Origin of the sequence: Streptomyces sp. NPDC090032 (genome assembly GCF_044748025.1) — a bacterium.
Taxonomy (GTDB): Bacteria; Actinomycetota; Actinomycetes; order Streptomycetales; family Streptomycetaceae; genus Streptomyces.
This window is the reverse complement of record NZ_JBIVFF010000007.1, coordinates 1-56,363: the sequence shown is the minus strand read 5'-3', so window position 1 is coordinate 56,363 and position 56,363 is coordinate 1. Positions and strand designations below refer to the sequence as shown.

Genomic DNA, 56,363 nt, shown 5'->3' with positions numbered 1-56,363 from the left:
GTTCCTGCCATGTACGACACCGGCAGTCATCTGCCCGCGCTCCCGTCCGCGCTTCCCGCGCTGCCGGCCGCGCCCTCCGCTCCGATGCCCCAGTACGGCTACGCGGCCCCGCAGCAGGCACCTCTGCAGCACGCGCCGGCGCCGTACATCCCTCAGCAGGCCTCCGGGCCCCGCGGCTACGCGGGCATGCAGCAGCCGCAACAGCAGATGCGGCCCGCGCCCAACACCGGCTACGAGGCCATGCGCCCCGCGGCGCCCCGCCCTGCCGCGCCGTACGAGGATCCGTACAACCGTCAGCAGTACCGCGGTTACTGATCTCCCGGGCATGGGGCTGTCCTTGCCTGCTGGCAGGATGGCCCCATGCCCGATGCCTCGCTTCGCTCGATCCACGTACACCCGCTGAAGTCGGTTCGGGGGCACGCGCCGCGCGAGGCGGCCGTGGAACCGTGGGGTCTTGCAGGAGACCGCCGGTGGGTGCTCATCGATGCCTCGGGCAAGGTCGTCACCCAGCGCCAGCACCCGCGTCTCGCACTCACCTCGGCCGAGACCCCGGACGACGACGGTCTGCGCATGTCGGCCCCCGGCCGCGCGCCCCTGACGGTCCCGGTGCCCCGGCCCACCGGAACGACGACCACGGTGAACATCTTCGGGGACAAGGTCGAGGCCGTACTCGCCGACGACGCGGCGCACACCTGGTGGAGCGCGCACCTGGAGGCGGACGTGCGCCTCCTCCACCTGGACGCCCCGGCGACGCGGCGCCCCATCGATCCCGAGTACGCGAAGCCCGGGGAGACGGTCAGCTTCGCCGACGGATATCCGCTGCTGCTCACCACCCTGTCCTCCCTGGACGCCCTCAACTCCCTCATCGCGCAGGGTGATCACGCGGACGAGGGCCCGCTGCCCATGAACCGTTTCCGGCCGAACGTCGTGGTGGACGGCACCGCGCCCTGGGCGGAGGACGACTGGTCACGCATCGCCATAGGGTCCGTCACGTTCCGTATCACCAAGAAGAGCGGCCGCTGCGTGGTGACCACCACGGATCAGTCGACTTCGGAGCGTGGCAAGGAGCCGCTGCGGACCCTCGCACGCCACCGCCGCTTCGGTGACCAGCTGTGTTTCGGGACGAACCTGGTCCCGGAGACGACCGGGACGGTCCGGATCGGTGACGCGGTCACGATCCTGAGCTGACGCGTGGCCGCCGCGCCGGGAACCCCGCGCCGGAACACGGTCGTTGGAGCACAATGGAAAGGCGGGGACCGGCGGAGAGCTTCGTCGAGTGGGGTGACTTCGCTCTCTCTTCGCCCTTCCCGCGCGTGAGCCGGCCCGTTCACGGTTAAGACGGACGCGGAAGGGGGTGCTGGCTGTGCGGGCAATCGCCGGACTCTGGCGGTGGCGACACAATCCGCTGCGCCGCGCGACCGACCTCGCCGAGGCCTGGGTCGCGCTGGTGGCGGTGCTGCTGATCGTCGTCGTCGCACCGCTCATCGGCGTCGCGACGGGAACCCTGGCGCAGGGGGCCCTGATGCAGTCGGTGCAGGAACAGGCCAAGAACCGCAGGGAAGTTCCCGCCACGGTCGTACGGAAGCTGCCTCAGCCGCCGCTGGACCCCGACCCCGAGACGTCCACCGCGAGAGACGCGCACAGCCGTGTCGTCGCCGCCTGGCAGGGACCCGACGGCGCCCGTCACACGGGCCGGGTCCTGTCGAGCCTCAAGACCCCGCATCCGGGCGACCGGTTCAGGCTGTGGGTCGACGGCACGGGTCAGGTGGTGGGCCGCCCGCTGGACTCGGCGACGGCCACAACACACGCCGCGCTGGCCGGATTCGGGACCGCGGCAGCCGCGGCGGGGCTCGTCGAGGGCGCCCGGCGCCTGGTCGTGTGGCGCATGATCCGCCGCCGGTACGACCGTTGGGACCGCGCCTGGGACAAGGCGGGCCCGGACTGGGGCCGGACAGGGACCGGCAGCTGAGCGGCCTTCCCCTCCGGTCAACTCAGCGGCTGCGCGCACGCTACGGTTGACCCACCTTCGCCGCGGGGATCGCAGCGAGGACCCGCGTACGACGAGGTGGGGGCACGACAAAGCCATGGCACAGGGCACGGTCCAGGTGACGCACACCGGCACGTCGCGGTGGCGGCGCCGCACTGGGGAGTACGGATCGCTCGCCGCAGCCCTGGAGGCCGCGGGTGACGGCGACGTACTGACCGTGGCGTCGGGCACGTACAGAGAGAACCTCGTCGTGGAGCGCGCCGTGACACTGCGTGGTCCCGAGGGCTCGCCCGGGTCCGTACGGATCGCGCCGGTCGACGGGGTGCCGCTCACGGTGCGCGCGTCCGCGACCGTCCTCGATCTGCACGTCGAGGGACAGGACTCGGCGGCCCCCGCGCTCCTGGTGGAGGAAGGCGCCCCCGAGCTCTGCGACTTGCGGATCGTCACGCGCTCGGCGGCGGGCATAGAGGTGCGGGGCGGCGCGCGGCCCACCGTGCGGCGCTGCACGGTCGACAACCCCGGAGGGGTCGGCATCGCCGTGCTCGACGGCGGGGGCGGTGTCTTCGAGGAGTGCGAGATCGTCTCGGCGGGACAGGCCGGAGTGGCCGTACGCGGCGGCGCACACCCCCGTCTGGAGCGCTGCCGGGTGCATCACGCGTCGGGCTCCGGACTGTCCGTCACCGGCGAGCACAGCGGCCTGGAGGCCGTCGGCTGCGAGGTGTACGAGATCAAGGGCACCGGCGTGCAGATCACCGGGCGCGCCACGGCGCACCTCACGGACTGCGATGTGCACCGCACCACGGCGGACGGTGTCACGCTCGACACGGACGCGGTGCTGACTCTCGCCGACTGCCGTATCCACGACATCCCTGAGAACGCGATCGACCTGCGCTCGCGCTCGGTCCTGACGCTGACGCGCTCGACGGTGCGCCGGTTCGGGCGCAACGGCCTGTCCGTCTGGGACCCGGGCACGCGCGTGGACGCCAACCAGTGCGAGATCCACGACAGTACGGGCGACTATCCGGCGGTGTGGGTCAGCGACGGTGCGACCGCCGTGCTCGACGCGTGCCGGGTGCACGACGTGCCGGACGCCCTGTTCGTCCTGGACCGCGGCTCGCGCGTGGACGTCGTCGACAGCGATCTCTCCCAAGTGCGCAACACGGCCGTGTCGGTGAGCGACGGCGCCACCGCCCAGCTGGACGACTGCCGGGTGCGTGAGGCCGCGACGGGTGCCTGGTTCCGGGATCACGGGAGCGGTGGCACCCTCGCCAACTGCACGGTGGACGCCGTGCAGACGGGCGTCATCGTCACCAAGGGCGCCGACCCGACGATCGAGCGCTGCACGGTCACTTCCCCTGCCGAGGCCGGCTTCTACGTGTCGGCCGGAGGCCGGGGCAGCTTCCACGGCTGCCGCGTCACCGGGAGCGAGGGCTACGGCTTCCACATCATCGACGGCTGCCGCACGACGCTCAAGAAGTGCCGTACGGAACGGTGTTCGCGCGGCGGCTACGAATTCGCCGAGGACGGTCCCGTCGTCGAGGACTGCACCAGCGACGAGAGCGGCGGGGTGCGCTCGACGGGGCAGGCCGCCGCTCCGGTGCCCGGCGTCCAGAAGGCCACGCAGACCGTGGGGCTGCTCAGCGCACTGCCCGACCAGCGTGCCGCGGCGCCCGAGGCGGAGGCGCCGGCCACGGCCCGTACGTCTACGGACGTCCTCGGTGAACTCGACACCCTGGTGGGCCTGGAGAGCGTCAAGCGCGAGGTGCGTGCCCTGACGGACATGATCGAGGTGGGCCGGCGCCGGCAGCAGGCGGGCCTCAAGGCGGCTTCCGTGAGGCGGCACTTGGTGTTCACGGGCTCCCCCGGCACCGGCAAGACGACGGTGGCGCGCCTGTACGGGGAGATCCTCGCCTCGCTCGGTGTTCTGGAGAAGGGCCATCTCGTCGAGGTGTCCCGGGTCGACCTGGTCGGCGAGCACATCGGTTCGACCGCCATCCGCACGCAGGAAGCCTTTCAACGGGCCACCGGCGGTGTGCTGTTCATCGACGAGGCGTACGCCCTGTCCCCCGAGGACTCCGGCCGTGACTTCGGGCGTGAGGCGATCGACACGCTGGTGAAGCTGATGGAGGACCAGCGCGAATCCGTGGTGGTGATCGTCGCGGGCTACACCTCCGAGATGGAGCGCTTCCTCTCGGTCAACCCCGGTGTGGCGTCCCGTTTCTCACGGACCATCACCTTCTCCGACTACGCGCCCGAAGAGCTGCTGCGGATCGTGGAGCAGCAGGCCGACGAGCACGAGTACCGGCTCGGCGAAGGTGCCTCCGAAGCCCTCCTGAAGCACTTCACGGCGCTCCCGAAGGGGCCTGCCTTCGGCAACGGCCGCACGGCGCGGCAGACCTTCGAGTCGATGGTCGAGCGCCACGCGGGCCGGGTCGCCCAGCTCGCCGAGCCGAGTACGGACGACCTGACCTTGCTCTACGAGGACGACTTGCCCGAGCTGCCCTGAGGCGCGGCGGGCTCGGCGTCCGGGCGTGGCGCCGGCACTTCCGGGCGCAGCCTGGCGAGGAGGCGGGCCCGCTCCTCGGCGAAGACGGGGTCGGCCTGGTAGTCGGAGTGGCCCAGGATCGGTGCGGGCAGCGGGTGTTGCTCGGTGCGGCCGTAGGCGAGGGGGTCCTTCAGCGCCGGGTGGTCGACCTGGGGGCCGTCCTCGCCCGGCAGGCGGACGGGGCCTCCGATCGGGTCGGTGGTGCGGTGCAGATTGCGCCAGCAGTCGACCTGGCGGTGCAGGGCGCCGAGCGCGGCGGGGCCGAAGTGCGCCGGGAACCAGCGTCCGTAGAGCCGCTCGAGAGGCGATCCATAGGTGAGCAGGGCGACGCGTCGGCGGACCGTGGGATGCAGTTGCCAGGCCGCCGCCGCGGCGAGGACGCTGCCCTGGGAGTGCCCCGACAGGACGAGGCGTCCGCCCGTGGTACGGATCCAGGTGGCCATGCGCCAGGTCAGGTCGGGCACGGCGCGCTCCGCGTAGCAGGGCGGCGCGAAGGGGTGCGCGGCGCGCGGCCAGAACGTGCCGACGTCCCACAGGATGCCGATCGTTCGGCGGGCCGACGCGTCGCGGTAGGCGCGCCTTCCCCAGGTGACGAAGAGTATGAAGCCGAGGCCGATGAGCCAGGAGCCCATCGCCTGCGCTGTCTGCGCGGCGCCTTCCACGATGTCGTACGTGCCCTGTGCTGCCTCTCCCGGGACCTGGTGGGTCGCCCAGGCGCCGATGAGGGCTCCCGCGCCGAGGAGGAGGGTCACGGTGGAGACCGCGCCGATGATCATGGGCGCCTGGTCGGTGAGGGCGGCACGCGCGCGTGTGCCCGCGATGCGGCTGGTGCGGGCCGGGTCCTCGGGCTCCCCCGGGTAGTCGGTCGCGACGATGGCCGTCTCACGGCGCTTGAGCCGCATGGTGCGCTGGGCCAGGAAGGCGCACACCACGGCGACGACGATCAGCAGGGGCGGGATCACGGAGGCCTGCCAGGACAGCAGGACGGGCGGCCCCTCGATGGTGCCGTCGGCGCCCGGCGTGCCGGATCCGTCCAGCCAGTCGGCGACGCGCTGGGCCACTCCCCCGGACATCACGCCGCCCAGTGCACAGGCCAGCATCGCGGTCGCGGGTCCGCCGAGGCCATGCAGGGCCGAACGGAAGTCGCGGGCCCGGCGGTGGATGGCGTGGGCGACCACGGCGAGCGCCACGATCACCGCGCCCTGCACGAGGACGATGCCGCCGAACGTCGCGTCTCCGGGCAGGCGCCCGTGCGACCGCCACTCGGGGCGCGACCAGCCCGCGTACAGGACGGCGAGCAGCAGGAGGGCGAGTGCGGCTGCGGGCAGGAGGCGGACGAGGGTGCGGTCGAGGGTGCGGTCGATGGTTCTCTCGCTGCGGCCCCTGCGGCACACCACCCAGACGACGACGGCGGTGCCCACGACGAGTGCGCCGTCGAGGATCCGGCCGAGCACGTCGAGGAGGGCGGGGCCGCCGCTCTCTCGATCGAAGCGGGCGGCCGAGGTGCCGACGGCGGCCGCCACCGTGAGCAGGCCCGCGGCGGTGTGCGCGGCGCGCAGCCGGGCGACGAGACGGCGGCCGTACCAGAACCCCGGCCTGCCGAGCGCGTTGGTCGGGGCCTCCTCGGGGTCGGGCTGATGGGGCAGCGGCTGCTGGGACTCGTACGCGCCCCAGGTGCGGTGGGAGAGGTACCAGAGGAGGCCGGTGAGGGCGGTCGGGACGATCGCGGCGAGGGCGAGGCGGCGGCCGGGCTGGCTCCACCAGCCGCCGTGTCCGTGCGCGTCGACCGACAGGAAGCCGAGCCAGGAGCGTTCCTCGGCGCACGCGTGCGTGCCCGCGCACTGCCAGGCCACCAGGTCGAGTGCCACCTCGCAGGCGGCGGCGACCAGGAGGACGGTGAGGCTGAGGCCGGCGAGACGCACCAGAAGGCCATAGGCGCGCACGGTCCGCGTGCGGCGGTGGGCGTTGGGGCGCATCCAGTGGGCGAGGTTGACGACCATGAAGGGCAGGAGCAGCAGCCAGAGGGCGCGCGAGCCGTTGCCGGACGTGAGGTTGCACCAGACGTACGCCTCGGGGACGGGCTTGCCCCGGTAGTCGTCGGGGCGTTCCTCCGCGTCGACGTCGTCGGCGCGGCGGTAGACCGCGGCCGTGTCGTCGCCGGAGACCCGGACCGTGCGCGGGTCGCCCAGCATCGCCTCGGGGGTGGTGCCCCCTACGCCGTGGACCAGAAGTTCGAGGGCGGACTCGTCCGCCGTGTCACGCTCCACCGTTCAGCATCCCCCGATTGACGTGCGCGTGTGGTGCCGGAATCAGAATCCCCGCTCACGGCCGCGCTACGCATCCCTCGTCACCGAATCTCCCCCATCCGTGCGACCGCGCGCCATATGGCCTGTGCGAGCGGGCAGGGGTACGGCTGTCGGTGGCGCGTGCGAGGATGTGGCGACCATGGACGGCTGTGACGAGGCGAAGGGATCCGACAGGACGTGAGCGAGAATCAGAACCTCCTCGCGGAGCAGCGCCGGGCCCTGATCCTCGACGAGGTCAGGCGCCGCGGCGGTGTCAGGGTCAACGAGCTCACGCGCAAGCTGGGCGTCTCCGACATGACGGTCCGCCGCGATCTCGACGCGCTCGCCCGGCAGGGTGTCCTGGAGAAGGTGCACGGGGGCGCGGTCCCCGTGGTCGAGGCGAGCACCCACGAGCCGGGTTTCGAGGCGAAGTCGGGGCTCGAGCTCAGCGCCAAGGAGGACATCGCGCGGACCGCCGCGGCCCTGGCTGCGCCGGGCACGGCCATCGCGCTGTCCGGCGGCACGACGACGTACGCGCTGGCCCACCACCTCCTCGACGTGCCGGACCTGACCGTGGTGACCAACTCGGTGCGGGTGGCGGACGTGTTCCACGGTGCGCAGCGCTCGTCGGGACAGCGGCAGGGCGCGGCGACCGTGGTCCTCACGGGCGGCGTGCGGACGCCTTCGGATTCTCTTGTGGGGCCCGTCGCGGACCAGGCCATCGCGGCGCTCCACTTCGACGTGCTCTTCCTCGGCGTGCACGGCATATCGCTGGAGGCCGGCCTGTCGACGCCGAACCTGGCGGAGGCGGAGACGAACCGGCGGCTGGTGCAGTCCGCGCGCCGGGTCGTCGTGGTCGCCGACCACACCAAGTGGGGGACGGTGGGCCTGAGTTCGTTCGCCTCGCTCGACCAGGTCGACACGCTCGTGACGGACGCGGGGCTGCCCGCCGACGTGCGCGCGGAGATCTCGGAGGAGCTGCGGCTGGTCATCGCGGGCGAGCCCGGAACAGGTACAGACATCTGACGGTACGCCAGCTATGGTGACCCCTGCCCGGTCAACCGCCCGATTCCGCTTGGGGGCTGAACGTCCATGGCACGCCGACTGAAGCCTGTGGGGCTGGAGTTCACCGAGTCCGCGCCGCTGCGCCTGGTCTTCGCCCGCGAGGTGTCCGCGCCTCCGCAGGCGGTGTTCCAGGCGCTCGCCGAGGACGTGACAGGCTGGCCCGAGTGGTTCTCCGCCGTGACGCTCGCCCGTCCGGCGGACGGTGGCGCGGGGCGCGAGGTACGGCTCAGGGGCGGCGCGCGCATGCGGGAGACCATCCTCGCGGCCGACCCCGACGTGGTGTACGCGTACCGGGTGGACGAGACCAACGCGCCGGGGATACGGGCCCTGGTCGAGGAGTGGCGGCTCACGCCGTCGGGCACCGGTGGGACACGCGTGCAGTGGACGTTCGCCGCGGACGGGGCCGCCGCTTTCCGGGTGGGGCTGCGGCTCGGCCGGGCGGGGCTCGGTCGCGCGTTCCGTGGCGCGGTGGCCGCGCTCGACCGCAGGATAGCGGCGAACTCCCGGGATTCCAGGGCGAGTTGATCGGCGGCTCGGCGACCGTCGAGCCCTTCCCGGCCGGCGGGCCTCAGGCGGCGCTCGGCCAGACTCCCGTCGCGAGCAGCGTCTCGATGGCCCGCGTGTAGGGCGCGATGTCCAGGCCCTGGTGGGCGAGCCACTGGTCGGAGTAGTACTTGTCGAGGTAGCGGTCCCCCGGGTCGCACAGGAGCGTGACGACGCTGCCGGTCCTGCCCTCGGCCACCATCTCGGCGACGATCTTCAACGCGCTCCACAGACCCGTACCGGTCGAGCCGCCCGCCTTGCGGCCGATGGCTCCTTCCAGGGCGCGCACGGCGGCGACGCTCGCCGCGTCGGGCACCTTCATCATGCGATCGATCGCGCCGGGCACAAAGCTCGGCTCCATGCGCGGCCTGCCGATGCCTTCGATGCGGGAGCCGCAGTCGCAGGTGACGTCCGGGTCCCCGGTCGTCCAGCCCTCGAAGAAACAGGAGTTCTCGGGGTCCGCGACACAGATGCGGGTGTCGTGCTGCATGTAGTGGACGTAGCGGGCGATGGTCGCGGAGGTGCCGCCGGTGCCGGCGGTGGCGACGATCCAGGTGGGCTCGGGGTAGCGCTCCAGCTCCAGCTGCCGGTAGATCGATTCCGCGATGTTGTTGTTGCCGCGCCAGTCCGTGGCCCGCTCCGCGTAGGTGAACTGGTCCATGTAGTGGCCGCCGGTGTCGACCGCCAGGGCCGCCGACTCCTCATACATGGTGCGCGAGTCGTCGACGAAGTGGCACCGGCCGCCGTGGAATTCGATCAGGCGGATCTTCTCAGGGCTGGTGGTGCGGGGCATCACGGCGATGAAGGGCACCCCGATGAGCTTCGCGAAGTAGGCCTCGGACACGGCGGTCGAGCCGCTGGACGCCTCGATGACGGGGCGGCCGGGCCGGATCCATCCGTTGCAGAGGCCGTAGAGGAACAGCGAGCGGGCGAGCCGGTGCTTGAGGCTGCCCGTGATGTGCGTCGACTCGTCCTTCAGATAGAGGTCGATGCCCCACTCCTCGGGGAGCGGGAAACGCAGGAGGTGGGTGTCGGCCGAGCGGTTGGCGTCGGCCTGGACCTTTCGCACGGCTTCTTTGAGCCAGCTTCGGTACTCGGCGTCCGTGTGGTCCACGTCCAGCGTGGGCACCGGGTCCGCCCCTTGGGGGGTCCCGGCCGACTGGTCCTGCTGAGGGGTGCTCACCGCATGGCTCCTTGGCGTCGTTCCGAGCGCCGGTCCGACGCCGTCCACACCCGGCCGTCGCGTTTACGACCGGTCGGACGCCCCGATCATAGACACCTTCCGCACCCTTCTCACCTGCATAAACACCCCTTTGAGCAACTCAAAGGAACGCCTGCCCCAGGGCAGGAACAGGCGTGCGGAGGAACAAAGGCGTGAGTGGGCCCTTCCCATGCCGGGCGCAATGGCTTGCGCACTGGTGCGGACGCCGTCGTGCGGGCAGACTGCACCGCGGGGCCGGTGAGTGCTCACAGCAAGGGGGCGGACGACATGGCGGAGCCGGAGTTCACGGCGACGGGTGTGCGCATAGGGCGACTGCTTCGCTCGCTCACCCGGGCAGGGGAAGTCCGCATCAAGGGCGGCCGTCTCGAACTGCTCACGAGTTACGGCAGCGAGATCGACAGCGCGCCACTGCAGGAAGTCCGCGCAGGCAAGGCTTGGTTCGCGCCCGGCGACCGGGCGCTCGCCGATGTCGGCGGCAGGCGCTACCTGCTGAAACTCGGCGACGATCATGAACCCGGCGACGCGGTGCCCCGTCTCGTCGGCGAGAGCGGGCCGCCCACGACGCGTCGGTTCCTCGACGCGGTGCGCAGGGCGCGCGGCCGGCTGACGTAGGTCGGTGGCGGACTGGGGGACTGCGTGCGCGAGTTGCAGGCTCGCACCCCCTGGGTCACTCTGGTCACACATCACTACTCAGGGTTTACCGGCGATAACGCTGCGAACCAGCCCGCCGGACATGCAGCAGGCGGGCCACGGCTGACAACGCGACCCTCTGCTGGCTCGGTACTCCGCCTTCTTCCGGACCTCAATTCGGGGAGTCGCAGCCGTGATCAGCCACCCAAGCAGGCATTGCACGGTGGAGCTCCAGGCCCTGCCGTCGCGGATCCGCCAGGTCCGCAGAATCGTATCGGCGCAATTGCGCTACTGGCATCTGGATCCCCTGATCGACGAGGCGATGCTCGGCGTGACCGAGTTGCTGACCAACGTCCATCGGCACGCCGGTCCCGACAAGATGTGCACCGTCGAGATCGAGCTGCTGCGCGACCGCCTCACGGTCTCGGTGCACGACCACGACCCGCACCTGCCGCAACTGTGCGAGGCCGACCCGCTCGCGACCTGCGGCCGGGGCCTCGCCCTGGTCGCCGCCGTCAGCGAGAGCTGGGGCGCACGGCCGCAGGGCGAGGACGGCAAGGTCGTGTGGTTCACGCTCCCCGCGCCACCGGCGGCGCTGCCGCTGCCGCCGATTCCCGAGTACCGGGTGGCGGACGCGTTCCCCGAGCTGGACTCCCCGGCGGACCGCCGCGCGGCCCGACATGCTCCCGCCCGGTCGGCCGTTGTCGGCTGACCGGGCGGTGACCACACCCTCGTACGGCAGGGGCCGTGTCACTCCTCACGGCACGGACCACGTCACTCGGTGGCGATGGCCCGCAGTACGTCGAGGCGTGCGGCGCGGCGTGCCGGACGCAGGCCCGCGAGCGCTCCGGCGGCGAGGCCCACCAGGGCCACGACGACGAGCTGGAGCGGGGGCAGGGCGAACGCGAACGCGCTGTCGCTCGCGCCGTCCGACGCCTCGACCAGGACCCAGCCGAGGAAGCCGCCGAGCACCAGGCCACCCGTGGTGCCGAACGCCGCGACGAGCACGGACTCCCACCGGACCATGGCCCGCAGCTGGGCACGGGTCTGTCCGACGGCCCTCAACAGGCCCAGTTCGCGGGTGCGTTCGTGGACGGCCAGGGTGAGGGTGTTGGCGATGCCGAGCAGGGCGATCAGCACGGCGAGGGCCAGCAGCGCGTAGACCAGGGTCAGCATCATGTCGATGCCGCCGGCGGACGACTGCGCGTACTCGTCACGGGTCTGCACCTCCGGATTCCCGTATGCCACGGCGACCTTGGAGACGGCGGCCTTGCCGTCGGCCGTGCTCACGCCGTCCTTGAACGTGACGGCGATCAGGGTGTCGGAGTCCTGGGCGCGGTGCGGGGCCCAGGCCTCGCGCGTGATGACGTAGTCCCCCGCGAGCTCCGACTCGCCGTAGACCGCTCGGACGGTGAAGCTCCGCTGCTTGCCGTCGGTGAAGGCCAGGCGGGCGGTGCTGCCCGGTGCGAGGTGCTGCTTGTCGGCCTCCTTGCGGGTGATCGCGATGCCGTCCGTCCCGAGGTCGTTCAGCGAACCGCGGACAGTACCCAGGTCGAAGGACTTGGCGAGCGCTGCCGGGTCGGTGACGGTGAGGGCGCGGCCCTCGCCGTCGATGTCCGCGACTCCCTTGCCCAGGCCGACGGCCGTCGCGACCTGCGGCTGCTCGGCGATCGCCGGGGCGAGTTTCGGACTGAGGCCGCTGCCGCCCGCACCGAACGACGGCGCGGACACGGCGATGTCGCCGGCGAAGGAGCGGGACACCGTCTGGTCCATGGTCGCCTTCAGCGAGGCGCCGAAGACGGTGAACAGGGAGACGACGGCGACCCCGATCATCAGGGCGCTCGCGGTGGCGGCGGTGCGCTTGGGGCTGCGCAGCGCGTTGCGCCGGGCGAGGCCTCCGGTGACCCCGCGCAGTTTGTCCAGGGGGCTGCCGAGGACTCGTACGGCGCGCGACGAGGCGACGGGACCGAGGACCACGAACGCGACGAGGATCAGTAGGCTGCCGAGTCCCGCGAGCCAGATGGACGGCGACGCGAGGACGCCGACCAGGGTGACGGCGACCGCCGCGACGCCCAGTGCCGTGCCGATGACGGCGCGGCGGCGCGAGGCCCCGGACTGGTCGACGGCCGTCTCGCGCAGGGCCGCGAGGGGTGCGGTGCGTCCGGCCCGTACGGCGGGCAGGAGCGCGGAGCCGAGGCAGACGAGGATGCCGACGGCCAGCGGGAGCAGCATGGACAGGCCGCTGATCACGAGAGCGCCGTCGGGGAACGGGAAGCCGATCGCGGGAAAGAGTGCCTGGAGCCCGGCCGCGATGCCGACGCCGCCGGCGAGACCGGCGACCGACGCGAGGACGGCGACGGCACTCGCCTCGACGAGCGTGGCGGCGGTGACCTGGCGGCGGGAGGCGCCGAGGGCACGCAGCAGCGCGTTCTCCCGGGTGCGCTGGGCGACGACGATGGCGAACGTGTTGTGGATCGAGAAGGTCGCCACGAGCAGGGCGATGCCGGAGAACACGAGGAGGAAGGTGGTGAAGAGGGTCAGGAACTGGCCGGAGATCATGTCGGTGTTCTCCTGCGCCGACGCCTCGCCGGTGATGGCCTCGATCCCCTTGGGCAGTACGGGGGTCAGCTCGTCGACGAGTTCCCGCTGGCTGGTGCCGGGGCCGGCCCGCACCTGGATGGACGCGGCCTCGCCGGGCTTCGGCGTGAGGTACTTCTCCGCGTCGGCCTGCGTCATGCCGGTGTACGTCACCTGGGCCATGCCGTCCTCGCCGCCGAAGGTCGCGAGGCCGACGATCGTCACCTCGACGGGGTCGGGGGTGCGCAGGGTCGTGGTGTCGCCGATCTTGAGGTCGCCCTTCTTGGCTGCTCCCCGGTTGACGACGACCTCGCCGGTCTTCGAAGGGGTGTGCCCTTCGGCCAGGCGGTAGGGGTTGAGTTCGGGGTCGTCGATCCAGTTGCCCGCGAGGGTGGGCGGGCCCTGGCCGCCGATCGCCTTGCCGTTGCTGCCGACGAGCTGGCCCGCGCCCTGGATGCCGGGCACGGCGGCGGCGACCCCCGGAGTGTCGGCCAGTTTCTTCGCGAGCGACGCGGCGACGGGCTGCCGGGTGCCCTGGCTCTCACCGGGGGTCGTGATCACGTTCGTGCTGCGGACGACGGCGTCCGTGCCGCTCGACGCGTCGCCGAACATGGTGTCGAAGCTGGCGCGCAGGGTGTCACCCATGACGAGCGTGCCGGTGAGGAAGGCGACGCCGAGCAGGACGGCCAGGAAGGTGCCGGCGAAGCGCCGCTTGTGGGCGCGCAGCGACGACAGGCTCAGGCGCGCGGAGGTGCTCAGGGAGCTCATGACGGTGTCTCCCCCGCATGCCGTGCGCCGCCGGCCGCGTCGAAGGCCTTCATGCGGTCGAGGACCTTGTCGGCGGTCGGGTCCTGCATCCGGTCGACCTGACGGCCGTCGGCGAGGAAGACGACCTCGTCCGCGTGGGCGGCGGCCACCGGGTCGTGGGTGACCATGACGACCGTGCGGTCCATCTGCCGTACGGCGCGGCCGAGGAGCCCGAGCACCTCCTCGCCGGAGCGCGAGTCGAGGTTGCCGGTGGGCTCGTCGGCGAAGACCACGTCGGGGCGGCCGGCGAAGGCACGGGCCACGGCGACACGTTGCTGCTGTCCGCCGGAGAGTTCGGACGGCCGGTGGTGCAGGCGGTCACGAAGGCCGACGACGTCGGTCAGGGCATCGATCCACTCCCTGGATGCGGCGTCGTCCTTCGCGCCCGCGAGGTCCATCGGCAGGGTGATGTTCTCCGCGACCGTCAGTGTCGGCACCAGGTTGAAGGCCTGGAACACGAAGCCGATGCGGTCGCGGCGCAGCAGGGTCAGGCGGCGGTCGTCGAGGTCGCTCAGGTCGGTGTCGCCGATGAAGGCGGAGCCGGCGCTGAGTGTGTCGAGGCCTGCCGCGCAGTGCATGAGCGTGGACTTGCCGGAGCCGGAAGGACCCATGATCGCGGTGAACCTCCCGGCACCGAAGCCGACGCTCACGCCGTCCAGGGCCCGGACCGCGGTGTCGCCGCTGCCGTAGACCTTCACGGCGCCGACGACTCGGGCCGCGGTCCGGGTGAGCGTGTCGGTGGTCATTCCGCACCGCCCTTGGTGCGGCCGAACTCCTCGTTCAGGACGGAACTCCGGCGCCAGAACTCGTCCTCGTCGATCTCGCCCGCGGCGAAGCGCCGGCCGAGCACGGTGAGGGGTGAGTTCTCGTCGGCGGCGGGCCGCCAGGGGCCGCCACGGCGGCGTCCGCGCCACACCGTGCGGCGCAGCAGCGTGACGACGCCGATGACGACGGCCGCCCAGATCAGCGGGAAGAACAGGATCCACGGGCCGGGCCCGCCGTCCCAGTTCGCCAGGGTCTGCATGAGAGTCATCTCCTCGGGACGTGTGTTCACGTTTTCTCGATGACTCGAGACTCGCTCCGAAGGGGGGTCGAAGTCGTCGTACAGCCAGCGGCAGCGCGCGTACCACCACGGGAGTACGGGGGGTGCTTCCGCCTACTCTCCCCAACTCCCAGCCTCTGTACCTACTAGTATGTACAGTGGATTCATGAGCACTTCGGACCGGTTGATCGAGTCCACCCGTGAGCTCCTGTGGGAGCGCGGTTACGTGGGCACGAGCCCCAAGGCGATCCAGCAGCGCGCCGATGCGGGGCAGGGCAGCATGTACCACCACTTCGGCGGGAAGCAGGACCTCGCGCTCGCCGCGATCGAGCGTACGGCGCAGGAGATGCGGGCCACCGCCGCGAAGTCGTTCGGTGGCCCCGGCTCGGCCTACGCCCGTATCGAGGCGTATCTGCGGCGCGAGCGCGACGTGTTGCGCGGCTGCCCGATCGGCCGGCTCACGATGGATCCGGACGTGATCACGAGCGACGCGCTGCGCGCACCCGTCGACGAGACGATCGACTGGCTGCGGGAGCAACTCGCCGGGATCGTCGAAGAGGGCAAGGAACAGGGCGAGTTCGCGCCCTCGCTGGATGCCGAGGAGATCGCGGCGACGATCGTCGCGACCGTCCAGGGCGGCTACGTCCTGGCCCGCGCGTCCGGCTCGCCCGCCGCTTTCGACACGGGGGTGCGCGGCCTCCTGTCACTGCTCGCACCCGCCGCCTGAGCCGAGGAGAGACACGACCGTGCACGCGATGCAGTACGACATCACACTGCCCGCCGATTACGACATGGGCATCATCCGCAAGCGGGTGGAGACCAGGGGGCATCTCCTGGACGACTTCCCCGGACTCGGCCTCAAGGCCTATCTGATGCGGGAACGCGGTGTCGCCGGGTCGCCCGTGAACCAGTACGCGCCCTGCTACTTGTGGAACACCTCTCAGGGCATGAACTCGTTCCTGTGGGGGCCCGGATTCCAGGGCATCGTGGACGACTTCGGCCGGCCCGAGGTGCAGCACTGGGCCGGACTCGCATACGAGGAGGGCCCGGCCTCGCACGCCACCCCGAGAACCGCGGTGCGCCGTCGGACACCCCTCACAGGTCAGGCGCCGCTCGCCGAGCTGACGGACGCCGCCGTGCGCGACGCGGCCCGTATCGCCGGGCAGGACGGGGCGGTGTGCGCTGCCCTCGCCGTGGACCCGCGCCAATGGCAGCTGCTCACCTTCTCCCTCTGGGACCACGCGTCACCGGAGACGCCCGGCGATCTCTACGAAGTGCTGCACCTGAGCGCCCCCGAGCGCGACCGGCTTCCCCGGGGCAGGCAGTGGTGACCGCGACCGTACGGACCGTGCTCGGGGACGTGGCGCCCGAGGAACTCGGCGTGTGCGACGCGCACGACCACCTCTTCTTCCGCAGCCCCCTGCTTGCCGGCCAGGAACTCGACGACGCGGCCGCCGCAGAGGCGGAACTGCGCGCCTACCGTGAGGCGGGCGGTGGCACGGTCGTCCAGTGGACACCACACGAGCTCGGACGCCGGGCCGAGCTGCTGCCCGGCCTGTCGACCGCGACGGGCGTACGGATCGTGGCCGCGACCGGGCTCCACCAAGCCGCCCACTACGCACCGGAGTTGCTCGCCCGGCTGCGTCCCGTCCTCGCCGACGTGTTCGTACGGGAACTCACCGAGGGGATCGGCGACAGCGGTGTGCCGGCCGGGCTCATCAAGGTCGCGGGCGGCTTCCACGCTCTCGACGACCACGCCGTGTGGACCATGCGGGCGGCGGCCGAGGCCCATCACGCGACCGGCGCCCCGATCGCCGTCCACCACGAGCTGGGGACGGGCGTACTGGACGTACTCGACCTGCTGTGCGGCGAGTTGGGGGTGGCGCCGCAGCGGGTCGTGCTCGGGCATCTCAACCGCTCCCCCGATTTCGCCGTGCACCGCCAGGCGGCCGAGTCCGGCGCGTATCTCGCCTTCGACGGGCCTTCGCGCGCCAACCACGCGACGGACTGGCGGATGCCGGACGCGATGGCGGCGCTTGCCGACGCGGGGTTCGGCGACCGGATCCTGCTCGGCGGCGACACTACGACCGCCGGAGCGCGCTCGGTGAGCGGCGGGCCCGGCATGCCGTACCTCCTGCGCCGCGTCCGCCCGCGGCTCGAACTGGCCCTGGGCAAAGAGCTGGTGGACCGGATCCTCGTCGACAACCCGGGCAGGGCGTTCGCGGTGGAGCGGCTGCCCGGGCGGTGACGGACGGGCTCACTCGGCCCGTGCGGTTCCGGCCGGCGGTGTGCGGCCGTCGTGGTGCACAGGCCCCGCGGACGCCACGACCGACGTCGGCACCGGCGAGAAGACCGGGTACATGAGCCGGTTGGACAGATAGGCGAAGACCGGCCCGAGCGCGTTCATCGCCACCACGCAGACCCACGCCGCCCAGATGTTGCCCGACTTGAAGCCGAAGCCGCCGAAGAACGTGGCGAAGTAGCTGGCGAAGCCGAGGAACATGCCGGGAATCAGCGAGAACACCTTGATGCGGCCCGTGTACATCAGGACGGTGTTGACGACCATGATCACCAGGGCCAGCACCGCGTTCCGGGCGAACTGGCTGTCGCCGAACGCCGTGCCCACGTGCTGGTCGATCAGCACGATGATCAGGGCGAAGGAGGAGCCGGCGGGCATCGTGCACCACAGCCTGCGCGCGTTCGCCCAGCTCGGCCCTCCGAGCGCGAAGACGGCCGCCCACGAGATGAAGATCGCCCAGGGCGGGAGATGGAGCGCGGTCCCTCCGATGAACGCCGTCAGGCCGGCGAGCACGGAGGCAACGATTTCGTGAGAGAGGCGTTCGCGCATGGGGATTCCTCTGCTGGAGTCGGATGGCAGTGCGCGGTGCCGTGCGGGGGCGTGGGGGGGGCGGGTGCGAGTGCGATGGAGGTCAGTGGACGAGGAGTTCGCTGGTCCTGATCGTGCGGGCCACCACCTTTCCCGCCTTGATGACGTGGGCGCGCTCGGGCCGGTCCAGGACGATGTCGTCGTAGACCTGCGTGTCGAGCACCACCAGGTCGGCGCGGGCGCCGGTCCGTACGCCGTAGTCGGCGGCGATGCCCACGACCCGGGCCGCGTCGTGCGTGACCATGCGAAGGACCCGGTGGAGGTCGGCGGGCCCGGACAGGTGGCCGGTCTGTGCCAGCAGGAGCGCCGTGTCCAGGGGGTCCGCGCGCCCGAAGGGGGTGAAGGCGTTGCGGATGTTGTTGGAGGAACAGGCGGCCAGTACGCCGTGGTCCCACAGTTCGCGGACCGGGGCGATCCCCCGCCGCACCGACCGGGTGTCCCGTCGTCCGCCGAGGTGCAGGTCGGTCGCCGGCAGCGGCACGACGGCGACGCCCGCGTCGGCCAGTGCGGCCATCGCCCGCGCCCGGTCCTTGGGTTCCCGGCCGCCGAGCGAGGTCATATGACCGAGCGTCACCCGGCCGCCCAGGCCCCGGCGCGTGGTCCGGTCGGCGATGAACTCGGCGAGCGCGTACCGGGGGTCGGACGCGTCGTCGGCGAAGTCGGCGTGCAGGTCGGCCGGTACGCCGTGCTGTGCGGCGAGATCGAGTACGAACTCGACGTGGCGACGGCAGTCCTCCAGGGTGGCCTCGTTGTACGTGCAGCCGCCCACCACGTCGGCGCCCGCCGCCAGCGCCGAGACCAGAAGCTTCTCGGTGCCGGGTGCACGCAGAATGCCTTCCTGGGGGAACGCCACGATCTGGAGGTCCACCAAGTCCGCGTACTCCTCACGGAGTCGGAGCAGCACCTCGACGCCGAGCAGTCCCGCGATCGGGTCGACGTCCGGGTGCGCGCGGATCACGGTCGTGCCGTTGAGGACCGCCGCCTCCAGGACGCGGCGCGCACGGGCCCGTACGTCGTCGGGCGTGAAAGCGCTCTTCAGTTCGCCGGTCACGGCGATCGCTCCGGCGAGGGTGCCGTCGGGGTTGCTCCGTACGCCGTCCAGGAGGGCCTTGTCGAGATGCAGATGCGGTTCGACGAAGCCGGGCAGGACGACGCGGCCCGCGCAGTCGATCACCTCGTCGGCGTCCTGGCCCGAGGCGTCCCCGACGACTCGCACCCGGCCACCGTCGATCACCACGTCACAGGGCGACCGGGCGTCTTCCACACGTGCTTGACGCAGTATCAGCTGAGGCATGCGGGCTCCCGGGGGATGGAGGGTCGGTTGCGCCGATGCGGCCGATGCGCGGATCAGTCAGGGAAGTCCGCCTTGCGGATGAGGCAGTGCACGCCCTGGACCTGGTCGACGACCTGCGAGATCTCGAAGTCCGCCGCCGCGCTCAGATAGGCGTACGCGGCCGGCCCGTCCATGCGGAAGCGGTCCGTGAGGAAGCGGACGGCGGAACGCACCGCTTCCCGCATCGCCTCGTCGAGGTCCACGTGCAGCCCGACAGGGATCCAGTGCCGGTCGGTCTCGCCGAAGGGATGCGTGAGGGCCGCGGCGGCCGCGCGGGCCCGTGCGCTCTTGAGAAGGGTGAGCCGGAACGTGGCGCGCAGCGGCGCCTCCAGGGCGGTGAGGGCGACTTCGCCGTTGCCCTGGGCGTAGTGCGGATCTCCGGTGTAGAAGCCCGCTCCGGCCGTCTGTACGGGCAGATACAGCGCGGAGTGCGTCGCGAGGTCCTTGATGTCGAGGTTGCCGCCGTGCCGTCCCGGCGGCACGGAGTGCTCCGGCCCGTCCGTGTCGGTGGCCACGCCCATGATGCCCATGAAGGGCCGGAGCGGGAACCGGGCCGCCCGGTCCTCGGCGTAGCGGATCACGCCGACGTCCCGGCCGTCCGTTCGCTCCACCTGACAGAACGTGAACTCCGGTCCGGTACACGCGAATTCGTCCGGCAGGGCGCCGCGGCCGTGCCGGCTGGAGATGACGCCGTAGTCGGCGCGCCGGTGCAGGGACAGCACTTCGGCCTTGAGGAGGTCACCCGGCTCGGCGCCCCGGATGTGGACGGGCGCGCTGACGACATGAGGGCCGTCCCCGTCCGGGTCCCGTGGAGGCGGGGACTTCGCCAGCAGGCGTGCGTCCGAGAGCACTTCGGTCGCCGCGATGCCGTACCGCCCGAAGAAGGCCGCCGGCTCGCGCCCCTGGTCCTCCAGGATGCCCTCGTGCGAGACGGTGTCGAAGGTGACGCTGTCGCCTGAGTCGATCGTGAGCGCCGGCGCGGTGGTGCGGCAGGGCAGCCGCCCCCAGCCGACGGTCTCCGGTGTGGCCCGCAGATAGTGCGTGCCGTCGATCGGGCCCTGTCCCGCTTCGAGTATCACTGCGGCCTCCCTGCTGTGACGGTGCCGTTGAGGGGTCCTTCGGTGGTTCGCGCAGGCTCGCTCCCGAGCCGGCCGGCGCCACGACGCGTGGGGCGAGCCGGCGTGCGGCGTCGACCTGTCCGGCGAAGGTGGTGTGGGTGGCGTGGGGGTCACCGCGCGGCAGCGCGTTGTCGCCGATGGCGAACACCGCCGCCCTCGGCACGGCTCGGGGAGTCATGCGGGTCACCGTAGGGGCGGCCCATCGAGCCGGTCATGGGCACCGGACGCCAGGATGAGCGGCCCGCCGTTGACACCCGCTGACAAGGGACGTCCCCGACCGGAGCGGGAAACACGGAAGTTACGCGCGGGGTATTACAGGTTACTCGCGGCTGTCGCATAGTGACTGCGCATGACAGGCATAGGCATCGGTATCGCCCCGACCGTCCCCTACGGCCTCTCGCCCGGTCTGACCGTGAGCGAGGCGCTGGCCCTGCCCTGCCTCAGCGGCGCACGACTCGTCGCCGGGGCGAGCGGCGACGGCCGCCGTATCCGCGTCGTCAACATCATGGAAGTCCCCGACATCGTGCGCTGGATGCGCGGCGGCGAACTCCTGCTGACCACCGCCTATGCCGTCCGCGACGACGCACAGGCGCTGAGCGACCTGATCCCCGTGCTCGCCGAGCGTGGGCTCGCCGCCCTGGCCGTCAAGGTGGGTCCTTATCTGCCCGAGCTGCCGCCGGTGATGCTCGCGGTGGCGGACGAACTCGGCTTCCCTGTCGTCGAGTTGCCGGGCGGCGTCATGTTCAACGACATACTCTCCGAGGTACTGGGCACCGTACTGAACCGTCAGGCCCTGGAGCTGGAGCGTTCCCGCGCCATCCATGAACGGCTCACCGCGGTGGCCCTCGACGGAGGCTCCTACCAGGAACTCATGAACGTGCTGCTCGAACTGTCCGGCTGTGCGGCCGCCGTCCTCGACGACCACGGCTGGATCCTGGCCTCCGCCGGGTCCCCGCCTCCCGACCTTCCACCGGCCGCCGAGCGCGTCATCGAGACGGGCACGGGCGCGAGCGGCACCGTGGCCCTGTGGCGGGACGGCACCCAGGCCGCGGACCCGGGCGCCGGGGCTGCCCCTCCTGCGGCGCGCGAGCTCGACACCCACCAGCGGATGGCGCTGGAGCACGCCACGACGGTCGCCGCCACCATCGCCGCCCAGGAACGCGCCCTGGCCAGCCGCCAGCAGCGCTACCGCACCCTGCTCCTGATGGAGCTGGTCTCACGGCCGCCGCGCGACCGCGCCGAGACCGCCCGCCGCGCCGCGGCCATGGGCTGGAACCTGCGGCTGCCCCGCGCGGTCGTGCTCATCGAGGTCGCCTCCACCGGCGCCGGCGGTCCCTCCGACACCGAACTCGCCCTGGAGGAAAGACTGTTGCCGCTCGTGCGGTCGGCCGCCGGGCCCGCCGCGATCATCTGGGGCAGCCAGAGCGGACTCGTCCTGCTGATGGAACCGGGGCCGTCACTCACCGGCCGGTGTCAGGCCCTGCACGCGGCTGTCACCGCCGCACACCCCGACTGGGACGTGGCGGTCGCCGCCGGGACGGTCCGGGACGACTTCACCGACTACCACCACAGCTACGAGGAAGCGGCGCAGACCCTGACGCTCGGCCGCGAACTGCACGGCCCCGACTTCGTTCGCGGCTACGCGGACCTGGGGGTGTACCGGCTTCTCGGACAGCTGCCCGCGGCGGAACTCAGGGCTCTCGTCGACGACGCGCTCGGCCCGCTGCTCGCCCACGACGCCGAGCACGAGGGCAGCCTCGTCGAGACCCTCGGCGCCTACCTCCTCCAGGACCGCAACGGCGTGGCCACCGCAGCCCGGCTGCACGTCCACTACAACACCCTGCGCTACCGGCTGCGCCAGATCGACCGCCTCACCGGCGGTCTTGAACGCCGTCCGACGGCCCGGCTCCAGACCGAACTGGCCGTCCATGCCTACCGGTTGCTCTCGGCACGCGAGCGGCACTGAGCAAGCCCTCCTCACGGCTGACGTCGACCCCCGCAAGGGCGGGCCACTGTCACCCGTTGCCGGTAATTCCCCTGCTGGTTCTGGCACTTCGAGCCATGCTCCGAGAGGCGGGCCGCTGCCTAGAGTCGGGGCCATGGTGCTGCGAAACGCCGTGCACAAGGACCTTTACGCCGACTCCGTCGCCCTCATGAAGGTTGCCGCCCGCCTGGCCGAACCGCCGGGCATCGAGACCGTCAGCCTCGTGATGGGCACACCCGCCAACCGCGACGTCCTCGCGCGGTCGGGGCTGCTGACCGACCTGGGACAGGACGCCGGCCCCAACGACCTGCTCGTCGCCGTCCGGGGCGAGCCCGACGCGGTGGACCACGCCCTCGCCGTGGTGGTCGATGCCCTGTCCGGTCCCGGCGAGGACGCCCCGAGCGCCGGGACGGGCACCGGCACGGACACCGGTCCGCCGGTGCGCTCGCTGGCCGGCGCCCCCGCCGGCGCGAGTCTCGCGCTGATCTCCACCCCCGGCCCGTACGCGGCCGCCGAGGCCTTCAAGGCGCTGCGCCTGGGCATGCACGCCTTCGTCTTCAGCGATCACGTGCCGGTCGAGCAGGAGGTGCTCCTGAAGCGGGAGGCCGCCCGCCGCGGGCTGCTCGTCATGGGCCCGGACTGCGGAACCGCCGTCATCAGCGGCATCCCTCTCGGCTTCGCCAACGAGGTGCGGCGGGGCCGCGTCGGCCTGGTCGGCGCCTCCGGCACGGGGCTGCAGCAGGTGTCGAGCCTGCTGCACTCCATGGGCGCCGGGGTCAGCCATGTGATCGGCACGGGCAGCCGCGACGTGAGCGTGGAAGTGGGCGGCCTGACGATGCGGGCCGGGCTCGACGCCCTGGCCGCGGACCCCACCACGGAGGTCATCGTCCTCGTATCCAAACCGCCTGCCCCGCAGGTGGCCGAGCAACTGCTGGATCACGCGGGCGCGTTGGGCAAGCCGGTGGTGGCCTGCTTCCTCGGCACGGACGGGTGCTCACCCGCCCCGGCCCGAGTCACTCCGGCCCCCACCCTCTTCGAGGCGGCGCGGTCCGCCGCGGCCCTTGCCGTCGGCGGGGCACTGCCGCCCGGCGAAGAGCTGCCCAAGGTGCCCGCCCCCGCTCCGCCACGCCACCTGCTGCGGGCCCTGTACGCGGGCGGCACGTTCGCCCACGAGGCGGCCTGGCTCCTCGGCCCGGTGCTGGGTGACCTCACCCGTACCGCTCCCCCGCCCGTGCCGGGATCCGCCCCGCGCCTCCCGGACCGACATCTCGTACTCGACCTCGGCGACGACGCGTTCACCGCGGGGCGACCTCACCCGATGATCGACCCCACGGTCCGCACCGAGTATCTGCGGGCAGCCCTCGCGGACCCGCGCAGCGCCGCGGTCGTCCTGGACGTGGTCATCGGGCACGGCGCCGCTGCGGATCCGGCAGCGGCTCTCGCCGGGGCCCTGGCCGAAGCTCCTGCCGACACCCCACCGGTGATCGCCTTCGTCGTGGGCACCGATGACGACCCGCAGGGGCTCACCGCGCAGCGGCGGATACTGCGCGACGCGGGTGCGTACGTCGTCGACAGCAGCACGACCGCCGCGCGCACGTGCGCGGAACTCCTCGCCAGTTGTGCTGACTTGGCGCTCACCCCCGTCGGGTCCCGGATCGGAGAGACCGCATGACCGCACAGGCCTCACCCGCTCAGGCCGCCCCCGCGCAGGGCCTCCTGGCCGCCGTGCCGCACGTCGTGAACGTAGGTGTCGACGCGTTCGCCGGGCCGCCGCGTGCCGCGGGCGCGACGGTGACCGCGGTCGACTGGCGCCCCCCGGCCCAGGGTGATCCGGAACTCGGCGCCGGGCTCGCCCGGCTGGTCGCGCACCCGGCCGTCGAGGCCGCCAACGCCGAGGCGCTCAAGCGGGTCCTGGGCGTCGTGCCGTTGTGGACCGACGTCCGCCCCGCCGGGAAGCTCATCCCCGAACTCGCCCAGGACAGACTGCTGTTGCACGCCGGACCACCGATCGCGTGGGAGCGCATGTGCGGCCCGATGCGGGCGGCCGTCGTCGGCGCCGCGCTGCTTGAGGGCTGGGCGGCGACGGCGCGGGAAGCGGAAGCACTCGCCGACGCGGGAGCCATCCGCTTCGCCCCCTGTCATCACCATGACGCGGTCGGTCCGATGGCGGGTGTCATCTCCGCGTCCATGCCCCTGCTCGTCGTGGAGGACGAGGCCACGGGCCTGCGGGCCTACTCGAACCTCAACGAGGGGCAGGGCCGCTGCCTGCGCTACGGCGCGCTCGGCGACGACGTCATGGGGCGGCTGCGCTGGATGGGAGAGCGCCTCGGCCCCGCCCTGCGGGCGGCGATCGGCTCGCTCGCCGAGCCGGTGAACCTTCGGTCGGTCACCGCGCAGGCCCTGCAGATGGGCGACGAGTGCCACAGTCGCAACACCGCCGCGAGCGCCCTGCTCACCCGCGAACTGGCCGCCGCGCTCGCCCGGCACGCGGATCTCGGCGGGATCGAGGCGCTGGACTTCCTGCGCGACAACAACTACTGGTTCCTCAACTTCTCCATGGCCGCGAGCAAGTTGGCGCTCATGGCCGGACACGGCGTGCCGCACTCCACGGTCGTCACGGCCTTCGCGCGCAACGGGGTCGAGGTCGGCATCCGCGTCAGCGGCCTCGGCGACAGGTGGTTCACGGCGCCCGCAGCACCCGTGGACGGCCTCTACTTCGCCGGGTACGGGCCTGCCGACGCCAACCCCGACATCGGTGACAGCGCCATCACCGAGATGCACGGCCTGGGCGGGTTCGCGCTGGCCGCCGCCCCGGCGATCGTCGGCTTCGTGGGTGGCACCCCCGAAGGGGCCCGCCGCGTCAGCCAGGAGATGGCGACACTCACCGTGGGCCGGCACCGTGACTACCGCCTCCCCGGCCTCGACTTCGTCGGCAGCCCCGTCGGCCTCGACATCCGCAAGGTCGTCGACACGGTCCTCGAACCGGTCATCACCACGGGCATCGCCCACCGCGAACCAGGGATCGGCCAGATCGGCGCCGGCCTCACGCACGCCCCGATGCGCTGCTTCACGGACGCGCTGAGCGCCTTCGAAGAACCCCCGTCGGCCGCTGAGCCCGACGAGTGACGGACACAGCGGGAGACGGGGGTTGTTGTTCTGTGCGTACTGGGGTGGCACGCCCTGAACGGCACGTACGCCTCGCCGCCATCAGTCACGTGCACCTCAGCGCCATCAGTGACGTACACGTCGGCACGATCAGTACAGCCGTCGCCCCGCTGCTGCACGGCCCTCTCCGGCCGGCCCGCATCGTCGCCGCCACCCGCTACGCGGTCCATCTCGCCACCGGTGACCGGGAGTTGCCCGCGCTCGCCGTGGTGACCCGGGACGCGATCCGGCTGCCGAACGCGCTCGTCCTGCCCTTCTCGTCGGTGGACCGGCCGCTGAACTGGAACCCACCGCGGGGAGCCGGGGCCGTCACGCTCCAGGCCGGTTTGGGGGCAGGGCGCGTGGTCATAGGGCCGGTTCACTTCGAGCCGGAGGCGTCCTGGACACCGCCCCGTGTCCAGGGCGCCTCCTCCCCACCGGGCGCCGCGCGGCTCGCACGCACGGCGATGCTCCTCGAAGCACTGGCCCAACCTCTGCCGCCTCCCCTGGCGCCCCGCCTGACGGGCCTGCGCCACGCCCTGCACGCGGACGACGCGGGCGAAGTCCGGCGGGCCGCCCACGCGCTGGTCGGCCTCGGCCCCGGGCTCACCCCGTCCGGTGACGACATCCTGTGCGGCGCGCTGCTGGCGAGCCGGGCGTGGGGAGGCCCCCTCGCGCCCCTCTCGGAGGCGGTCGCGGACGCGTCCCGCCGTACCCCGCTGCTCTCGGCAGCGCTCCTGCGGCACGCGGTGCGCGGCGAATGCGTGCCGCAGGCCCAGGCGTTCCTGCGGGCGCTGAGCGGGGACGGTCTTCCCCTGGAACCCGCGGTACGCGAACTGCTGGCCGTCGGGCACCACTCGGGAGGCGACCTGGTGCGTGGGGTGCTCGCGGTGGGCCTGGGCCGGGTGCGGGCGACTACCCGTGGAAGTAGCGGTTGCCCTTGTCGATGAGGTGGGAGGCGTAGACGCGGCCGATCGCCGGCTTGCCACGGTAGAAGCCGACGTAGCGCTGTGCGCTGTCCACGACGACGGGGCGGGCGAAGCTGGCGAAGCGGTTGCGCTGCTGCTGCTCGGCCCAGGCCATGGCGGCCGGGTCGACGCGCTCGCTGACGAGGACGGGGAAGGCAGCCACGCCGGTCTGCAGGCCGACAGGGAGGCCGCCCTTGTTCTTCTTCGCGTACGTCAGGACCTGCGAGGTGAACGTGTCGACGCTCTGCGCGGTGATCTCGGGCACGGCGGCGGCGACGGTGAACAGGTGGAGGTTGGTGGCCATCCAGCTCATCCGGAAGTCGGCCCGCCGCCCGATGAGGACGGGCACGCCGGACCAGTCCTCCCAGCGTGTCGCGCAGCCGTCCGCCTGCAGGCGGCCCTCCACCGAGGCCAGGTAATTCCGTGCCGATTCACCGATCATGGCGGTGATTGTGCACGGTCAAGTCCCTTTCGGACCAGTCGGGGTACGACGGGGCCCTCCCGTCAGGCCGGGCCCAGCGCCGAGAGCGGGTCGTCGAGGACCGGCTGCCACGCCAACTCGGCAGCTCCGACAAGGCTGTTGTGGTCGAGCGTGCACGCGAGGATGGGGACGCCCCCGCTGCGGCCCCACAGGCTGCGGTCCGCGACGACGGCCCGCAGGCGGTCCGGGTCCGCGTCGAGGAGCGCCCGGTGCAGGCCGCCCAGGATGATGCGGTCGGGGTTGAGGATGTTCACCAGGCCCGCGAGGCCCAGTCCGAGACGGTCGATCAGGGCCTCGGTGGCCATCCGCACCTTCGGGTCGTCGAAGCGGCCGGCGATCAGGTCGCGGGCCTGCTGGAGCAGGGATCCGTCGGGGCCCGGTTCGCGGCCGGCCGCGTCGAGCAGGGCCAGCGGATCGGTCTCCACGTCCAGGCAGCCGCGGCTGCCGCAGTAGCAGGGACGGCCCTCGGGGTTCACCGTGAGGTGCCCGACCTCCAGGGCGAGGCCCGAACTGCCGGTGTGCAGGCGGCCGTCGAGGACGAGCGCGCCGCCGACGCCGCGGTGGCCGGTGGCGACGCACAGCAGGTCGCGTGCGCCACGGCCCGCGCCGTGGCGGTGCTCGGCGAGGGCCGCGAGGTTGACGTCGTTCGCGGCGAACGCCGGCCGCTCGATGCCCGCCTCCCGTACCCGCTCGGCGAAGATCTCGCGGACGGGCGAGCCCGCGGGCCAGGCGAGGTGCAGCGGGTTGAGGGCCGTGCCCTCGGGCTCGGCCACCGCGGACGGCACGGCGAGGCCCGCGCCGACGCAGTGGCTCCCCGTCTCGCGCAGCAGTTGGGCGCCGGCCTCCACGACCGAGCCGAGCACCTGCGCCGGGTCCGGGTCGATGATCTCGCAGCCGGGCGTCGTCGCGACGATCCGGCCGCCGAGGCCCACCAGGGCCGCGCGGTAGCCGTCCGCGTGGACCTGTGCGGCAAGGGCGACGGGGCCGTCCTCGGCGACGGAGAGACGGTGCGAGGGACGCCCCTGCGAGCCGGCGGCGGCGCTCGGCTTGGCGTCGATCCTGATCAGCCCGAGTGCCTCCAGCTCGGCGGCGACCGCGCCTGCCGTGGCCCGCGTCACCCCCAGTTCGGCGGTGAGCACGGCGCGGGTCGGCGCGCGGCCGGTGTGTACGAGTTCGAGCGCCGGACCGAGCGCACCACGGCCCCGCTCGAGACGTGGCGCACGCACGGAACCCTCCGCCTCGCCCGTCATCCGGCCCCCGGCCCCGGAGGCCGCCTTGCCACGCATCAGCAACTCCTCGCCCTGATCACCGTGTCGCATCGTATCCGGTGAAACGCCGCGGCCCCTGTGGGTGAACTCACCCCCGCGGGGAGGGTGTGGGGGGCGGTCCGGTGAGTCCGGTGACGCGCATCGTGAGATTCAGGCGGCCCCGGGCGAGCCCGGTGGCCGGGTCGCCGGTGCCGGGGTACACCTTCGGCACCCCGTGGAAGGCGAGCCGTGACGGCCCGCCGAAGACCAGCAGGTCCCCGGAGACCAGCTCCACGTCTTCGTACGGTTTGCCGCGGTTCTCGGTGTTGCCGAGACGGAAGACGCAGGTGTCGCCGACGCTGAGCGAGACGACGGGTTCCCGTGCGCGCTCGTCCTTGTCCTGGTGCATGCCCATGGTGGCGGCGCCGTCGTAGAAGTTGACCAGTGCCGTGTCGGGGTCGTAGTCGTCGCCGGCGGCGTCGTCCTCGTACGCGTCGACGAGCGCGCGTCTGCCCAACTCCCTTAGCCAGCCGGGGAAGGGGGCCACCTGCGCGCCGTTCACATCGGATGCCGTGCGCGTGTAGCGGTAGGGCTGCCAGTGCCATCCGAGACACACGGTCTGCACGGACATCACGCCGCCGCCGGGCAGTCGTGTGTGGCGCATCGGCACGGGCCCGGCCGCCCAGTCGCGGCAGGCGTCGACGAGTGCGCGCTGGGCCTCGGCGTCGAGCCAGCCCGGCACATGCACCGCGCCGGGGGTGATCTCCCGGCGCTCCCGGTGCACCGGGAAGAGCGGGGGCGCGTGTGGTTCGTGGCTGCCTGCCATGGCTCCATTGTCCCCGGTACGAGGATCCCTCCGCGTACCGGGGCGGGAGCGGTGGACGGTCAGCGGCGCATCACCTCGACCAGCTCCGTCACGGTGCGGGCCATCGCCTCGCGGCCCACGCTCAGGTACTTGCGGGAGTCGACGGCGTCGGGATGTGCGGCAAGGAACTCCCGGATGGCCGCTGTCATCGCTATGTTCAGGGCTGTGCCGACGTTCACCTTGGCGATGCCGCCCCGGACGGCCTGCGAGAGTTCGTCGTCACCGACACCGGAGGAACCGTGCAGGACCAGCGGTACGTCGAGGCCCTCCGAGAGCTGCTTGAGGAGGTCGTGGTCGAGCGTCGCGGTGCGGGTGGTCATGGCGTGCGAGGAGCCGATCGCGACGGCGAGGGCGTCGACGCCCGAGTCCGCCACGTAGGCGCGGGCCTCCCCGGGGTCGGTACGGGCGCCCGGCGCGTGCGCGTCGAGCGGCGCGGACCCGTCCTTGCCGCCGACCTCGCCCAGCTCGGCCTCGACCCACAGCCCGTTGGCGTGGCCCCAGTCGGCGGCCGCGCGGGTGGCCGCGAGGTTCTCGTCGTAGGGGAGCTTGGCCGCGTCGTACATCACCGAGCTGAACCCGGCGTCCGCGGCCTGGCGGAGCAGTTCGTCGCTCTGGACGTGGTCGAGGTGGAGCGCGACGGGCACCGAGGACGCCTCGGCGGTGGCGGCCGCGGCCCTCGCGAGGGGCAGCAGACGCCCGTAGCGGTACCGCACGGCGTTCTCGCTGACCTGGAGGATCACCGGCGCTCCCGCCGCCTCGGCGCCCGCCACGACGGCCTCGATGTGCTCCAGGGTGATGACGTTGAACGCGGCCACCGCGGTACGCGCCGCGGTGGCCTCGGCGACGAGCGCGCCGGTTGCTGCGAGGGGCACAGCCCCTCCTTTCGGAAGGCTCGGAAGCTCGGTCGACGGTCAGCCGGCGGTGAGGATCACCGAGCGGGTGAGGTGGCGCGGCTGGTCGGGGTCGAGGCCGCGGGCGGCCGCGACGGCGACGGCGAGGCGCTGCGCGCGCACGAGTTCGGCGAGCGGGTCGAGGCCGCCCTCGACCCAGAGGGCGCCGGTGCCTGCCACCTGCTCGGCGAGGCCTTCGGGCGCCGTGCCGATCATCCAGGTGGCGGTGCCCGCGGTGGTGACGCTGATGGGGCCGTGGCGGTACTCCATGGCGGGGTACGCCTCGGTCCACGACAGGGACGCCTCGCGCATCTTCAGGGCGGCCTCGTTCGCGAGGCCGACGGTCCAGCCGCGTCCCAGGAAGGTGAACTGGCCGCACTCCACGAGGCCTTCGGGCAGCGGCGTCTCGAGCGCGGCGCGCGCGTCGGCGACGGCCTGCTCGGTGTGCAGGCCGAGGTGGGCGCGCAGGAGCGTGAGCGCCGTCGTCGCGAAGCGGGTCTGGACGACGGACTGCTCGTCGGCGAAGTCCAGGACGATCACGTCGTCGGCGGCGGAGACGATCGGCGTGTTCGGGTCGCCGATGACGGCGGTCGTCCGGATGCGGCCCTTGACCGCGGCGAGCAGCTCGACGACCTCGGTCGTGGTGCCGGACCGGGACAGCGCGATAAGGCGGTCGTAGGGGCGACCGGCCGGGAACTCCGAGGCCGCGAACGCGTCGGTCTCGCCCTGCCCGGACTCCTCGCGCAGCGCGGCGAAGGCCTGCGCCATGAACCACGAGGTGCCGCAGCCCACGATCGCGACGCGCTCCCCCGGCGCGGGCAGCTTGCCGGCCTCGCCCGCGGCCAGGCCCGCCGCGCGCGTCCAGCACTCCGGCTGGCTGTTCAGCTCGTTCTCGACATGGCTCATGCCGTGCCCACTCCCTGATGTGTCGTGTCCGTGGACCGGTCGAATGCGCCGCATGCGTCGCTCTCGAACGGCCCCGCCGAGCGTATGCTCGTTCCTGCAAGAATTCGATACCTTTCGAGCATAACCAAGCATCAGGTAGTGCGCTAGGGTCACCGGAGAACGACGATTGGAGGCCGCGGATGTCCCGCGACGCCCGCTGGAAGTCCCTGCTCGAACTGCTCGTGGAGCGGGGGCGCCTGGATGTCGAGGAGGCGGCGGCCGACCTGGGGGTGTCCGCGGCCACGATCCGGCGCGACTTCGACCAGCTCGCCGAGCAGCAGATGCTCGTACGCACCCGGGGCGGCGCCGTCGTCCACGGGGTCTCCTACGAGCTGCCCCTGCGCTACAAGACCGCGCGCAACGCCTCCGAGAAGGAACGGATCGCCAAGGCGGTCGCCGACCTGATCACGCCGGGCGAGGCGGTCGGCCTCACCGGCGGGACGACGACGACCGAGGTGGCGCGCGCACTCGCGGTCCGCCCCGACTTCGCCTCCGGCTCCCCTGCCCTCACGATCGTCACGAACGCGCTGAACATCGCCAACGAGCTTGCGGTGCGACCCCAGTTCAAGATCGTGGTCACGGGCGGAGTCGCCCGGCCGCAGTCGTACGAGCTCATCGGCCCGCTCGCGGACGGCGTGCTGAGCCAGATCACCATCGACACGGCCGTGCTGGGTGTCGTCGGCTTCGACGTCGCCCACGGCGCCGCGGCGCACGACGAGGCGGAGGCCGCCATCAACCGGCTGCTGTGCGAGCGGGCGGAGCGCGTGATCGTCGCGGCGGACTCCAGCAAGCTGGGCCAGCGCGCGTTCGCCCGGATCTGCTCGACGGAGCGCATCGGCACCCTGGTCACGGACAGCGCCGTGGACGCGGCGACGGTGGAGCGCTTCGAGGAGGCAGGGGTCAAGGTCCTCGCGGTGTGACACCTCACGCCACACCTACGGATTTCATGGCTGCGGCCCCGCCCGGACGGGTGGGGCCGCAGTCATTCCCATGCGCCGGTGCGAGCGGATGTCGCGACCGTCACCCCTCGAACCGGCTTGTCCCCGGCCCGGGTGCCGCCCTACCCTGACTTTGTGCCGACACTAAACAAACTCGGGTCAGTCAAGGACGACAGCCCGCGGACCTCGCCCCTCACCCGCCTCCGTATCGCACTCACGATCTTCTTCGCGCTCGACGGCTTCATCTTCGCGGGGTGGGTCGTGCGCATCCCCGCCGTGAAGGAGCAGACCGGAGCTTCGGCGAGCACGCTCGGGCTCGCGCTCCTCGGCGTCTCCGCGGGGGCCGTGATCACGATGATGCTCACGGGGCGCCTGTGCAGGCGCTTCGGCAGCCATCCCGTGACCGTGGTGAGCGGTGTACTCCTGGCGCTGAGCGTCGCGCTGCCCCCGCTCACGCACTCGGCACTCACCCTCGGCCTGGTCCTGCTCGTGTTCGGCGCCGCCTACGGCGGGATCAACGTGGCGATGAACAGCGCCGCTGTCGACCTGGTCGCCGCCCTGCGCCGCCCGGTCATGCCGAGCTTTCACGCGGCCTTCAGCCTCGGCGGCATGCTCGGCGCGGGACTCGGCGGTCTGGTCGCGGGCCACGTCTCCCCCACCCGGCACCTGCTGGCCCTCACCGTCATCGGCCTGCTCGTCACAGCCGCGGTCGGCCCCACGCTGCTGCGCCACGACGCACCGACACCCCCGGACGACCACGGCCGTATACGGAACGAGCCCGCGTCGGCGTCCGAGCGGCCCGCCGGACGCGTGCGCGGGCTCGTCCTCGTCTTCGGCCTCATCGCCCTGTGCACCGCGTACGGGGAGGGCGCACTCGCGGACTGGGGCGCCCTGCACCTGGAGGAGGACCTGCACGCCCGTCCGGGCGTGGCCGCGGCAGGGTATTCCTGCTTCGCCCTGGCCATGACCATCGGCCGGCTCAGCGGGACGGCGCTGCTCGAACGCCTGGGCAGGACACGGACGTTGGTGTTCGGCGGAGCCACCGGCGCGGCCGGCATGCTGCTCGGCTCGCTCGCCCCCACCGTGTGGCTGGCTCTCCTCGGATTCGCCGTCACGGGTCTCGGCCTCGCCAACATCTTCCCCGTGGCGGTCGAACGCGCGGGCGCCCTCGCCGGACCCACCGGCGTCGCCGCCGCGTCCACGCTCGGCTACGGCGGCATGCTCCTCGGACCGCCGGTGATCGGCTTCATGGCGGAATGGTTCTCACTCCCCGCCGCGCTGACCAGCGTGGCCGTACTGGCGGGCGTCGCCGCCCTGACCGGCTTCGCGACCCGGCGCGCGGCCGTCTCCTGACCCGTACGGCACGAGGATCCCGCAAGGCCGCATTCAAGCCAGGTCGCATCGGGCAGACTCCCGCCATGGAGACTGCGGAACACATCGCGACGCTCGACGAGGAGGGCCGCCGCCTCGCCCGCGCCGCCGAGACGGCGGGCACGGACGCCAAGGTGCCGACCTGCCCGGGCTGGGACGCAGGAGACCTGCTGCGACACGTGGGGATGGTGCATCGCTGGGCCACCGCGTTCGTCGCCGAGGGGCGCACGTCGTACCATCCCGACGGCGGCCTGCCGGACCTGGACGGCGCGGAACTCATCGCCTGGTTCCGCGAGGGCCACGGCCGGCTCGTCGGGACGCTGGCCGGCGCCCGGCCCGACGTGGAGTGCTGGACGTTCCTGCCCGCGCCGTCGCCGCTCGCGTTCTGGGCACGGCGGCAGGCGCACGAGACGACCGTCCACCGGGTGGACGCGGAGTCCGCGCTGGCCGGGACGCCCGGCGTGATCCCCGCGGACTTCGCGGTCGACGGCATCGAGGAACTGCTGCTCGGCTTCCACGCGCGCGGCAGGAGCAAGGTCCGCTCGGACACCCCGCGCCTGCTGCGCGTACGGGCCACCGACGCGGGCCGGGCATGGACCGTACGGATCTCACAGGAGCCACCGGTCACGGAACGGGACGGGGCGGGCGAGGCCGGCGGAGCCGACGTGGCCGACTGCGAGCTGTCGGGCCCCGCGGCGCGGCTGTATCTGTCCCTGTGGAACCGGTTGCCGTTCCCGAGCCTCACCGGTGACGCCTCGCTGGCCGCACTGTGGCGGGAGCGGTCGGGGGTCACCTGGAGCTGACGACCGGCGGGGCGCGCCGAGGGCAGGTCAGTCCCGCGCGCCGCCCGCGAGCATCCGCCCCAATACCGCGCGCTGCAACGGGCGCACCTCGGTGTGCAGGTCGCGGCCCTTCTGCGTCAGGCAGACCCGTACACCACGGCGGTCCTCGGGGCACATCCCGCGCTCCAGGAGGCCGTCCTTCTCCAGGCGGCCGATCAGGCGCGAGAGGGCACTCTGGCTGAGATGGACCTGTGCGGCGATCTCCTGCACGCGGAAGGAGGAACTGCCGTCCTCCGCCGCGCCGTCGGCCAGGACGTCGAGCACCTCGAAGTCGCTGGCGCCCAGTCCGTGCTGATGCAGCTCACGATCGAGCTCGCACATGGTGCGCGCATGCACCGCGAGGATGTCCCGCCACTGATCCACAAGGCCGGGCTCGGCCTTTTTCGCCGCCATAACCGCACCGTAGCAGAAAAGACGGGCATTGTTGCATCGGAATTAAATGCACTTGCAGTCAATGCATATGCATGTAGTCTGCTCCGCATGACCTCTCCGCTCACCAACACTCCTATGTCCCAGGAGCGTTGGTCCCCCCGTCTGTGGGGCACACTGCTCGTCCTCTGCGCCGCGATGTTCCTCGACGCCCTCGATGTGTCGATGGTCGGAGTCGCCCTGCCGTCCATCGGCTCGGAGCTCGACCTGTCCACGTCGACGCTGCAATGGATCGTCAGCGGCTACATCCTCGGCTACGGCGGCCTGCTGCTGCTCGGCGGCCGCGCGGCCGACCTGCTCGGCCGGCGCCGGGTGTTCCTGATCGCCCTAGGCGTCTTCGCCCTCGCGTCCCTCCTCGGCGGACTCGTCGACTCCGGGCCGCTCCTGATCGCCAGCCGCTTCATCAAGGGCCTCAGCGCCGCGTTCACCGCACCGGCCGGCCTGTCCATCATCACCACGACGTTCGCCGAGGGCCCGCTGCGCAACCGCGCGCTCTCCATCTACACGACCTGCGCCGCGACCGGCTTCTCCATGGGCCTCGTCCTGTCCGGCCTGCTCACCGAGGCCAGCTGGCGCCTGACCATGCTGCTGCCCGCGCCGATCGCCGTGATCGCGCTGCTCATCGGCATCAAGCTCATCCCGCACAGCGAACGCGAGAAGAACCACCGCGGCTACGACATCCCCGGCGCCGTCACCGGCACCGCGTCGATGCTGCTCCTCGTGTTCACCGTCGTCCAGGCACCGGAGGCGGGCTGGGCCTCGGCCCGCACCCTGCTCTCCTTCCTGGCCGTCGCCGTCCTGCTCACCGTCTTCGTCGCCATCGAGCGCCGCTCCCCGGGCCCACTGATCCGCCTCGGGGTGCTGCGCTCCGGCTCACAGATCAGGGCCCAGCTTGGCGCGATGGCGTTCTTCGGCTCGTACGTCGGCTTCCAGTTCCTCGTCACCCTGTACATGCAGTCCCTGCTGGGCTGGTCCGCGCTGCACACCGCGCTCGCGTTCCTGCCGGCGGGCGCCCTCGTGGCGCTCTCCTCGACGAAGGTCGGCGCGATCGTCGACCGGTTCGGGACGCCGCGCCTGATCGCGGTGGGCTTCACCTTCATGGTGATCGGCTACGCGCTGTTCCTGCGCATCAACCTCGACCCGGTCTACGCGTCCGTCATCCTGCCGACGATGCTCCTGATCGGCGCGGCCTGCGCCCTGGTGTTCCCCTCGCTCAACATCCAGGCCACGAACGGCGTCCACGACGACGAGCAGGGCATGGTCTCGGGCCTGCTCAACACCTCGGTACAGGTGGGCGGCGCCATCTTCCTCGCCGTCGTGACGGCCGTCGTCACCGCGAACTCCGGCGAGGGCTCGTCCCCGCAGGCCGTCCTCGACAGCTTCCGGCCCGGACTCGTCGTCGTCACCGCGATCGCCCTGGTGGGCCTGCTGATCACCCTCACCGGCCTGCGGACCCGTCGCCCTCAGGGCACGATCCTGATCGCGAAGTCGGTACAGGAGGAGGGGTCCGTAGAGGAGTCGATGAAGGAGGAGGCGGACGCCGCCGCGCGGACGGAGCGCGTCGCGGTCCACGACTGACCCACAGCCCCTCGCCCCATCACACACACGGGTGCGCCCGGCCGGCAGTCCCCTGCCCGCCGGGCGCACCCGTGTGTCAACGGCGCCCGTCCGCTCAGCCGAGCCAGCCGGGCCGCACGAGGCCCGACTCATAGGCGAGCACGACCAGTTGGGCCCGGTCACGCGCGCCGAGCTTCACCATCGTGCGGCTCACATGAGTCTTCGCGGTGAGCGGGCTGACGACGAGACGGCGGGCGATCTCCTCGTTCGACAGGCCGATGCCGACCAGCGCCATCACCTCACGCTCACGCTCGGTGAGCTGCCCGAGCGACTCGGCGGCGGCCGGCTCCTTGGAGCGCGCCGCGAACTCGGCGATCAGCCGCCGGGTCACCCCCGGCGAGAGCAGCGCGTCCCCGTGCACCACCGCCCGTACGGCGCGCAGCAGTTCCTCGGGCTCGGTGTCCTTGACGAGGAACCCGGAGGCTCCGGCGCGGATCGCCTCGAAGACGTACTCGTCCAGTTCGAAGGTGGTCAGCATGACGACCTTCACGCTTTCCAGCGCGGCGTCGTCGCCGATGCGGCGGGTCGCGGCGAGCCCGTCGAGGACCGGCATCCGGATGTCCATCAGGACGACGTCGGGCCGCAGTTCGCGTACGAGGCGCACCGCCTCTTCGCCGTCGGAGGCCTCCCCCGCGACCTCGATGTCGCTCTGCGCGTCGAGCAGCGCCCGGAATCCGGCGCGGACGAGCGACTGGTCGTCGGCTAGCAGTACGCGGATCAACGGTCCTCCTCCGTCGGCGTGAACGGCAGTTCGGCGAGCACGCGGAAACCGCCGTCGGGCCGCGGTCCCGCCTCGATCGTGCCACCCAGCGCGGCGGCCCGCTCACGCATCCCCGCAAGCCCGTTCCCACTGCCGCCGGCCGCCTCATGGCTCGCCGGCCCGTCGTCGTCGATGCGCAGGGACAACGCGGTCCGCGTGTACCGCACCTCTACGCGCGCGTTGCGTGACTCGGAATGCCGTACGACGTTGGTGAGCGCCTCCTGCACGATGCGGAACGCGGCGAGGTCGGCGCCGGGCGGCAACGCGGCGCGCGATCCTTCCGTGGCGACCGCGACCGTGAGGCCCGCGCTCGCGGCCTGCTCCACGAGTTCCGGGAGCCGGTTCAGGCCCGGGGCGGGGGCGCGCGGCGCGTCGCCCGGGGTCCGGAGGGTGTCGAGGACCTGACGGACCTCGCCCAGCGCCTCCTTGCTCGCGGACTTGATGGTGGTGAGGGCGGTACGGGCCTGCTCGGGGTCGGAGTCGAGCAGGGCCAGACCCACGCCCGCCTGGACGTTGATGACCGAGATGGAATGCGCGAGCACGTCGTGCAGCTCCCGCGCGATCCTCAGCCGCTCCTCGTCCGCGCGCCGCTCGGCGGCCTTCGCCCGCTCGGCGCGCTCCTTCGCCCACTGCTCGCGCCGCGTCCTGACCAGCTCGGAGAAGGCCACGATCGCCAGGACCCACGCGGCGATGAAACCCTCCTGCCCCCAGGACGCGGCATCGTCTCCCGACGGCGGCAGATATGCGTACAGCCAGTGCGCCACGAGGACGTGCCCCACCCAGAACATCCCGACCGCCGCCCACGCGGCTCTGCGGTGCCCCGCGACGATCGCCGCGTAGCAGCCCACGGCCACGGTGATGAAGACCGGCCCGTACGCGTAGCCCGCGCCGAGATAGACCGTCGCGCACGCCGCCGTGCCGAAGGCCACCAGGACCGGGTACCGCTGACGCCACAGCAGGAGAAGGCCGCCCGCGATCAGCAGCACGCGGGCGAACACGTCGAGGCCGGCGCGCTCGGTCTGGGCGTGCGCCGCGAAGTTCGAGCCGACGAGGACGAACGCGGTGATCAGGACGGTGGAGCGCCAGGGCCAGCGCGGCCCCTCGCCCGAGGCGCCCCACCAGGGCGGCCCGTAGCGGCCTCGCCCGGCGGCGCCGGTCATCGTCCAGGGCGGCCCGTAACGCCCGAGGTGCGGCGGACCCGCCCAGGTCCGGGGCGGGCCGCCGGCGCCGCGTACGTGCTGCTCATCCATGACCGCAACGCTAGACGCCGGACACCGTCGCGGGCGTCAGCCGGGCGTGGTGATCACGTCTACTCCCCGGGGAGTACGCGACGCAGTCCCGGCGCCGCGCGTCACATCCGGGGCGGCACCAGGCCCGCGCCGTGGGCGAGCTGGGTCGCGGCGTGGGTGAAGAAGGCGGCACGGTCCTCCACGACCCGGTTGAACTGGCCGAACAGCTCGAAGCCGATCAGGCCGAACAGCTGCGCCCAGGCAGCGACGAGCGCGGCCACCACCGCGGGCGGCAGGTCGGGCGCCAGGTCGGCGGCGAGCCGCTCGGCCTCGGGCCGCAGCTCCTCGGCGAGCGGCGGCTCGGCCAGCCCTTGGCCCTGGTGGGCGTCGCGGACGATGCTGAAGAACAGCAGCCCGACGCGCGACGCGGCCGGGACGGTCGTCAGTGGCGCGGTGTATCCGGGTACGGGCGAGCCGAAGATGAGCGCGTACTCGTGCGGGTGGGCGAGCGCCCAGGCGCGAACGGCTTCGCTGACGGCGATCCAGCGGCGCACGGGTGCGAGCGCTTCGGCCTTGTTCTTGTTCGCGGTGTCGCTCGTCCCGGAAGCTTTCGCGGCCTGCTTGAGCAGGGCGGCGTCCGCCTGCTCGGCAGCCTCGCCGACGGAGTCGTACGCGTCGATGATGAGCGCCGTCAGCAGGTCGTCGCGGCTGGGGAAGTAGCGGTAGAGCGCCGAGGAGACCATGCCCAGCTCGCGGGCGACGGCGCGCAGGGACAGCTTGGCTGCACCCTCGGCCGCGAGCTGTCTGCGGGCTTCGTCCTTGATGGCGGCGGTGACTTCTTCCCGTGCCCTGGCCCTGGCTCCTCGTGCGGTGCTCATACGGGCAGTGTCCCACGCGTCCGGAGCAGTGCACACGTTCCGGATCGATGCACACGTTATGGATCGGTGCACTCATTCAGGAGCGATGCACTCGTTATTTCGGAGCGATGCACTCGATGGCGGGTGCGGCTCATCCGGCGGCGGCCAGAAAAGAGAGCACCGCTCTTGCTTTGGATCACCGATCTCGTGCACACTGATCTCAAGCGAGAGCAGTGCTCTCGCAATCGAGACCGAGATCCACGAGACCGAGATCCAGGAGAACCGCTATGCCCGTGAACGCCCAGTCCGGCTCGTCCTCCTCCCCGAGCCCCTCATCCCCCTACTACCTCAAGGGCGGCCGCCTCAACGTCAGGTTCAACGGCGTGATCGGCTGGCTCGCGCGGCACGGCGTCAGCCTGATGGGGTCCGCCGAGCTCTCCGTGCGCGGCCGCAAGAGCGGCCAGATGCAGCGCATCCCGGTCAACCCGCACACGCACGGGAACGCGCAGTACATCGTGTCGGCCCGCGGGCACTCCCAGTGGGTGCGCAACATGCGCGTCGCCAAGTCCGGCGAGCTGCGCGTCGGGCGCAAGGTCCGCACGTTCACCGCGACCGAGGTGTCCGACACCGGACAGAAGTCGGCGATCCTGCGCAGCTACCTGGAGAAGTGGGGCTGGGAGGTCAACCAGTACTTCCAGGGCGTCACCGCCAAGTCGACCGACGAAGAGCTGACCGCGGCCGTGCCGGACCACCCGATCTTCCTCATCACGGTCGAGAAGTAGCGTCCGCATCGTCGACCGACGACTCGGCCGATGCCCCGGCCGAGGACGCGGCCGCGGGCGCCGACCGGTCCAGGCGGCTCAGGACGCGGCCGGCGATCGGATACGTCCTGACGATCTCGCCCAGCGTCGTCGACCCGCGGGTGATGCGGGCGAACGCCTTCCACGCGGGGCGGAACCCGGTGATCGCCGCGTGCAGCATCCCGGGCCTGCGCTCGAAGAGCGTCAGCATCCGCTTGCCGACGCTCATCTCGACACCGAGCCCGGCCTTGACCGCGAACGCGTAGTTCAGAGCCTGCCGGCGCGCGTCCACCGCGTCGTGCGCCTCGGAGACACGGACCGCCCACTCCCCCGCGAGACGACCGGACCGCAGCGCGAACGAGATGCCCTCGCGGGTCCAGGGCTCCAGGAGACCCGCCGCGTCACCGCACACGAGGACGCGACCGCGCGAGAGCGGCGAGTCGTCGGCGCGGCAGCGCGTCAGATGGCCGGAGGAGACCGACGGCTCGAAGCCGGCGAGGCCGAGCCGGGCGATGAAGTCCTCCAAGTACCGCTTGGTGGCAGCCCCTTCGCCCCGCGCCGAGATCACACCGACCGTCAGGGTGTCGCCCTTGGGGAAGACCCAGCCGTAACTCCCGGGCATCGGGCCCCAGTCGATGAGGACGCGGCCCTTCCAGTCCTCGGCGACCGTCTCGGGCACGGGGATCTCCGCCTCCAGGCCGAGGTCGACCTGGTCGAGCTTCACCCCGACGTGCGCCCCTATGCGGCTGGCACTGCCGTCCGCCCCGACCACCGCGCGGGCCAGGATCGTCTCGCCGTCCTGGAGGGTCACGGCGACGGTGCGCCGGTCGGGCACGGCCGAGCCGTGCTGCTCGACCCGCGAGACCGTCGTCCCCGTGCGCAGCTCGGCGCCCGCCTTCTGGGCGTGCTCGACGAGCTGGTGGTCGAAGTCGGCGCGGTTCACCAGGCCGAAGAGCATGTGGCGCGAGCGCCGGGTACGGGAGAACTTCCCGTCGAGGGAGAACGTCACCGCGTCGATCCGGTCCCGGAAGGGCAGCTCGAACCCCGGGGGAAGCGCGTCCCTGGAGGGGCCGATGATGCCGCCGCCGCACGTCTTGTACCGGGGCAGTTCAGCCTTCTCCAGAAGGAGGACGCTGCGTCCGGCGACCGCTGCCGCGTAGGCGGCGCTGGCGCCCGCGGGGCCGGCGCCCACCACGACGACGTCCCACACCTGCCCGCCGTCACCGGCGTCCGCCGCGTGCTCGCCCGTTCCCTTGCCGTCCGCCGAGTTCTCGCTGCTCACGATGGTCTACTGCTCCCGATCCAGCCGTCTGCCGCACCTTTCCCAGGCATCCTACGGCGGTGTCCCGCCGACCCCTTGTGGCAGGATCGGCACCGCATGCCCTGTGCACGAAACGCTCACGCACACCAGCCGACGGCGGACCCGCACGGACGCGTGCGAAAGCCGCATACGTACACACACGTGCAACGTCGCACCCACGAGGAGCGTTCCCATGTCACCGAATCCGATCGCCGAGACCGTCGCCTCTCTCATGCCCGGGGCCCGGACCGAGCTCGCCGAACTGGTGGCGTTCAAGTCGGTGGCGGACTTCGACCAGTTCCCGAAGAGCGAGAGCGAGGGCGCCGCGAACTGGGTGGCGGACGCGCTGCGCGCCGAGGGCTTCGAGGACGTCGCGCTGCTCGACACCCCGGACGGGACGCAGTCGGTGTACGGCTTCCTGCCGGGCCCCGAGGGCTCGCCGACGGTTCTCCTTTACGCGCACTACGACGTGCAGCCGCCGCTGGACGAGTCGGCGTGGGTCACGCCGCCGTTCGAGCTGACGGAGCGCGAGGACGGCCGCTGGTACGGGCGCGGCGCCGCGGACTGCAAGGGCGGGGTCCTGATGCACCTGCTCGCGGTGCGGGCGCTCAAGGCCAACGGCGGTGTGCCGGTGAACGTCAAGGTGATCGCCGAGGGTTCCGAGGAGCAGGGCACGGGCGGACTGGAGCGGTACGCCGAGCAGCACCCGGAGCTGCTGAAGGCGGACACGATCGTCATCGGCGACGCGGGCAACTTCCGGGTGGGCCTGCCGACGGCCACGTCGACGCTGCGCGGCATGACGCTCGTCCGCGTCCAGGTGGACACCCTCGGCGGCAATCTCCACTCGGGCCAGTTCGGCGGCGCGGCCCCGGACGCGCTCGCGGCGCTGGTGCGGGTCCTCGACTCGCTGCGCGCGCAGGACGGCTCGACGACGGTCGACGGTCTCGCGGGCGACGCCGCGTGGGACGGGCTCCAGTACGACGAGGGCCAGTTCCGCAAGGACGCCAAGGTCATCGACGGTGTCGAGCTGATCGGTTCGGGCACGGTCGCCGACCGCATCTGGGCCCGCCCCGCCGTCACCGTCCTCGGCATCGACTGCCCGCCGGTCGTCGGCGCGACGCCGTCCGTGCAGGCCGGGGCGCGCGCCCTGATCAGCCTGCGGGTGCCGCCGGGCACGGACGCCGTGGAGGCCACGAAGCTCCTCGTCGCGCACATCGAGTCGCACACCCCGTGGGGCGCCCGCGTCCAGGTCGAGCAGATCGGGCAGGGCCAGGCGTTCCGCGCGAACACCGACAGCCCGGCGTACGCGGCGCTGACCGAGGCGATGGGCGTCGCGTACGACGGTCAGCAGATGCAGTACGCGGGCCAGGGCGGCTCGATCCCGCTGTGCAACACGCTCGCGTCGCTGTACCCGGAGGCGGAGATCCTGCTGATCGGCCTGAGCGAGCCCGAGGCGCAGATCCACGCGGTCAACGAGAGCGTGTCGCCGCAGGAGCTGGAGCGTCTCTCGGTCGCCGAGGCGCTGTTCCTCCAGAAGTACGCCGCGATCTGAGACGCGTAGCAGCCGTCGTCCTCGCCCCGGGCAGAACGCTTCTGCCCGGGGCGTAGCCGTATCTGCCGGGCAGCGGCCTGACCCTACGGTCGGCGTATGGGTATCTACGGCATCACCGATGTGATCGAGGTCGTCCCGCGTCGTCTGCACCTGTTGCGTTTCCCGGTGGGGCAGGCCTGTCTGTGGGACGACGGGGACGAGTTGACGCTGGTGGACGCGGGAGCCGCCGGAGCCGGGGCGGAGATCGCGGACGCCGTGCGCGCGCTGGGCCGTGATCCGCGCGAGGTGCGTCGCATCGTTGTGACGCACTTTCACGAGGATCACGCGGGCGGCGCGGGTGAGTTCGCGGCGCTCAGCGGGGCGCAGGTGTGGGCGCACCCGCTCGACGCTCCGTTCGTGCGCGGTGAACGGCAGGGACCTGCGCCCGTGTTCGAGGACTGGGAGCGGCCGTTGCACGCGGAGGCGTTGAAGCTGCTGCCGCCGCAGCCGACGGATCCCGTACTGCCGTGCGAGGTAAGGGAGTTGACGGACGGGGACGTGCTCGACTTCGGCGGTGGGGCACGCGTCGTCGCGGTACCCGGGCATACGGACGGCAGCATCGCACTCCATCTGCCGCACCATGGCGTGCTGTTCACGGGCGACGCCGTGGCCGCGTCCCCGCTGGACGGCCAGGTCGTGCTGGGCGTGTTCAACCTCGACCGCCGACGGGCCGTCGACTCCTTCCGCACCCTGGCCGCACTCGACTCCGACGTGGCGTGCTTCGGGCACGGCGATCCCGTCACGAGCGGGGCGGCGGCGGCCCTGCGTTCGGTGGCCGCGTGCCTCGACGACGCCGCACAGACACCCCGATAGACAGACACCCCCGCTCAGCGTCAGCCCACCGGCACTCCGGCCTCCAGGTACAGGGCGGCGCCGCGCTCGCGGGCCCGCAGCGCCCAGCGCAGGCGCTCGTACCGTACGGGCGGCAGAAGTCCGGCGGCCTCCTGCTCGGTGACGAACCGCCAGCCGCGCAGCTCTTGGCCCGGCAGGACCACGCGGCGGGCCTCGGGGCCGTCGAGACGCCCGCCGTCGAACAGCATCCGCAGGCCGCCGAACGCGGGTGGTGCGGGCGCCTCCCAGTCCACGACGAGGAGACCGGGCAGTTCGGGGAGCTGGATGCCGGTCTCCTCGGCGACCTCCCGTACGCCGGCCCTGGCGGGGGCCTCTCCGGGTTCCACGACGCCGCCGGGGAACTCCCAGCCGGCCTTGTACGTGGGGTCGACGAGCAGGACACGGTCCTCCTCGTCGAAGAGCAGCACGCCCGCGGCGACGGTCTCCCCGGTGGGCTCGGGCGTCTGGACGATGTCGCAGGCCTCGACGGCGCCGGTGCGCACGGCCTCGGCGATGCGGACGGCGGCTGCGTAGGCGCTGAGCGCGCCGGTGTCGACGGGGTGGGCGTCGGTGGTGAGCCAGGTGGCCAGCGCATTGCGGTAGGCCTCGATGTGGTCGTAGGACCACTGGCGGACGCGCAGCTCGCCGTCGGGTCTCTCGGGCGGTATCTCGCGCCGGGCCATCCGCTCGCGCAGGATCGTTTCGGCTGGGGCGAGGAGCACATGGCGTACGGGGATCCTGCGGGCGGCGAGACCGCCGAAGATCTCGTCGCGGTACTCCTGGCTGAGCAGCGTCGCCGGCACGACGAGGACGCCGCCCACCTCGGCGAGCAGCGCTGCGGCCGTGTCGACGACGAGCCGCCGCCAGATGCGCAGGTCCTGGATGTCGGTCACCTCGGCCAGCTGCTTGGCGGGCAGCAGCTGCGCCAGTTCCCCGCCGATCACGTCGGGGTCGAAGAGCGTGCTGTTCGGGATCAGCTCGATCAGTTCCCGTGCGGTGGTGGTCTTCCCCGCACCGAACGCACCGTTGATCCAGACGATCACGGTTCCCCCTCTTCTGTCGGCCCCCTGAGGCTTGCCCGCAACAGCGTGCGGTGGAAACCAGCACCTGATGGGGGCGCGCCTCGCGTACGCCTCGCGCACGTCACGCAGGTCCGCGAACCAGCCGCGAGGGCCGCTTAGGATCCGCTCCGTGGACCTTCCCGAAGAGTTGATTCGCATGCAGCACGACGCCGACGACAAGGGACGCACCCTGGAGCACCTCGATGACGGGGAGCGTCAGGCGCAGCGGGAGGCCTGGTTCGAGGCGGCGGCCAAGGTCGAGGCCGCGGTCACGGCGTACGCACAGGAGCAGGGCCTGAACCGGCACGACGTCGAGAAGTCCCTGCGCCAGGCCGCCCGCCGGCCGCACTCCCAGACCTGACTCCGGAAGGTGTACGGAAGCGCTCCGCCCATGACGTGTGCCCACGCGGCCGAGGGGTTCCATGCGACAGGGTGAACAGCGCCGCGGCGGCACGGACGCGCCCCCGGCGCCTCCGGTGGTCTACGAGAGCGGTGACTGCGTCGTCTTCGAACTGCGCGGCGAGGTCGACATCATGACGCTCCAGGGCTCGATGGCCCTGCTGGAGACGGTGGCGGCGGGCCCGTCCGCCACCGTGGTGATCGATCTGAACCGCACGACGTTCCTCGACTGCTCGGGCCTGACCCTCCTGATGCGCGCCCGCCGCCGCGTGGAGTCACGCGGCGGCCGCCTCAGACTGGTCTGCGACCAGCCCGTGGCGCTTCGGCTGCTGGAGGTGACGGGCCTGCTGTCGGTCTTCGACCCGGCCCCGACCGTCGAGGCGGCGGCGCGGCAGGACTAGAGGGGCCGTCCCGTTCTGCGCGCTACCCCTTGCTGGACCCCAGTGTGAGCCCCGCGATGAAGTGTCTCTGCAGGAGCAGGAACACCAGGATCGTGGGGAGAGCCACCAGGACCGAACCGGCGGCCAGCAGGTTGTAGTCCGTGAAGAACTGACCCCTGAGGTTGTTGAGGGACGACGTGATGGGGAGTTTGTCGGGGTTGGAGATGAAGATCAGGGCCCAGAGGAAGTCGTTGTAGATCCAGGTGAATTCGAGCGTCCCGAGTGCCGCGAGAGCCGGTCGGCACAGCGGGAGCGTGATGCGCCAGAACTGCGTCCACAGGCCCGCGCCGTCGACGATCGCCGCTTCGAGGATCTCCTGGGGAAGCGTCCGCATGAAGTTCGCCAGGACGAAGACGCAGAATCCCAGCTGGAATCCGATGTTGACGATGATCACGGCCCAGTACGAGTCGTACATCGTCAGCGAGTCCGACATCCACCAGGGCAGCGGAATCTTCAGGAAGAGGACGTACAGCGGGGTGACGATGACCTGGGGTGGCAGCAGGTTTCCCGCCGTGAAGAACATCAGGAGCACGATTCCGCCGCGCACCTTGATGCGTGACACCGCGAAGGCGACGAACGAGGCGAGAAAGAGCGTGATCAGGACGGCCGGGACCGCGATGATCAGGGTGTTCTTGAAGTATTCGGCCATCCCCGAGTCACTGAACGCCTCGCGGTAGTAGTCGAAGGACAGGTGTCTGGGCAGCGAGAAGTACCCATGCTGCGCAGTCTCCTCGTAAGGCCGCAGCGAGGCGTAGACCGCGAACAGGAGCGGTGCGAGGAACGCCAGCGAGACGCCCATGAGGAAGATGTGCACCCCGAACCGGCCGCGCCTGCGCGGGTGTTCACCGCGCCGGTCGCCGCCGGCCACCGAGCGGCCGCGGGCGGCGGGGGATGTCGTACGGATGTCGGCGGTCATCGGTCGCGCGCACCTCGCAGCTCTTGGACCAGGAACGTCACGATGAATCCCAGGGAGACCGTGAGGAGGACGACCGCGATCGCCGAGCCGAACCCGATGCGGCTGGCCTCGCCGATGACGTTGTCCGTGATGAGGACGGACAGCAGTTCCAGGCCGTTGCGGCCCTTGTTCACGGCGTAGACGATGTCGAAGGCACGCAGCGACTCGATGACGGTGATGACGGCGACGATGACATTGACCGGGCGAAGGGTCGGGAAGACGACGCGGAAGAATGTCTGGCGGGCGTTCGCGCCGTCGATCGCCGCGGCTTCCTTCAGCGTCGGGTCGACGGATTTGAGGCCGGCGAGATAGAGGATCATCACGTAACCGGTGTGCCGCCAGCTCGCGGCCAGCATCATCATCCAGATGTTGATGTGGGAGTCGCCCAGCCAGTCGATCGGGTTCTCGTGATTGTTGAGAACGGTGTTGATGACGCCCTGGTCGGTGCCGAGGATGAGCTGCGCCATGAATCCGACGACGGCCAGTGAGAGCACGACCGGCATGTAGAGGGTCGACTGGTAGAAGCGGCTGAAGCGCACGCCCCGGTCGATGAGTACGGCGAGGAAGAGGCCGAACGGCGTGGCGATCAGGCCGAGAAAGGCCAGCCACAGAAGGTTGTGCCGCACGGCCGGCCAGAACGGCGGATAGTTGTCGACCAGGTTCTGGTAGTTCTTTCCGCCGACCCAGTGGATGTCGCCGATGCCGTCCCACGACGTGAAGGACAGGCCGATGGAGGCGAGCGTGGGGCCCCAGATGATGACGATGTCGAGCAGTACGGGTATTCCCAGGAGCACGACGAGAACGGCGAGGTCACGGCGCGAGAAACGCCGCGACTTCCGCCGCCCCGCGCGCCGCGTGGTGTTCAGCGCCACGGAACGCATTCCCCCACTACTCAGCTGACGGCGGACGAGAAGATTTCCTTCTTCTGCCGCTCGATCCGGTTGACGAGGCCGTCGACGTCGTTCGGATTTCCGATGAAGTCCTGGAGCGCCTTGATCATCACGGTCTGCGCGAAGTCCGGCCGGGTGTCGCGGTCCATGAACTGCGATATCTGCTTGGCCCCGGACACGAGTTCGGCCGACTTCTTCTGCAGCGGGCTGTACTTGGAGGTGTCGGCGCCGTCGTTCACGGCGACGTTGTTCGGGTCGCCCGCGAGATAGATGTCCTCGGCCCCGGGCGTGCCGAGGTATTTGAGGAGTGCCTTGCCCGCGTCGACGTTCTTGGCCTTCTTCGCGATCAGGAATCCGTCGATGGGAGCCTCCACCGCGTCCTGCCCGTACTGGGGATCGATCTCCGGGAACGCGAAGAAGTCGATGTCGCCGCGCTCGTTCTCCGGGAACTGCTGGCCCGGGTGCGGCATTCCGAAGACGGCCATGCCGGTCTGGCGCTTCTGCAGGCCCTGCCCGGCCTCCTCCCAGGTCCGGCCGAGCGCGCCCTTCTGGTAGTACGGCATGAGTTCGCGCCAGAGGTCGAAGACCTTCTTGACCTTGGTGTCGGTCCACGCTTCCGTACCGGCCATGAGGCCCTTGTGGAAGTCGTATCCGTTCAGGCGCATGTTGATGTAGTCGAAGGTGCCCATCGCGGGCCAGCCGTCCTTGTCGCAGAACGCGACCGGGGTGCCGTCCTTGTGCATCTTCTTCGCGAGGGCGATGAAGTCGTCCCAGTTCTTGGGCTGTTCGTAGCCCTGCTTCTCGAAGAGGCTCTTCCGGTGGAAGACGGCCCAGGGATAGTAGTAGTACGGCACGAAGAACTGCTTGCCGTCGTGCGTGGACTGGTCCTTGAGCGCCTGCGAGAAGCCCTTGAAGCCCTTCCAGACGTCGTCCACGTCGGCCAGGAGGCCCTTCTCGGCGAAATACTGCATGCGGAAGCCGGCGAACCACATGAAGACGTCGTCCGGGGTGCCCTGGAGATAGCGCGTGATGTTCGTCTGGAACTCGTTGTGTTCCGTGGTGTTGACGTCGACTTTCTTCCCGGACTTCTTCTCGTACGCCGTGAAGGCCGCCGCGAAAGCCTTCTTCGGCACCGCGTCCGAGGCGTTGGACCCGACGGTGACCGTCTTCTTGTCGCCGCCCGGGCCCTCCCCGCACGCAGTGAGCAGTGCCGGAAGTGTGAGCGCACCGGCGCCCACCGCCGTTCCCCGCAGAAGACCCCGACGGGACATCCGATGTCCTGCCGCGCTCCTGGGCGCGCCAGAACCGTAGAACGATGACTGTGCCATGTCCCCCTCCTGGGGCCGAACCCAACACAACCGAACGCGAGGGTTGGATCCCACTCCCAACTCCCGAGATCGTCAAGGGTTCTGACGGGACATCGGGCAACCGTTACCGCTTCTCTTCCAACAGAGTCCAACACGGCCTACCGTAAACGCGCTCCACTGACGCGAACATGACGTCACCCCACTTTTCGCGAGTACGGAGGAACGTAACAATGCGTCACCTTCCCACCCGCACCTCTCGCACCACCCGCCGAAGAGTCGTCGGAGCGTTGGCTACCGGGCTGTTGTGCGCCGCGGGCATCACGGCGCCGGCCGCGGTCGCCGACCCGCCGCACTCCGGTGCGGCCGGCCCGCAGAGCGCAAGCGCACAGGAAGCCTCGCCCACGCTCGACGACGGCCTCGCCCAGACCCCTCCCATGGGATTCAACAACTGGAACTCCACGCACTGCCGTGCCGAGTTCAACGAGGCCATGGTCAAGGGCATCGCCGACATCTTCGTGGACAAGGGGCTCAAGGCCGCGGGCTATCAGTACGTCAACCTCGACGACTGCTGGGCCCTGCCGCAGCGCGACGCGAACGGCAAGCTCGTGCCGGACCCCGTGCGCTTCCCGGGCGGCATCAAGGCCGTCGCCGACTACGTCCACTCCAAGGGCCTCAAGCTCGGCATCTACACGAGCGCGGGCACCAAGACGTGCAGCGACATCGGCTTCCCCGGCGGGCTCGGTCACGAGTACAGCGACGCCCAGCAGTTCGCCGACTGGGGCGTCGACTACCTCAAGTACGACAACTGCAACAACCAGGGCGTCGACGCCAAGCAGCGCTACCGCACGATGCGTGACGCCCTGAAGGCCACTGGCCGGCCCATCGTCTACAGCCTCTGCGAATGGGGTTCCAACAAGCCCTGGGAGTGGGCGGCGGACGTCGGCCATCTGTGGCGCACCACCGGTGACATCAGTGACAGCTGGGGCTCGATGCTCTCCCTGATGAAGCAGAATCTGCCGCTCGCGCAGTACGCGGGGCCCGGGCACTGGAACGACCCCGACATGCTCGAGGTCGGCAACGGCGGCATGACCGCGACCGAGTACCGCACGCACTTCTCGATGTGGTCGATCATGGCCTCACCGCTGCTGATCGGCACCGATCTGCGCAAGGCCTCCGCCGAGACCCTCGACATCCTCAGCAACCGCGAAGTCATCGCGGTCGACCAGGACCCGCTGGGCAAGCAGGGTTCCGTGCTCTCCTCCGAGGGCGGGCGCTGGGTCGTCGCCAAGGAGATGAAGGACGGCAGCCGCGTCGTCGCGCTCTTCAACGAGTCCGGCAACGCACAGCGGATCGCCACATCGGCCGACGCCGTCGGACTTCCGCACGCGAGCGCCTACACGCTGCGGGATCTGTGGCAGCACAAGAGCTACAACACGGCCGGGGCCATCTCCGCGACCGTTCCCGCGCACGGGACCGTACTCGTACGGGTGGCCGCCGACGACAAGTGGGCCACGAACCCGCCCGCCGTCGAACTCGGCCTGAACGGCGCGCCGTTCATCGAGGCCGGCAAGGCCGCCCGGCTCACGACCTCGGTCACCGATCTGGGCCGCACGCCCGCACGCGAGGTGTCCGTCGCACTGGCCGGGCCCTCGGGGTGGAGCGTCAAGCCGGCCTCGCCGACCCGCGCCGGATCCGTACCGACCGGCAAGGCACTCACCACATCGTGGACGGTGAATGCGCCGGCCGGGACCGCGACCGGGGCGTACGACCTGTCGCTCAAGGCCACCTACCGCTCGCCGGGCGGTGCGCGCGCCCAGAGCGTGCTGCCGCTGACCGCGCATGTGGTGGTCGCACCGCCGGCCGGGGCGTCGTCGCTCGGTGGTCTGCCGTGGCTGTCCACGACGAACGGGTACGGGCCCGTCGAACGCAACACCAGCAACGGGGAGAGCGACGCGGGTGACGGGCGTCCGATCACCATCGGCGGCGTCGTCCACCAGAAGGGGCTCGGCGTGCACGCGGACAGCGCCGTCGAGTTCTACACGGGCGGCACGTGCGAAAGCGTCACCGCGAGTGTGGGCGTCGACGACGAGACGGGCACGAACGGCACCGTGACGTTCGAGATCTGGGCCGACGGCAAGAAGGTGACGTCGACCGGTGTCCTCACCCACGCGGACGCGGCGGAGCAGCTGTCGGCCGACGTGAGCGGGGCGCAGAGCGTACGCCTCGTGGTGACCGACGGCGGCGACGGCATTGACTACGACCACGCGGACTGGGGGGACGCGACGCTGTCCTGCTGACGCGTCAGAGCGGGGCGGGGGGGGGGCGGCGCGGCGCCGCCCCCCCCCCCCCCCCCCGCCGCGGGCGGGGGCCCCCCCCCCCCCCCCCCCCCCCCCCCCCCCCCCCCGCCCCGCCCGGGGGGGGGGGCGCCGGGGCCTCCGCGCCCCCCCCCCCCCCCGCCCCTTCGGACTGGGGTGCCGCCTCAGAGTGCCGACACGTCCCGGTCGCGCGTGAGCGCCGCCGCTGCCGCTCCGACGAGGCCCGCGTCCGTGCCCATGCGGGCCGGGGCCACCGTGAGACGCTGCACGAACGACAGCGTCGCGTAGTCACGCAGCGAGCGGCGCAGGGGCGCGAAGAGGACCTCTCCCGCCTTCGCCACTCCCCCGCCGATCACCGCGATGTCGATCTCCACGAGCGTTGCCGTCGCGGCGATGCCCGCGGCGAGCGCCTGGGCGGCGCGCTCGAACGAGGCGATGGCCACCTTGTCGCCTTCCCGCGCGGCCGCGGCCACCGCGGCGGCCGACACGTCGCCGTCCGCGCCGGGGCGCCAGCCGCCGTCCAGCGCGCGCCGCGCGATGTTCGGCCCGCTCGCGATCCGCTCCACACAGCCGCGCGCCCCGCACGGGCACGGGTCACCGTCCAGGTCCACGCTGATGTGGCCGATGTGGCCCGCGTTGCCCGTGGGCCCCGGGTGCAGCTTGCCGCCGAGGATCAGGCCGCCGCCGACCCCTGTGGAGACGACCATGCACAGCGCGTTGTCATGGCCCTGCGCCGCGCCCTGCCAGTGCTCGGCGGCCGTCATCGCCACGCCGTCCCCGACCAGTTCCACCGGCACGCCGCCGGTGACATCACGGACCCGGTCCACGAGCGGGAAGTCGCGCCAGCCCGGCACATTGACCGGACTCACCCTGCCGGTGGTGGCGTCCACCGGACCCGCGCTGCCGATCCCCACGGCCCGCGCCCGCACCCACAGCGGTGCTTCGGTCAGCTCGCGCAGCACGTCCTCGACGGCCCGCATCACCGTGTTCCCGTCCTCCTTGGCGGGAGTCGGCCGCTGCGCGCGCAGCAGGATGCGGCCTTGGTCGTCCACCAGGGCCCCGGCGATCTTGGTGCCGCCAATGTCGAGCGCGGCGACGAGGTCGGTCTGCATCAGTGTGAGATCCCCTGGTGAAATGGCAGGTCGGAGAATGCGATGGATAGTCTCTCTCGCATCTGACAACGTTGTCCAGGCCCTATGCTCGACGCCACATCCCCATACAGCATCATGAACCCCCTGGAACCGCAGCGACGACAGGACAGGACAGCCCACCGTGGACCGCACCGCCCGCCGCCCCGACAGCCGTTACGGCAACCGCCCGACCATGAAGGACGTCGCGGCGCGCGCCGGGGTGGGACTCAAGACGGTGTCCCGCGTCGTGAACGGCGAACCGGGAGTCACTCCCGACACCGAACGCCGCGTCCAGGAGGCCATCGAGGCCCTGGGCTTCCGCCGCAACGACAGCGCGCGCGTCCTGCGCAAGGGCAGGACCGCGAGCATCGGCCTGGTGCTCGAGGATCTGGCCGACCCGTTCTACGGGCCGCTGAGCCGCGCCGTCGAGGAGGTCGCCCGCGCGCATGGCGCGCTGCTCATCAACGGGTCGAGCGCCGAGGACCCGGAGCGCGAGCAGGAGCTCGTCCTCGCGCTCTGCGCGCGCCGGGTGGACGGGCTCGTGGTGATCCCGGCCGGCGACGACCACCGCTATCTGGAGCCCGAGATCGCAGCCGGTGTCGCGACCGTGTTCGTCGACCGTCCCGCCGGGAAGATCGACGCGGACGTGGTGCTGTCCGACAGCTTCGGCGGCGCGCGTGACGGCGTCGCCCATCTGATCGCGCACGGACACCGCCGTATCGGCTTCATCGGCGACCAGCCGCGCATCCACACCGCCGCCGAGCGCCTGCGCGGCTACCGGACGGCGATGGAGGACGCCGGGATAGCCGTCGAGGACGCGTGGATGTCGCTCGGCGTGACCGATCCTGAGCGGGTGCGGCGCGCCGCGGAGGAGATGCTCGCGGGGCCCGAGCCGGTCACGGCGATCTTCGCGGGCAACAACCGAGTGACGGTCACCGTCGTCCGCGTCCTCTCGGAGGTGACGCGCCCGGTCGCGCTGGTCGGCTTCGACGACATCGAGCTGGGCGATCTGCTGCGCCCCGGCGTGACCGTCGTCGCGCAGGACGCCGCGCAGCTGGGCCGCACGGCCGCCGAGCGGCTGTTCCGTCAGCTCGACGGCGTGTCGGTGGTCCCGGAGCGGATCGAACTGCCGACCCGGCTGATCACCCGCGGCTCGGGCGAACTGCCCCCGGCCGACTGACAGTTGAGCCCGTCGGCGGCTCTGCGGGCGGTCAGCAGACAGGGAGCCCGGGAAGCGGCACGTCGTTGTCGCCACCCTTGAGGTAGACGTCACTGACGAAGACGTTCGTGTTGCCGCTGTCGTCGTCCGTCTTCGCCCACCAGACGTTCGTCCACTGCCCGTACGTCTCGCGGCGTCCCAGGTTCTGCTGACAGTAGAAGTAGTTGGTGCCCGCGTTCAGGACGCCCGCGCGGCCGCCGGACGCGGTGTACGAGTCGGACGTGCGCCAGACCGTGCAGTTGTACTTGCCACCACCGGCGGAGTGGCAGGCCGGAGTCGGTGTCGGGCTCGCCCCGCCGCCCCCGCCTGTGGTGCCGCTCTTCGTGGGGCGGGGCGCGGGCGGGGTGGAGGCGGAGGGTGCGGGCCGGGTGGCGGACGGCTTCGGGCCGGGCTTTTCGGACGCCTTGCCGTCGCCCGGCTCCCGCGACTTCTCGTGGCCCTGCCCCGAGGGCTTCCCCGTGCCGTCCAGGGCGCCTCGGCTTCGGTCCGCTTCCGGCGTGCCCGTGGTGGTGTCACCCGACGCGGCGGCCCGGTCCCCCTTGCCGTCCGACCCGTTGAGCGCGGCCACGGTCGCGCCCGCCGCCCCGAGCACGGCGATCACGGCCGCCACGGCGAGCAGCACGCGCGCACGGCGGGGCTTGCGCGGCTCGCCGGACGGCGGGGCGTTCACGGGGGTCGGTGGCGCGTTCACGGGGGTAGGTGACGAGGCGTTCACCGGAGTCGGCGCCGGGCCGAAGCCGGGCGGCGGCACGGACGGGACGTTGCGCACCGTCGTCTCCCGAGGGTGCCACTCGGGCCGGCGCAGCGCGGCCGTGGCGATGTCGGCCGGTGCCGCGGCGACCGCTTCGAGAAGCTGCCGCGCGTGATCGGCGTCCGGCCGCAGCAGCGGATCCTTGGCCATCAACTGCTGGAGTACGGGGGTGAGGGGGCCGGCCCGCCGGGGTTCGGGCAGCGGCTCGACGACGATCGCGGTGAGCGTCGACCAGGTGGACGTACGCCGGAAGGGCGACGCTCCTTCGACGGCCGCGTACAGCGTGGCGCCGAGGGCCCATACGTCGGACGCCGGGCCCGGGTCCTGGCCCTGGGCGCGTTCGGGGGCCAAGTAGTCGAGGGAGCCCACGAGTTCGCCACTGCGGGTGAGGTGGGTCGCCGAGCCGTCGCCGGGGTCGTCCATCGTCGCGATGCCGAAGTCCGTGAGGACGACGCGGCCGGAACGGTCGAGGAGGATGTTGCCCGGCTTCACATCCCGGTGCAGGACCCCGGCACGGTGCGCGGCCGCAAGGGCGTCCATGACCTTGGCGCCGATCGCCGCGGCCTCGCGCGGGTCGAGCGGGCCCTGATCGCGCAGGACGTCGTCGAGGGACGGACCGTCGACGAGCTCCATGACGATGAGGGGCCGGCCGTCGACCTCGGTGACGTCGTGCACGGCGACGACGCCGGGGTGGCGCACGCGCGCGGCGGCGCGGGCCTCGCGCTGCATGCGCACGCCCAGGTCGGCCAGTTCGGACCCGGCCGCGTCCGAGTAGGTGCGCAGTTCCTTGAGGGCGACCTCGCGGCCGAGCACCTCGTCGACGGCACGCCACACGACGCCCATGCCACCGCGGCCGAGTTGACCCCGCACCCGGTACCGCCCGGCGAGGACGCGGCCGCCTCCGCCCGTCTCTTCCCGATCCCCCGAAGACACCGCTGCCCCGTCCTTGCTGACGCCTGTTTCAGTGGCGTACAGCCTACGGGGCAGCGGTGACAGGAACGGATCCTCGGGACGGGACCGGGTCGGTCAGCGGTCCTGTGCGGTCAGGTCGCCGCGGCGCGGACCCGCGAAGCCCTGGAGGCGGGCCAGCGTGAGGCCGGTGATGCGGGTGACCTCACCCGTGTCGAGGGCGCCGCAGTCGAGACCGCGCAGCAGATACCCGGCGAGCGCCTTGGCGGTGGCGGGCTCGTCCGCCACGTCGCCGCCCTCGTGGTGACCGGCGTAGGCGGCCAGGCGCGCGGCGGCGGACTGGAAGCCCTCGCGGTAGAAGGCGAAGACCGCGGCGTAGCGGGTCGGGATGTGGCCCGGGTGCATGTCCCAGCCCTGGTAGTAGGCGCGGGCCAGGGCGCGGCGGGTGAGGCCGTAGTGCAGGCGCCAGGCGTCGTGGACCTTCACGGTCGTGCCGACGGGCAGGACGTTGGTGGAGCCGTCCGAGACGCGGACTCCGGTGCCGGCGGCGGCCACCTGCATGACGGCCTTCGCGTAGTCGGCGGCCGGGTGGTCGCTGGCCTGGTAGGCGGCGCTGACGCCGAGGCAGGCGCTGTAGTCGAAGGTGCCGTAGTGCAGTCCGGTCGCGCGGCCCTCGGCGGCGTCGATCATGCGGGCGACGGCGGCGGTGCCGTCGGCGGCGAGGATGGACTGGCTCGTCTCGATCTGGATCTCGAAGCCGAGGCGTCCCGCCTCGAGACCGTGGGCCTTCTCGAACGCCTCCAGGAGCCGGACCATGGCGGTGACCTGCTCCGGGTACGTCACCTTGGGGAGCGTGAGGACGAGCCCGTCGGGGAGGCCGCCGGCCTCCATCAGGCCGGACAGGAAGACGTCGAGGGTGCGGATGCCCCGGTCGCGTACCGGCGCCTCCATGCACTTCATGCGGATGCCCATGTACGGGGCGGCGGTGCCGTTCTTGTACGCCTCGGCGATCAGCCGGGCGGCGCGGGCGGCGTCCTGGTCCTCGTCGGCACCCTTGTAGCCGTCCTCGAAGTCGACGCGCAGGTCCTCGACCGGCTCCCGCTCCAGCTTGGCGCGTACGCGCGTGTATACGGCCTCTGCGAGGTCGTCGCCCAGACCGAGGACGGCGGCGAAGGACGCGGCGTCCGGGGCGTGTTCGTCGAGCATCGCCAGGGCCTTGTCGCCCCAGGCGCGGATGGTGTCGGCGTCGAACTGCTCACCGGGGACGTACACGGTGTGGACGGGCTGCCGGGTGCCAGGGTCTCCGGGGTAGCGGCGCTCCAGCTCCGCGTCCACCGGCGCGAGGGAAGCGCTGATGCCCTCGCTGATTGCTCCGGCGAGGCTCGTTGCCACCTTCTCTTGCTGACCCATTCCTGCATCCTCCACACGCTCGACGTTCAGAGTTTCCGCTTCACGGAATCAATAATCCGTATAGCGAAGTTATCTGCGCTCGCCACCTGCGTCAATGGTCCCTGTACGCGAACGGGGCCGCGCGGTGAAGATCACCACGCGGCCCCGTTGCCGGCCCTGAGAAGCTCAGCCCTTGCGGGTGTTGATCTCCTCGGTGAGCTGGGGGACGACGTCGAAGAGGTCGCCGACGACGCCGTAGTCGACGAGGTCGAAGATGGGGGCTTCGGCGTCCTTGTTGACCGCGACGATGGTCTTCGAGGTCTGCATGCCGGCCCGGTGCTGGATCGCGCCGGAGATGCCGTTGGCGATGTACAGCTGCGGGGACACGGACTTGCCGGTCTGGCCGACCTGGTTGGAGTGCGGGTACCAGCCCGCGTCCACGGCGGCGCGGGAGGCGCCGACGGCCGC

General features: G+C 71.7%; 52 protein-coding genes (1 of these 52 running past the window's edge). 26 read left to right on the top strand and 26 right to left on the bottom strand.

Annotated elements, in window-relative coordinates:
- The 4 genes from ACIPWY_RS18375 to ACIPWY_RS18360 form a co-directional block, all read left to right on the top strand.
- Positions 1–315, top strand: partial view of a DUF6643 family protein gene (locus ACIPWY_RS18375; protein WP_362907595.1) — the 3' portion only. 120 nt of this gene lie to the left of the window's left edge; 315 of the gene's 435 nt are visible here — the last part of the coding sequence; the start codon falls outside the window, past its left edge; the stop codon is at positions 313–315.
- 45 nt (positions 316–360) lie between these two features.
- Positions 361–1,188, top strand: coding sequence for an MOSC domain-containing protein (locus tag ACIPWY_RS18370; protein WP_401533900.1), 828 nt, complete (start codon positions 361–363; stop codon positions 1,186–1,188).
- Positions 1,189–1,363: 175 nt separating this feature from the next.
- Positions 1,364–1,969 carry a hypothetical protein gene (locus tag ACIPWY_RS18365; protein ID WP_393700531.1) on the top strand — a complete coding sequence of 202 codons (606 nt, stop codon included), beginning with the start codon at positions 1,364–1,366 and terminating at the stop codon, positions 1,967–1,969.
- 115 nt (positions 1,970–2,084) lie between these two features.
- Entirely contained in the window at positions 2,085–4,493 is a 2,409-nt protein-coding gene (locus tag ACIPWY_RS18360; protein ID WP_362907600.1) for a right-handed parallel beta-helix repeat-containing protein, read from the top strand.
- On the opposite strand, the gene ACIPWY_RS18355 is transcribed toward ACIPWY_RS18360, so the two are convergent.
- Positions 4,463–6,799, bottom strand: a complete 2,337-nt coding sequence (locus ACIPWY_RS18355; RefSeq protein ID WP_393700528.1) for a hypothetical protein — start codon at positions 6,797–6,799, stop codon at positions 4,463–4,465. The two genes, ACIPWY_RS18360 and ACIPWY_RS18355, sit on opposite strands and share 31 nt — an antisense overlap.
- Positions 6,800–7,015: 216 nt before the next feature.
- Between ACIPWY_RS18355 and ACIPWY_RS18350 the strand changes: the two genes are divergently transcribed.
- Positions 7,016–7,843, top strand: a complete 828-nt coding sequence (locus ACIPWY_RS18350) for a DeoR/GlpR family DNA-binding transcription regulator (RefSeq protein WP_362907604.1) — start codon at positions 7,016–7,018, stop codon at positions 7,841–7,843.
- Positions 7,844–7,909: 66 nt separating this feature from the next.
- A complete protein-coding gene (locus ACIPWY_RS18345; RefSeq protein ID WP_362907606.1) occupies positions 7,910–8,407 on the top strand; it encodes an SRPBCC family protein in 498 nt (165 codons plus the stop codon).
- 43 nt (positions 8,408–8,450) lie between these two features.
- On the opposite strand, the gene ACIPWY_RS18340 is transcribed toward ACIPWY_RS18345, so the two are convergent.
- Positions 8,451–9,608, bottom strand: a complete 1,158-nt coding sequence (locus tag ACIPWY_RS18340; protein ID WP_362907608.1) for a PLP-dependent cysteine synthase family protein — start codon at positions 9,606–9,608, stop codon at positions 8,451–8,453.
- A 306-nt stretch (positions 9,609–9,914) separates the two neighbouring features.
- Between ACIPWY_RS18340 and ACIPWY_RS18335 the strand changes: the two genes are divergently transcribed.
- Complete coding sequence (locus ACIPWY_RS18335; protein ID WP_100598547.1) at positions 9,915–10,259, top strand: hypothetical protein; 345 nt, start codon at positions 9,915–9,917, stop codon at positions 10,257–10,259.
- A 211-nt stretch (positions 10,260–10,470) separates the two neighbouring features.
- Positions 10,471–10,989 carry an ATP-binding protein gene (locus ACIPWY_RS18330; protein ID WP_362907610.1) on the top strand — a complete coding sequence of 173 codons (519 nt, stop codon included), beginning with the start codon at positions 10,471–10,473 and terminating at the stop codon, positions 10,987–10,989.
- A gap of 62 nt (positions 10,990–11,051) precedes the next feature.
- Here the strand turns inward: ACIPWY_RS18330 and ACIPWY_RS18325 are convergent, their stop codons facing one another.
- From ACIPWY_RS18325 to ACIPWY_RS18315, 3 genes are read right to left on the bottom strand one after another with little or no spacing between them, the layout of a single operon-like run.
- The gene (locus ACIPWY_RS18325; protein WP_362907699.1) at positions 11,052–13,613 is read right to left on the bottom strand and encodes an FtsX-like permease family protein; all 2,562 of its coding nucleotides are present in this window, start codon (positions 13,611–13,613) and stop codon (positions 11,052–11,054) included.
- Between the two features lie 5 nt (positions 13,614–13,618).
- Positions 13,619–14,407, bottom strand: coding sequence for an ABC transporter ATP-binding protein (locus ACIPWY_RS18320; RefSeq protein WP_401533895.1), 789 nt, complete (start codon positions 14,405–14,407; stop codon positions 13,619–13,621).
- Positions 14,404–14,685 (bottom strand): SHOCT domain-containing protein, encoded by a 282-nt coding sequence (locus tag ACIPWY_RS18315; protein ID WP_362907614.1) that lies wholly within the window; start codon positions 14,683–14,685, stop codon positions 14,404–14,406. Before ACIPWY_RS18315 ends, ACIPWY_RS18320 begins: the two co-directional genes overlap by 4 nt.
- Before the next feature lie 184 nt (positions 14,686–14,869).
- On the opposite strand from ACIPWY_RS18315, the gene ACIPWY_RS18310 reads away from it, so the two are divergent.
- The 3 genes from ACIPWY_RS18310 to ACIPWY_RS18300 are packed head-to-tail and all read left to right on the top strand — an operon-like array spanning position 14,870 to position 16,951.
- Complete coding sequence (locus ACIPWY_RS18310; RefSeq protein ID WP_362907616.1) at positions 14,870–15,430, top strand: TetR/AcrR family transcriptional regulator; 561 nt, start codon at positions 14,870–14,872, stop codon at positions 15,428–15,430.
- A 19-nt stretch (positions 15,431–15,449) separates the two neighbouring features.
- Complete coding sequence (locus ACIPWY_RS18305) at positions 15,450–16,034, top strand: DUF4865 family protein (RefSeq protein WP_362907618.1); 585 nt, start codon at positions 15,450–15,452, stop codon at positions 16,032–16,034.
- Entirely contained in the window at positions 16,031–16,951 is a 921-nt protein-coding gene (locus ACIPWY_RS18300; protein WP_362907620.1) for a phosphotriesterase, read from the top strand. Before ACIPWY_RS18305 ends, ACIPWY_RS18300 begins: the two co-directional genes overlap by 4 nt.
- A 9-nt stretch (positions 16,952–16,960) precedes the next feature.
- Here the strand turns inward: ACIPWY_RS18300 and ACIPWY_RS18295 are convergent, their stop codons facing one another.
- The 3 genes from ACIPWY_RS18295 to ACIPWY_RS18285 form a co-directional block, all read right to left on the bottom strand.
- Positions 16,961–17,551 carry a DUF1097 domain-containing protein gene (locus ACIPWY_RS18295; protein ID WP_362907622.1) on the bottom strand — a complete coding sequence of 197 codons (591 nt, stop codon included), beginning with the start codon at positions 17,549–17,551 and terminating at the stop codon, positions 16,961–16,963.
- A gap of 82 nt (positions 17,552–17,633) precedes the next feature.
- Positions 17,634–18,884 carry an amidohydrolase family protein gene (locus ACIPWY_RS18290; RefSeq protein ID WP_362907623.1) on the bottom strand — a complete coding sequence of 417 codons (1,251 nt, stop codon included), beginning with the start codon at positions 18,882–18,884 and terminating at the stop codon, positions 17,634–17,636.
- A gap of 53 nt (positions 18,885–18,937) precedes the next feature.
- Positions 18,938–20,002 carry an acetamidase/formamidase family protein gene (locus ACIPWY_RS18285; protein WP_393700522.1) on the bottom strand — a complete coding sequence of 355 codons (1,065 nt, stop codon included), beginning with the start codon at positions 20,000–20,002 and terminating at the stop codon, positions 18,938–18,940.
- 388 nt (positions 20,003–20,390) lie between these two features.
- Between ACIPWY_RS18285 and ACIPWY_RS18280 the strand changes: the two genes are divergently transcribed.
- The 4 genes from ACIPWY_RS18280 (at position 20,391) to ACIPWY_RS18265 (ending at position 26,119) form a co-directional block, all read left to right on the top strand.
- The gene (locus tag ACIPWY_RS18280; protein WP_401533891.1) at positions 20,391–22,007 is read left to right on the top strand and encodes a PucR family transcriptional regulator; all 1,617 of its coding nucleotides are present in this window, start codon (positions 20,391–20,393) and stop codon (positions 22,005–22,007) included.
- Between the two features lie 133 nt (positions 22,008–22,140).
- On the top strand, positions 22,141–23,697 hold the full coding sequence (gene fdrA / locus ACIPWY_RS18275) for an acyl-CoA synthetase FdrA (protein ID WP_401533889.1): 1,557 nt from the start codon (positions 22,141–22,143) through the stop codon (positions 23,695–23,697).
- A complete protein-coding gene (locus tag ACIPWY_RS18270; protein WP_401533887.1) occupies positions 23,694–25,151 on the top strand; it encodes a DUF1116 domain-containing protein in 1,458 nt (485 codons plus the stop codon). The genes fdrA and ACIPWY_RS18270 overlap by 4 nt, the downstream gene beginning before the upstream one ends.
- Positions 25,152–25,195: 44 nt before the next feature.
- Positions 25,196–26,119, top strand: coding sequence for a DUF2877 domain-containing protein (locus ACIPWY_RS18265; protein WP_401533885.1), 924 nt, complete (start codon positions 25,196–25,198; stop codon positions 26,117–26,119).
- Here the strand turns inward: ACIPWY_RS18265 and ACIPWY_RS18260 are convergent.
- The 5 genes from ACIPWY_RS18260 to ACIPWY_RS18240 all read right to left on the bottom strand — a co-directional run bounded on the left by ACIPWY_RS18260 (position 26,085) and on the right by ACIPWY_RS18240 (position 30,526).
- Positions 26,085–26,579: a levansucrase gene (locus tag ACIPWY_RS18260; protein ID WP_362907634.1), complete on the bottom strand. Its 495-nt coding sequence runs from the start codon at positions 26,577–26,579 to the stop codon at positions 26,085–26,087. The two genes, ACIPWY_RS18265 and ACIPWY_RS18260, sit on opposite strands and share 35 nt — an antisense overlap.
- A gap of 62 nt (positions 26,580–26,641) precedes the next feature.
- Positions 26,642–27,868, bottom strand: coding sequence for an ROK family protein (locus ACIPWY_RS18255; RefSeq protein ID WP_401534331.1), 1,227 nt, complete (start codon positions 27,866–27,868; stop codon positions 26,642–26,644).
- 106 nt (positions 27,869–27,974) lie between these two features.
- Entirely contained in the window at positions 27,975–28,691 is a 717-nt protein-coding gene (locus ACIPWY_RS18250) for an alpha-ketoglutarate-dependent dioxygenase AlkB family protein (RefSeq protein WP_401533883.1), read from the bottom strand.
- Positions 28,692–28,750: 59 nt separating this feature from the next.
- Positions 28,751–29,602 carry a class II fructose-bisphosphate aldolase gene (locus ACIPWY_RS18245; RefSeq protein WP_362907638.1) on the bottom strand — a complete coding sequence of 284 codons (852 nt, stop codon included), beginning with the start codon at positions 29,600–29,602 and terminating at the stop codon, positions 28,751–28,753.
- A gap of 39 nt (positions 29,603–29,641) precedes the next feature.
- Positions 29,642–30,526, bottom strand: coding sequence for an SIS domain-containing protein (locus tag ACIPWY_RS18240; protein WP_362907640.1), 885 nt, complete (start codon positions 30,524–30,526; stop codon positions 29,642–29,644).
- 179 nt (positions 30,527–30,705) lie between these two features.
- Between ACIPWY_RS18240 and ACIPWY_RS18235 the strand changes: the two genes are divergently transcribed.
- From ACIPWY_RS18235 to ACIPWY_RS18225, 3 genes are all read left to right on the top strand, one after another.
- A complete protein-coding gene (locus ACIPWY_RS18235) occupies positions 30,706–31,485 on the top strand; it encodes a DeoR/GlpR family DNA-binding transcription regulator (protein ID WP_362907642.1) in 780 nt (259 codons plus the stop codon).
- A gap of 153 nt (positions 31,486–31,638) precedes the next feature.
- Positions 31,639–32,856: an MFS transporter gene (locus ACIPWY_RS18230; RefSeq protein WP_393700513.1), complete on the top strand. Its 1,218-nt coding sequence runs from the start codon at positions 31,639–31,641 to the stop codon at positions 32,854–32,856.
- 65 nt (positions 32,857–32,921) lie between these two features.
- On the top strand, positions 32,922–33,677 hold the full coding sequence (locus ACIPWY_RS18225; protein ID WP_393700511.1) for a maleylpyruvate isomerase family mycothiol-dependent enzyme: 756 nt from the start codon (positions 32,922–32,924) through the stop codon (positions 33,675–33,677).
- 27 nt (positions 33,678–33,704) lie between these two features.
- On the opposite strand, the gene ACIPWY_RS18220 is transcribed toward ACIPWY_RS18225, so the two are convergent.
- Positions 33,705–34,109: a MarR family transcriptional regulator gene (locus tag ACIPWY_RS18220; protein WP_362907644.1), complete on the bottom strand. Its 405-nt coding sequence runs from the start codon at positions 34,107–34,109 to the stop codon at positions 33,705–33,707.
- 87 nt (positions 34,110–34,196) lie between these two features.
- On the opposite strand from ACIPWY_RS18220, the gene ACIPWY_RS18215 reads away from it, so the two are divergent.
- Positions 34,197–35,723, top strand: coding sequence for an MFS transporter (locus ACIPWY_RS18215; protein ID WP_362907646.1), 1,527 nt, complete (start codon positions 34,197–34,199; stop codon positions 35,721–35,723).
- Positions 35,724–35,817: 94 nt separating this feature from the next.
- Here ACIPWY_RS18215 and ACIPWY_RS18210 read toward each other — a convergent pair whose 3' ends face one another.
- The 3 genes from ACIPWY_RS18210 to ACIPWY_RS18200 form a co-directional block, all read right to left on the bottom strand.
- On the bottom strand, positions 35,818–36,483 hold the full coding sequence (locus ACIPWY_RS18210) for a response regulator transcription factor (protein WP_362907648.1): 666 nt from the start codon (positions 36,481–36,483) through the stop codon (positions 35,818–35,820).
- Positions 36,480–37,772, bottom strand: coding sequence for a sensor histidine kinase (locus tag ACIPWY_RS18205; protein ID WP_393700508.1), 1,293 nt, complete (start codon positions 37,770–37,772; stop codon positions 36,480–36,482). Before ACIPWY_RS18205 ends, ACIPWY_RS18210 begins: the two co-directional genes overlap by 4 nt.
- A gap of 101 nt (positions 37,773–37,873) precedes the next feature.
- Positions 37,874–38,629, bottom strand: coding sequence for a TetR/AcrR family transcriptional regulator (locus tag ACIPWY_RS18200; RefSeq protein ID WP_393700506.1), 756 nt, complete (start codon positions 38,627–38,629; stop codon positions 37,874–37,876).
- Between the two features lie 266 nt (positions 38,630–38,895).
- Here ACIPWY_RS18200 and ACIPWY_RS18195 point away from each other — a divergent pair, with 266 nt between their 5' ends.
- Positions 38,896–39,390, top strand: coding sequence for a nitroreductase family deazaflavin-dependent oxidoreductase (locus ACIPWY_RS18195; protein ID WP_393700504.1), 495 nt, complete (start codon positions 38,896–38,898; stop codon positions 39,388–39,390).
- On the opposite strand, the gene ACIPWY_RS18190 is transcribed toward ACIPWY_RS18195, so the two are convergent.
- Positions 39,374–40,690, bottom strand: a complete 1,317-nt coding sequence (locus ACIPWY_RS18190) for a geranylgeranyl reductase family protein (protein ID WP_393700502.1) — start codon at positions 40,688–40,690, stop codon at positions 39,374–39,376. The genes ACIPWY_RS18195 and ACIPWY_RS18190 overlap by 17 nt on opposite strands.
- Positions 40,691–40,901: 211 nt before the next feature.
- Between ACIPWY_RS18190 and ACIPWY_RS18185 the strand changes: the two genes are divergently transcribed.
- Complete coding sequence (locus ACIPWY_RS18185; RefSeq protein ID WP_393700500.1) at positions 40,902–42,260, top strand: dipeptidase; 1,359 nt, start codon at positions 40,902–40,904, stop codon at positions 42,258–42,260.
- 96 nt (positions 42,261–42,356) lie between these two features.
- Positions 42,357–43,112, top strand: coding sequence for an MBL fold metallo-hydrolase (locus tag ACIPWY_RS18180; RefSeq protein WP_362907658.1), 756 nt, complete (start codon positions 42,357–42,359; stop codon positions 43,110–43,112).
- 20 nt (positions 43,113–43,132) lie between these two features.
- On the opposite strand, the gene ACIPWY_RS18175 is transcribed toward ACIPWY_RS18180, so the two are convergent.
- Positions 43,133–44,173 carry an NUDIX domain-containing protein gene (locus tag ACIPWY_RS18175; RefSeq protein ID WP_393700498.1) on the bottom strand — a complete coding sequence of 347 codons (1,041 nt, stop codon included), beginning with the start codon at positions 44,171–44,173 and terminating at the stop codon, positions 43,133–43,135.
- 148 nt (positions 44,174–44,321) lie between these two features.
- On the opposite strand from ACIPWY_RS18175, the gene ACIPWY_RS18170 reads away from it, so the two are divergent.
- Entirely contained in the window at positions 44,322–44,552 is a 231-nt protein-coding gene (locus ACIPWY_RS18170; protein ID WP_362907662.1) for a hypothetical protein, read from the top strand.
- A 61-nt stretch (positions 44,553–44,613) separates the two neighbouring features.
- Positions 44,614–44,991: an STAS domain-containing protein gene (locus ACIPWY_RS18165; protein WP_362907664.1), complete on the top strand. Its 378-nt coding sequence runs from the start codon at positions 44,614–44,616 to the stop codon at positions 44,989–44,991.
- Between the two features lie 22 nt (positions 44,992–45,013).
- Here the strand turns inward: ACIPWY_RS18165 and ACIPWY_RS18160 are convergent, their stop codons facing one another.
- From ACIPWY_RS18160 to ACIPWY_RS18150, 3 genes are read right to left on the bottom strand one after another with little or no spacing between them, the layout of a single operon-like run.
- A complete protein-coding gene (locus tag ACIPWY_RS18160) occupies positions 45,014–45,946 on the bottom strand; it encodes a carbohydrate ABC transporter permease (protein WP_362907666.1) in 933 nt (310 codons plus the stop codon).
- Entirely contained in the window at positions 45,943–46,866 is a 924-nt protein-coding gene (locus ACIPWY_RS18155) for a carbohydrate ABC transporter permease (protein WP_393700495.1), read from the bottom strand. The genes ACIPWY_RS18160 and ACIPWY_RS18155 overlap by 4 nt, the downstream gene beginning before the upstream one ends.
- Before the next feature lie 11 nt (positions 46,867–46,877).
- Positions 46,878–48,146, bottom strand: coding sequence for an ABC transporter substrate-binding protein (locus ACIPWY_RS18150; protein ID WP_401533874.1), 1,269 nt, complete (start codon positions 48,144–48,146; stop codon positions 46,878–46,880).
- A gap of 266 nt (positions 48,147–48,412) precedes the next feature.
- On the opposite strand from ACIPWY_RS18150, the gene ACIPWY_RS18145 reads away from it, so the two are divergent.
- The gene (locus ACIPWY_RS18145; RefSeq protein WP_401533872.1) at positions 48,413–50,479 is read left to right on the top strand and encodes an NPCBM/NEW2 domain-containing protein; all 2,067 of its coding nucleotides are present in this window, start codon (positions 48,413–48,415) and stop codon (positions 50,477–50,479) included.
- 182 nt (positions 50,480–50,661) lie between these two features.
- Here ACIPWY_RS18145 and ACIPWY_RS18140 read toward each other — a convergent pair whose 3' ends face one another.
- Positions 50,662–51,609, bottom strand: coding sequence for an ROK family protein (locus tag ACIPWY_RS18140; RefSeq protein WP_393700489.1), 948 nt, complete (start codon positions 51,607–51,609; stop codon positions 50,662–50,664).
- A 160-nt stretch (positions 51,610–51,769) separates the two neighbouring features.
- Here ACIPWY_RS18140 and ACIPWY_RS18135 point away from each other — a divergent pair, with 160 nt between their 5' ends.
- The gene (locus ACIPWY_RS18135; RefSeq protein WP_362907676.1) at positions 51,770–52,807 is read left to right on the top strand and encodes a LacI family DNA-binding transcriptional regulator; all 1,038 of its coding nucleotides are present in this window, start codon (positions 51,770–51,772) and stop codon (positions 52,805–52,807) included.
- Positions 52,808–52,838: 31 nt separating this feature from the next.
- On the opposite strand, the gene ACIPWY_RS18130 is transcribed toward ACIPWY_RS18135, so the two are convergent.
- The 3 genes from ACIPWY_RS18130 to ACIPWY_RS18120 form a co-directional block, all read right to left on the bottom strand.
- Positions 52,839–54,530 (bottom strand): protein kinase, encoded by a 1,692-nt coding sequence (locus ACIPWY_RS18130; RefSeq protein ID WP_401533869.1) that lies wholly within the window; start codon positions 54,528–54,530, stop codon positions 52,839–52,841.
- 93 nt (positions 54,531–54,623) lie between these two features.
- Positions 54,624–55,916 (bottom strand): DUF6986 family protein, encoded by a 1,293-nt coding sequence (locus ACIPWY_RS18125; protein WP_393700484.1) that lies wholly within the window; start codon positions 55,914–55,916, stop codon positions 54,624–54,626.
- Positions 55,917–56,081: 165 nt separating this feature from the next.
- Positions 56,082–56,363 (bottom strand): electron transfer flavoprotein subunit alpha/FixB family protein (locus ACIPWY_RS18120; RefSeq protein WP_362907682.1); only part of this gene is annotated, 282 nt, incomplete at its 5' end.

Excerpts from the sequence above, each read along its gene's own strand:
- ACIPWY_RS18370 (WP_401533900.1), top strand. The coding sequence starts at position 361 with ATGCCCGATGCCTCGCTTCGCTCGATCCACGTACACCCGCTGAAGTCG.
- ACIPWY_RS18360 (WP_362907600.1), top strand. The coding sequence starts at position 2,085 with ATGGCACAGGGCACGGTCCAGGTGACGCACACCGGCACGTCGCGGTGG.
- ACIPWY_RS18345 (WP_362907606.1), top strand. The coding sequence starts at position 7,910 with ATGGCACGCCGACTGAAGCCTGTGGGGCTGGAGTTCACCGAGTCCGCG.
- ACIPWY_RS18335 (WP_100598547.1), top strand. The coding sequence starts at position 9,915 with ATGGCGGAGCCGGAGTTCACGGCGACGGGTGTGCGCATAGGGCGACTG.
- ACIPWY_RS18320 (WP_401533895.1), bottom strand. The coding sequence starts at position 14,407 with ATGACCACCGACACGCTCACCCGGACCGCGGCCCGAGTCGTCGGCGCC.
- ACIPWY_RS18315 (WP_362907614.1), bottom strand. The coding sequence starts at position 14,685 with ATGCAGACCCTGGCGAACTGGGACGGCGGGCCCGGCCCGTGGATCCTG.
- ACIPWY_RS18310 (WP_362907616.1), top strand. The coding sequence starts at position 14,870 with ATGAGCACTTCGGACCGGTTGATCGAGTCCACCCGTGAGCTCCTGTGG.
- ACIPWY_RS18295 (WP_362907622.1), bottom strand. The coding sequence starts at position 17,551 with ATGCGCGAACGCCTCTCTCACGAAATCGTTGCCTCCGTGCTCGCCGGC.
- ACIPWY_RS18290 (WP_362907623.1), bottom strand. The coding sequence starts at position 18,884 with ATGCCTCAGCTGATACTGCGTCAAGCACGTGTGGAAGACGCCCGGTCG.
- ACIPWY_RS18280 (WP_401533891.1), top strand. The coding sequence starts at position 20,391 with ATGACAGGCATAGGCATCGGTATCGCCCCGACCGTCCCCTACGGCCTC.
- fdrA (WP_401533889.1), top strand. The coding sequence starts at position 22,141 with ATGGTGCTGCGAAACGCCGTGCACAAGGACCTTTACGCCGACTCCGTC.
- ACIPWY_RS18270 (WP_401533887.1), top strand. The coding sequence starts at position 23,694 with ATGACCGCACAGGCCTCACCCGCTCAGGCCGCCCCCGCGCAGGGCCTC.
- ACIPWY_RS18260 (WP_362907634.1), bottom strand. The coding sequence starts at position 26,579 with ATGATCGGTGAATCGGCACGGAATTACCTGGCCTCGGTGGAGGGCCGC.
- ACIPWY_RS18255 (WP_401534331.1), bottom strand. The coding sequence starts at position 27,868 with ATGACGGGCGAGGCGGAGGGTTCCGTGCGTGCGCCACGTCTCGAGCGG.
- ACIPWY_RS18250 (WP_401533883.1), bottom strand. The coding sequence starts at position 28,691 with ATGGCAGGCAGCCACGAACCACACGCGCCCCCGCTCTTCCCGGTGCAC.
- ACIPWY_RS18240 (WP_362907640.1), bottom strand. The coding sequence starts at position 30,526 with ATGAGCCATGTCGAGAACGAGCTGAACAGCCAGCCGGAGTGCTGGACG.
- ACIPWY_RS18235 (WP_362907642.1), top strand. The coding sequence starts at position 30,706 with ATGTCCCGCGACGCCCGCTGGAAGTCCCTGCTCGAACTGCTCGTGGAG.
- ACIPWY_RS18225 (WP_393700511.1), top strand. The coding sequence starts at position 32,922 with ATGGAGACTGCGGAACACATCGCGACGCTCGACGAGGAGGGCCGCCGC.
- ACIPWY_RS18220 (WP_362907644.1), bottom strand. The coding sequence starts at position 34,109 with ATGGCGGCGAAAAAGGCCGAGCCCGGCCTTGTGGATCAGTGGCGGGAC.
- ACIPWY_RS18215 (WP_362907646.1), top strand. The coding sequence starts at position 34,197 with ATGACCTCTCCGCTCACCAACACTCCTATGTCCCAGGAGCGTTGGTCC.
- ACIPWY_RS18205 (WP_393700508.1), bottom strand. The coding sequence starts at position 37,772 with ATGGATGAGCAGCACGTACGCGGCGCCGGCGGCCCGCCCCGGACCTGG.
- ACIPWY_RS18200 (WP_393700506.1), bottom strand. The coding sequence starts at position 38,629 with ATGAGCACCGCACGAGGAGCCAGGGCCAGGGCACGGGAAGAAGTCACC.
- ACIPWY_RS18195 (WP_393700504.1), top strand. The coding sequence starts at position 38,896 with ATGCCCGTGAACGCCCAGTCCGGCTCGTCCTCCTCCCCGAGCCCCTCA.
- ACIPWY_RS18185 (WP_393700500.1), top strand. The coding sequence starts at position 40,902 with ATGTCACCGAATCCGATCGCCGAGACCGTCGCCTCTCTCATGCCCGGG.
- ACIPWY_RS18180 (WP_362907658.1), top strand. The coding sequence starts at position 42,357 with ATGGGTATCTACGGCATCACCGATGTGATCGAGGTCGTCCCGCGTCGT.
- ACIPWY_RS18165 (WP_362907664.1), top strand. The coding sequence starts at position 44,614 with ATGCGACAGGGTGAACAGCGCCGCGGCGGCACGGACGCGCCCCCGGCG.
- ACIPWY_RS18160 (WP_362907666.1), bottom strand. The coding sequence starts at position 45,946 with ATGACCGCCGACATCCGTACGACATCCCCCGCCGCCCGCGGCCGCTCG.
- ACIPWY_RS18155 (WP_393700495.1), bottom strand. The coding sequence starts at position 46,866 with ATGCGTTCCGTGGCGCTGAACACCACGCGGCGCGCGGGGCGGCGGAAG.
- ACIPWY_RS18150 (WP_401533874.1), bottom strand. The coding sequence starts at position 48,146 with ATGTCCCGTCGGGGTCTTCTGCGGGGAACGGCGGTGGGCGCCGGTGCG.
- ACIPWY_RS18145 (WP_401533872.1), top strand. The coding sequence starts at position 48,413 with ATGCGTCACCTTCCCACCCGCACCTCTCGCACCACCCGCCGAAGAGTC.
- ACIPWY_RS18140 (WP_393700489.1), bottom strand. The coding sequence starts at position 51,609 with ATGCAGACCGACCTCGTCGCCGCGCTCGACATTGGCGGCACCAAGATC.
- ACIPWY_RS18125 (WP_393700484.1), bottom strand. The coding sequence starts at position 55,916 with ATGGGTCAGCAAGAGAAGGTGGCAACGAGCCTCGCCGGAGCAATCAGC.